General features: G+C 38.9%; 46 protein-coding genes and 2 riboswitches (2 of these 48 cut by a window edge). Of the genes, 30 read left to right on the top strand and 16 right to left on the bottom strand.

Annotation, left to right across the window (positions count from 1 at the left end):
• From greA to ribB, 3 genes are all read left to right on the top strand, one after another.
• Positions 1 to 68, top strand: the 3' end of a protein-coding gene (gene greA, locus I6E85_RS09995) for a transcription elongation factor GreA (protein WP_024590846.1). 409 nt of this gene lie to the left of the window's left edge; the window shows 68 of its 477 coding nt (coding positions 410-477); its start codon lies beyond the left edge, outside the window; the stop codon is at positions 66 to 68.
• Positions 69 to 309: 241 nt separating this feature from the next.
• Positions 310 to 1368 (top strand): S66 peptidase family protein, encoded by a 1059-nt coding sequence (locus tag I6E85_RS09990; RefSeq protein WP_024590847.1) that lies wholly within the window; start codon positions 310 to 312, stop codon positions 1366 to 1368.
• An 80-nt stretch (positions 1369 to 1448) separates the two neighbouring features.
• Positions 1449 to 1614: riboswitch (FMN riboswitch) on the top strand.
• A gap of 247 nt (positions 1615 to 1861) precedes the next feature.
• Positions 1862 to 2515 (top strand): 3,4-dihydroxy-2-butanone-4-phosphate synthase, encoded by a 654-nt coding sequence (gene ribB / locus I6E85_RS09985; protein ID WP_024590848.1) that lies wholly within the window; start codon positions 1862 to 1864, stop codon positions 2513 to 2515.
• Between the two features lie 79 nt (positions 2516 to 2594).
• Here ribB and I6E85_RS09980 read toward each other — a convergent pair whose 3' ends face one another.
• Positions 2595 to 3251, bottom strand: a complete 657-nt coding sequence (locus I6E85_RS09980) for a nitroreductase family protein (RefSeq protein WP_024590849.1) — start codon at positions 3249 to 3251, stop codon at positions 2595 to 2597.
• A gap of 133 nt (positions 3252 to 3384) precedes the next feature.
• Here I6E85_RS09980 and I6E85_RS09975 point away from each other — a divergent pair, with 133 nt between their 5' ends.
• Genes I6E85_RS09975 through rhlP form a run of 3 tightly spaced genes read left to right on the top strand, consistent with a single transcriptional unit; the run spans position 3385 to position 5521 of the window.
• The gene (locus I6E85_RS09975) at positions 3385 to 4320 is read left to right on the top strand and encodes a LysR family transcriptional regulator (protein ID WP_024590850.1); all 936 of its coding nucleotides are present in this window, start codon (positions 3385 to 3387) and stop codon (positions 4318 to 4320) included.
• 13 nt (positions 4321 to 4333) lie between these two features.
• Positions 4334 to 4678, top strand: a complete 345-nt coding sequence (locus tag I6E85_RS09970; RefSeq protein WP_197236914.1) for a lactoylglutathione lyase — start codon at positions 4334 to 4336, stop codon at positions 4676 to 4678.
• A gap of 48 nt (positions 4679 to 4726) precedes the next feature.
• The gene (gene rhlP, locus I6E85_RS09965; RefSeq protein ID WP_050581775.1) at positions 4727 to 5521 is read left to right on the top strand and encodes a rhombotarget lipoprotein; all 795 of its coding nucleotides are present in this window, start codon (positions 4727 to 4729) and stop codon (positions 5519 to 5521) included.
• A gap of 70 nt (positions 5522 to 5591) precedes the next feature.
• Here the strand turns inward: rhlP and I6E85_RS09960 are convergent, their stop codons facing one another.
• The 3 genes from I6E85_RS09960 to I6E85_RS09950 all read right to left on the bottom strand — a co-directional run bounded on the left by I6E85_RS09960 (position 5592) and on the right by I6E85_RS09950 (position 11045).
• Complete coding sequence (locus I6E85_RS09960) at positions 5592 to 6482, bottom strand: dienelactone hydrolase family protein (protein ID WP_024590852.1); 891 nt, start codon at positions 6480 to 6482, stop codon at positions 5592 to 5594.
• Between the two features lie 232 nt (positions 6483 to 6714).
• Positions 6715 to 9864 carry an efflux RND transporter permease subunit gene (locus I6E85_RS09955; RefSeq protein ID WP_024590853.1) on the bottom strand — a complete coding sequence of 1050 codons (3150 nt, stop codon included), beginning with the start codon at positions 9862 to 9864 and terminating at the stop codon, positions 6715 to 6717.
• Between the two features lie 2 nt (positions 9865 to 9866).
• Positions 9867 to 11045, bottom strand: coding sequence for an efflux RND transporter periplasmic adaptor subunit (locus I6E85_RS09950; protein ID WP_024590854.1), 1179 nt, complete (start codon positions 11043 to 11045; stop codon positions 9867 to 9869).
• Positions 11046 to 11214: 169 nt separating this feature from the next.
• On the opposite strand from I6E85_RS09950, the gene I6E85_RS09945 reads away from it, so the two are divergent.
• Together I6E85_RS09945 and I6E85_RS09940 are read left to right on the top strand one after the other, a co-directional pair.
• On the top strand, positions 11215 to 11478 hold the full coding sequence (locus tag I6E85_RS09945; RefSeq protein WP_008134548.1) for a YkgJ family cysteine cluster protein: 264 nt from the start codon (positions 11215 to 11217) through the stop codon (positions 11476 to 11478).
• 204 nt (positions 11479 to 11682) lie between these two features.
• Positions 11683 to 12153 carry a hypothetical protein gene (locus I6E85_RS09940; protein ID WP_024590855.1) on the top strand — a complete coding sequence of 157 codons (471 nt, stop codon included), beginning with the start codon at positions 11683 to 11685 and terminating at the stop codon, positions 12151 to 12153.
• 108 nt (positions 12154 to 12261) lie between these two features.
• Here the strand turns inward: I6E85_RS09940 and I6E85_RS09935 are convergent, their stop codons facing one another.
• Positions 12262 to 14127, bottom strand: a complete 1866-nt coding sequence (locus tag I6E85_RS09935; protein ID WP_024590856.1) for a TonB-dependent siderophore receptor — start codon at positions 14125 to 14127, stop codon at positions 12262 to 12264.
• Positions 14128 to 14314: 187 nt separating this feature from the next.
• On the opposite strand from I6E85_RS09935, the gene I6E85_RS09930 reads away from it, so the two are divergent.
• Positions 14315 to 14803 carry a peptide-methionine (S)-S-oxide reductase gene (locus tag I6E85_RS09930; protein WP_024590857.1) on the top strand — a complete coding sequence of 163 codons (489 nt, stop codon included), beginning with the start codon at positions 14315 to 14317 and terminating at the stop codon, positions 14801 to 14803.
• A 732-nt stretch (positions 14804 to 15535) separates the two neighbouring features.
• On the opposite strand, the gene I6E85_RS09925 is transcribed toward I6E85_RS09930, so the two are convergent.
• From I6E85_RS09925 to I6E85_RS09910, 4 genes are all read right to left on the bottom strand, one after another.
• Positions 15536 to 16087: a DUF4136 domain-containing protein gene (locus I6E85_RS09925; protein ID WP_007581899.1), complete on the bottom strand. Its 552-nt coding sequence runs from the start codon at positions 16085 to 16087 to the stop codon at positions 15536 to 15538.
• A 108-nt stretch (positions 16088 to 16195) separates the two neighbouring features.
• Entirely contained in the window at positions 16196 to 18973 is a 2778-nt protein-coding gene (locus I6E85_RS09920; RefSeq protein WP_024590858.1) for a hypothetical protein, read from the bottom strand.
• A complete protein-coding gene (locus tag I6E85_RS09915; protein ID WP_024590859.1) occupies positions 18970 to 19518 on the bottom strand; it encodes a hypothetical protein in 549 nt (182 codons plus the stop codon). Before I6E85_RS09915 ends, I6E85_RS09920 begins: the two co-directional genes overlap by 4 nt.
• 3 nt (positions 19519 to 19521) lie before the next feature.
• On the bottom strand, positions 19522 to 20793 hold the full coding sequence (locus I6E85_RS09910; RefSeq protein WP_007581902.1) for a hypothetical protein: 1272 nt from the start codon (positions 20791 to 20793) through the stop codon (positions 19522 to 19524).
• Positions 20794 to 21015: 222 nt separating this feature from the next.
• On the opposite strand from I6E85_RS09910, the gene nhaD reads away from it, so the two are divergent.
• The gene (gene nhaD / locus I6E85_RS09905; RefSeq protein WP_007375803.1) at positions 21016 to 22263 is read left to right on the top strand and encodes a sodium:proton antiporter NhaD; all 1248 of its coding nucleotides are present in this window, start codon (positions 21016 to 21018) and stop codon (positions 22261 to 22263) included.
• Positions 22264 to 22364: 101 nt separating this feature from the next.
• Positions 22365 to 22537, top strand: a riboswitch (Lysine riboswitch).
• A 75-nt stretch (positions 22538 to 22612) separates the two neighbouring features.
• Positions 22613 to 24016: a lysine-sensitive aspartokinase 3 gene (lysC, locus tag I6E85_RS09900; protein WP_024590860.1), complete on the top strand. Its 1404-nt coding sequence runs from the start codon at positions 22613 to 22615 to the stop codon at positions 24014 to 24016.
• An 85-nt stretch (positions 24017 to 24101) separates the two neighbouring features.
• On the opposite strand, the gene I6E85_RS09895 is transcribed toward lysC, so the two are convergent.
• Entirely contained in the window at positions 24102 to 24860 is a 759-nt protein-coding gene (locus tag I6E85_RS09895) for a 4'-phosphopantetheinyl transferase superfamily protein (protein WP_024590861.1), read from the bottom strand.
• A gap of 141 nt (positions 24861 to 25001) precedes the next feature.
• Between I6E85_RS09895 and I6E85_RS09890 the strand changes: the two genes are divergently transcribed.
• Positions 25002 to 26324, top strand: a complete 1323-nt coding sequence (locus I6E85_RS09890) for a sodium-dependent transporter (RefSeq protein WP_024590862.1) — start codon at positions 25002 to 25004, stop codon at positions 26322 to 26324.
• 95 nt (positions 26325 to 26419) lie between these two features.
• Here I6E85_RS09890 and I6E85_RS09885 read toward each other — a convergent pair whose 3' ends face one another.
• Positions 26420 to 27400 (bottom strand): 2-hydroxyacid dehydrogenase, encoded by a 981-nt coding sequence (locus tag I6E85_RS09885; RefSeq protein ID WP_024590863.1) that lies wholly within the window; start codon positions 27398 to 27400, stop codon positions 26420 to 26422.
• A 98-nt stretch (positions 27401 to 27498) separates the two neighbouring features.
• Positions 27499 to 28071 (bottom strand): glutathione peroxidase, encoded by a 573-nt coding sequence (locus I6E85_RS09880; protein WP_024590864.1) that lies wholly within the window; start codon positions 28069 to 28071, stop codon positions 27499 to 27501.
• A 121-nt stretch (positions 28072 to 28192) separates the two neighbouring features.
• Between I6E85_RS09880 and I6E85_RS09875 the strand changes: the two genes are divergently transcribed.
• On the top strand, positions 28193 to 29074 hold the full coding sequence (locus I6E85_RS09875) for an NAD(P)-dependent oxidoreductase (protein ID WP_024590865.1): 882 nt from the start codon (positions 28193 to 28195) through the stop codon (positions 29072 to 29074).
• 485 nt (positions 29075 to 29559) lie between these two features.
• On the opposite strand, the gene sbcB is transcribed toward I6E85_RS09875, so the two are convergent.
• Entirely contained in the window at positions 29560 to 30999 is a 1440-nt protein-coding gene (gene sbcB, locus I6E85_RS09870) for an exodeoxyribonuclease I (protein ID WP_197236913.1), read from the bottom strand.
• Between the two features lie 156 nt (positions 31000 to 31155).
• On the opposite strand from sbcB, the gene I6E85_RS09865 reads away from it, so the two are divergent.
• Positions 31156 to 32457 (top strand): integrase family protein, encoded by a 1302-nt coding sequence (locus tag I6E85_RS09865; RefSeq protein WP_138489285.1) that lies wholly within the window; start codon positions 31156 to 31158, stop codon positions 32455 to 32457.
• Between the two features lie 93 nt (positions 32458 to 32550).
• Here the strand turns inward: I6E85_RS09865 and I6E85_RS09860 are convergent, their stop codons facing one another.
• Positions 32551 to 32763, bottom strand: a complete 213-nt coding sequence (locus tag I6E85_RS09860; RefSeq protein WP_138489284.1) for a hypothetical protein — start codon at positions 32761 to 32763, stop codon at positions 32551 to 32553.
• Positions 32764 to 33225: 462 nt separating this feature from the next.
• On the opposite strand from I6E85_RS09860, the gene I6E85_RS09855 reads away from it, so the two are divergent.
• From I6E85_RS09855 to I6E85_RS09815, 9 genes are all read left to right on the top strand, one after another.
• The gene (locus I6E85_RS09855) at positions 33226 to 33825 is read left to right on the top strand and encodes a TIGR00725 family protein (protein ID WP_306790320.1); all 600 of its coding nucleotides are present in this window, start codon (positions 33226 to 33228) and stop codon (positions 33823 to 33825) included.
• Complete coding sequence (locus tag I6E85_RS09850) at positions 33822 to 34790, top strand: hypothetical protein (RefSeq protein WP_197236911.1); 969 nt, start codon at positions 33822 to 33824, stop codon at positions 34788 to 34790. Before I6E85_RS09855 ends, I6E85_RS09850 begins: the two co-directional genes overlap by 4 nt.
• A gap of 16 nt (positions 34791 to 34806) precedes the next feature.
• Positions 34807 to 35580: a polysaccharide deacetylase family protein gene (locus tag I6E85_RS09845; RefSeq protein ID WP_231621039.1), complete on the top strand. Its 774-nt coding sequence runs from the start codon at positions 34807 to 34809 to the stop codon at positions 35578 to 35580.
• Positions 35573 to 36253, top strand: a complete 681-nt coding sequence (locus tag I6E85_RS09840; protein WP_197236909.1) for an arylamine N-acetyltransferase — start codon at positions 35573 to 35575, stop codon at positions 36251 to 36253. The genes I6E85_RS09845 and I6E85_RS09840 overlap by 8 nt, the downstream gene beginning before the upstream one ends.
• Complete coding sequence (locus I6E85_RS09835; protein ID WP_197236908.1) at positions 36253 to 37737, top strand: asparagine synthase-related protein; 1485 nt, start codon at positions 36253 to 36255, stop codon at positions 37735 to 37737. The genes I6E85_RS09840 and I6E85_RS09835 overlap by 1 nt, the downstream gene beginning before the upstream one ends.
• Positions 37734 to 38984, top strand: a complete 1251-nt coding sequence (locus I6E85_RS09830) for a nucleotide sugar dehydrogenase (RefSeq protein WP_197236907.1) — start codon at positions 37734 to 37736, stop codon at positions 38982 to 38984. The genes I6E85_RS09835 and I6E85_RS09830 overlap by 4 nt, the downstream gene beginning before the upstream one ends.
• Positions 38981 to 39823: a M20/M25/M40 family metallo-hydrolase gene (locus I6E85_RS09825; RefSeq protein ID WP_231621038.1), complete on the top strand. Its 843-nt coding sequence runs from the start codon at positions 38981 to 38983 to the stop codon at positions 39821 to 39823. The genes I6E85_RS09830 and I6E85_RS09825 overlap by 4 nt, the downstream gene beginning before the upstream one ends.
• Positions 39798 to 41060: a hypothetical protein gene (locus I6E85_RS09820; RefSeq protein WP_197236906.1), complete on the top strand. Its 1263-nt coding sequence runs from the start codon at positions 39798 to 39800 to the stop codon at positions 41058 to 41060. Before I6E85_RS09825 ends, I6E85_RS09820 begins: the two co-directional genes overlap by 26 nt.
• A 352-nt stretch (positions 41061 to 41412) precedes the next feature.
• Positions 41413 to 41805, top strand: a complete 393-nt coding sequence (locus tag I6E85_RS09815; RefSeq protein ID WP_197236905.1) for a hypothetical protein — start codon at positions 41413 to 41415, stop codon at positions 41803 to 41805.
• Positions 41806 to 42836: 1031 nt separating this feature from the next.
• On the opposite strand, the gene I6E85_RS09810 is transcribed toward I6E85_RS09815, so the two are convergent.
• Both I6E85_RS09810 and I6E85_RS09805 read right to left on the bottom strand, forming a co-directional pair.
• Entirely contained in the window at positions 42837 to 43691 is an 855-nt protein-coding gene (locus I6E85_RS09810; protein WP_197236904.1) for a hypothetical protein, read from the bottom strand.
• A gap of 61 nt (positions 43692 to 43752) precedes the next feature.
• Positions 43753 to 44586, bottom strand: coding sequence for an AAA family ATPase (locus I6E85_RS09805; RefSeq protein WP_197236903.1), 834 nt, complete (start codon positions 44584 to 44586; stop codon positions 43753 to 43755).
• A 957-nt stretch (positions 44587 to 45543) separates the two neighbouring features.
• Between I6E85_RS09805 and I6E85_RS09800 the strand changes: the two genes are divergently transcribed.
• From I6E85_RS09800 to I6E85_RS09770, 7 genes are all read left to right on the top strand, one after another.
• A complete protein-coding gene (locus I6E85_RS09800; protein ID WP_197236902.1) occupies positions 45544 to 45741 on the top strand; it encodes a hypothetical protein in 198 nt (65 codons plus the stop codon).
• A 471-nt stretch (positions 45742 to 46212) separates the two neighbouring features.
• A complete protein-coding gene (locus tag I6E85_RS09795) occupies positions 46213 to 47283 on the top strand; it encodes a hypothetical protein (RefSeq protein ID WP_197236901.1) in 1071 nt (356 codons plus the stop codon).
• A gap of 166 nt (positions 47284 to 47449) precedes the next feature.
• Positions 47450 to 49906 carry an EcoAI/FtnUII family type I restriction enzme subunit R gene (gene hsdR / locus I6E85_RS09790; RefSeq protein ID WP_197236900.1) on the top strand — a complete coding sequence of 819 codons (2457 nt, stop codon included), beginning with the start codon at positions 47450 to 47452 and terminating at the stop codon, positions 49904 to 49906.
• Positions 49907 to 50024: 118 nt separating this feature from the next.
• Complete coding sequence (locus I6E85_RS09785; protein ID WP_197236899.1) at positions 50025 to 51497, top strand: N-6 DNA methylase; 1473 nt, start codon at positions 50025 to 50027, stop codon at positions 51495 to 51497.
• The gene (locus tag I6E85_RS09780; protein WP_197236898.1) at positions 51497 to 53332 is read left to right on the top strand and encodes a restriction endonuclease subunit S; all 1836 of its coding nucleotides are present in this window, start codon (positions 51497 to 51499) and stop codon (positions 53330 to 53332) included. The genes I6E85_RS09785 and I6E85_RS09780 overlap by 1 nt, the downstream gene beginning before the upstream one ends.
• Before the next feature lie 2 nt (positions 53333 to 53334).
• Positions 53335 to 55590, top strand: coding sequence for an McrB family protein (locus tag I6E85_RS09775; protein ID WP_197236897.1), 2256 nt, complete (start codon positions 53335 to 53337; stop codon positions 55588 to 55590).
• A 2-nt stretch (positions 55591 to 55592) separates the two neighbouring features.
• Positions 55593 to 57671 carry the 5' portion of a nuclease domain-containing protein gene (locus I6E85_RS09770; protein ID WP_197236896.1) on the top strand. 495 nt of this gene lie beyond the right edge of the window, so only the first 2079 of its 2574 coding nucleotides appear in the window; it begins with the start codon at positions 55593 to 55595; its stop codon lies beyond the right edge, outside the window.

The following is a 57671-nucleotide window of genomic DNA, read 5'->3' as shown; positions in this document are numbered from 1 at the left end:
ACGCAGTGTCTATTCAAACGCCAAAAGGTATTGTTGAGTTCGAAATTATTGAAGTTGAGTATCTTTAACGCATAACTCACTTTAACGTTTTTAAATAAAAACCGATGTAATTACATCGGTTTTTTTATGTCTATAATTTAACCTTTAATGGTAGGCGCGTTTGTACAGTATTCATGTTCTATAAATATGGTCTATGTTGGTATAGTAGGTACTTATATCAATTTACTAAAAACATGAGCATTTAGCGCATCAAATAACTCGCTGATTTAATGTAATTGGTATTAACGTATTCTCTAAAAAGGAAAATATATGGCTAATATACTTTACCCAGCGCCTTTAAAAGTAGGATCAAAAATAGCAATTTGTTCACTTTCATCAGGCCTTAAAGAAAAGTACCATGCACGATTAGACATTGTTATTAATGGATTAAAACATCGAGGGTATGATGTTGTTGAAGGAGAGTTTTTACGTCAAAGCAAACCGCATGGACAGCTTAACGCTAAAGCGCACGCTCAGCAGTTAATGGGTTTTTTATTAGATGATGAGATAGATGCAATTATGCCTCCATTTGGTGGCGAGCTTGCAATGGAAATACTGCCCCTACTTGATTTTAATGCAATTAAAGAAGCAAAGCCTAAATGGTTAGTTGGGTTCTCTGATGTAAGCACCATTGCATGCGCACTCACGGCAAAATGCCAATGGGCAACACTACACAGCGCTAATCTTATGCAGTTACATCCTGACGAAAAAAGTCCTTATTGCCTGCAAATATTTGAAACACTAAGTTATGAAGCAGGTAGCAAATTTGAGCAAGCACCGTCATCGCATTATCAAAAAAATAGACCTGATTACGTACAAAACCCAAATGCATTGTTTGAACACACAGAAGTTACTCAGTGGCAGTGTTTAAATTACTTTGATGCACGCACTATTGAAATGTCGGGTCGTTTATTTGGTGGGTGCTTAGATACAGTCGGCTTATTACTCGACTCTCCATTTTTGGCACTACATGAATTTAAAAAACACAGTGCACCCGAAGGGCTTATTTTATACCTAGAAAACTCAGAGCTGACGCCAACAACCGTTGCACGGTTTTTACTTTCATTAAAATTAGCAGGTATATTTGACGATATAAACGGTATTATTATTGGTCGCAGCGTGATCACTCAAGGTCAAGATGCTTCTTTTGATTACCGCCACGCGCTTGATGTTGCACTAGGTGGGTGTTTATTTCCTGTGATTATTGATGCCGATATTGGTCATGCTCCACCTAACTTAAATTTAGTAAACGGCGCTACTTGTACAATCACCGCTGACATAAATGAAGGTAAAGTAGTCAAAGCCTCATTAAATACCGAGCTTTGTTAGAAGTTTATTCACTTACCTTTGATAAGTAATTAAGTTAAAGGGTATAATAAGCCCGCTTTTATAGCGCTTTAGTTATAAAAGTACATTCTCAGGGCGGGGCGAAATTCCCCACCGGCGGTATGTTTAATGTTATTTATAACTTAAACGAGCCCGCGAGCGCTTTATTTAACCTAGGTTCAGTAAAGGTCAGCAGATCTGGTGAGATGCCAGAGCCGACGGTTACAGTCCGGATGAAAGAGAATATGGCTTATTATACTAATACCAATTTTATTAAAGACACGATCATTGTATCGCGTTAAGTGAGCTATTTTTTTAGCGCTATAATAGGTTACTGATTTAATGCCGTTGGTATAACAGTGTGCGCTGCTTTTTGCTGCGTGCTTTTTGTTATTTTATTTAAGCTATTTTGGTAGTGATCGTTTTAAATTTAAAGCGATGTATTACTGATCCTTTCACAGTCCTGAATCTATTATTTTTTATTTGGAATATAATGATGATTCAGTCTCTACTTACTCAATTCGGCGAAAGCCATATCCGCGTACAAAGCGCAATTGCTGCACTACAGCAAGGGCAAGGCGTACTTGTTGTTGATGATGAAAACCGTGAAAATGAAGGCGACTTTGTATTTTCAGCTGAGCATTTAACGACTTCTCAAATGGCCGAAATGATCCGCGAAGGCAGCGGTATTGTTTGCTTATGCATGGGGGAGGAGCGCATTAAACAGCTCGACTTACCGCAAATGGTAACCAACAACACAAGTCAAAATAACACCGCTTATACAGTCACTATTGAAGCTAAGCATGGTGTTACAACAGGTGTGTCTGCTGCTGATAGAGTAACTACTATAAAAGCAGCGACAACCGATAACGCCAAACCAAGTGATTTATCGCGCCCAGGGCATGTATTTGGTTTAAAAGCACAAACGGGTGGAGTATTAGTTCGTCGTGGTCATACCGAAGCATCAGTTGATTTAATGCAACTTGCCGGCTTAAAACCATTTGGCGTAATTTGCGAACTTACAAATCCAGATGGTTCAATGGCGCGCTTACCTGAGGTGAGTGATTATGCTAATAAACATAATATGACCGTGGTTTCTATTGAAGATTTAGTGCAATACATTCAAGCTGCGCAGCTTCAAGTAAGTTAAACTGCTTTAAAGCAAAAAACCACTTATTTAAATAAGTGGTTTTTTAATATTGTTATCATTTAAGTTTATAACGTATTACTTATAAAACCTGAATAACTTGCTCTTTTGCCAAGCGAGATTTAGGTAATTTAGCATTATAGTCTTCTGCGCTATCGTGATAGCCAAGTACTAATGCTACGTCGCACACGTAACCATCAAGTTCTTTTTCAAAAACTTCGCCAATCAGCTCGGCATCTACGCCTTCCATTGGAGTAGAGTCAACACCTAAGCGTGCAGCTGCATGCATAGTGTTACCCAGTGCAATGTAAGTTTGTGCTTTAGTCCACTCTTCATTAACGCCTTGCTCATCAGTATTCATATCAACAAACGCGTAAGCACCAAAAGCTTGTTCGCGATTTTCTGCTTTAGTACGACCATTTTTAATATCTGCATCAATGATTTGTGCGTAATCATCGCGGGTATATTTAGGGTTGTGAGCAAATAATATTATATGCGAAGCTGTTTTAATGTGTGGCTGGTTAAACGCAAATTTATTAGCAAATGTACTATGCATACGCTCTTTAGCCTCATCAGATTCAATAACTATAAACTTCCAAGGCTGCGAGTTAATAGATGAAGGAGACAATCGCATAGCCTCATAAATAACGGCTAAATCGTCTTGCGATACGCGCTTAGTGGCGTCGTAACGTTTTGCAGTGTAGCGTTTTTCTAAGTCATTAATAATTGGGTGAGCCATTTTTAATCTCCAAAAGTTATAGGGTTTGCGATTAAAAGTACGTGTTAATTACTTTATGCGAAGATAATACAGCTTGCTTTGCATTAGATAAACAGCATAATTATTGAATCATTATCAAATATAAATAGATAATATGAACATAGAAGATTTAAAACTTATTTTAAAAGTCGCTGAGTTTAGAAGTATTACGCTAGCAGCTGCTAAGTTAGATATGCGTACAGCCACAGCAAGCGCCGCTATTAAACGCGTGGAGTCAGCGCTTGGTAGCGAGCTGTTTGTTCGTACCACACGTCATTTGAGGTTGTCGGCTGCTGGGGAGCGCTACATACCACAATGTGAACAGGCTTTAGCAGTGCTTGAGCTCGCAAAACAAAACCTTAAAGGTGAACACGACGAAATAGAAGGCGAATTGCGTGTTGCACTTTCATCTGACTTAGGGCGTAACTTGGTGATCCCATGGATTGATGAACTCATGGACACTTATCCAAAGCTAAGTTTAAGAACCCATATAAGTGATAGTAATATCGACTTTTATCGTGACTCAGTTGATATAGCACTTCGTTATGGCTCGCCTAATGATGCTAGCGTTTATGGTTTTAAAATTTGTAACGTACCGCGCTTATTATGTGCAACTCACGAATACCTCTTACAAAACGGGACTCCCGTGCATCCTGATGATTTAGCGTCGCATCAAGGTTTGTTTTATCAGTTGCAGGATATTATAAATAATACGTGGGAATTCACCGATGGTGAATCAAAATATAAAGTTAAAATGGATGGCAGGCGCGCCTCAAACGATGGCGATTTAGTCAGGCGCTGGTGCGTTGCGGGTAAGGGCTTAGCTGTAAAGTCGGCTCTTGATATGGCTGATGATTTACTCAATGACAGGGTGGTTACTGTAATGCCAAATTATCAACATGTTAATGGTGAACTTTGGCTTATTTGCCCAAGTAGGCAGTCAATAACCCCTGCGGTGCGTTTACTACGTGATGTATGCAGAGCAAAATCCCAAGCTATTTTGCAGCAGTTGGTCAATAAAGGAATTATTGATAAAAGCGTACTGAGCTAATTAAGGAAGAGTTATGCAAGTTGATGATATTAGAATTTTTATTCCCTGTAAAAATTATGAGCAATCTCAGCGCTTTTATAAAGCGCTTGGATTTAAGATTGAAGATGCCTCAAATGATTTATGCGTGTGTACTTTTGGCGAATGTACGTTATTTTTACAGCGTTATTATAATAAAACGTTTGCTGAAAACTTAATGCTGCAACTTTGTGTGTTAAATATAGATGAAGCATACGAACTCATTAGTAATTTAAACGGTTTTGATATCCGCTTTGAGGGTATAAAACAAGAACCTTGGGGTCGCGTTATTTACTTATGGGGACCATCGGGTGAGCTTTGGCACGTAACTGAATTAAATTAAAAATAAAAAGGAATAAATGTGAGATTTAATAAATATATAATCATTTTTATGGCGACCTTACTTGCTTCTTGTAGTTCGTTTGTGAGTAACAATACAGGTAAAAATACGCAATCTAGTAGCTTAATGGATTTCTTATATCCTGATCAACAAAGTCGCTCTACCTATAAACCTGAAATACCTGTTTTAAAACTCCCTGTTACTGTTGGAATTGCATTTGTACCGTCTAAAAACTGGCAGCCAGACGGGTTAGAGACCCAAAACCAAGTTGAGTTACTCGAAAAAGTAAAAAAGTCATTTCTACAATATGATTACATTGACCGCATTGAAGTTATACCAAGTACCTATTTAAAACGAGGTGAAGGTTTTGCAACACTCGAGCAAGTCGGGAGGCTTTACGATGTAGATGTAATGGCACTGGTTTCATATGATCAAGTTACGCAATCGTATGAAAATAATGCAGCCTTACTTTATTGGACAATAGTGGGTATGTACGTTATTCCAGGTAATGAAAATACAATTCAAACCTTTGTGGATACAGCTGTTTTTGATATTAAAAGTAGAAAAATGCTATTTAGAGCACCTGGTATAAGTAAGCTTGAAAAAAGAACAACAGCAATCGGTATTGATGAAACGTTATCTGAAAAGTCGGCAGAGGGCTTTAATCTAGCGGTTAGTGATATGAGTACTAATTTAGATGCAGAACTAGTAAGGTTTAAAACACGTGTTAAAGAAGAAAAAATTGCAAAAGTCGAAAATAAAGATGGCTCTAGTAGCGGTGGCTCTTTAAGTATTTATTTACTCGTTTTGTTGTCATTATTAGTTATGCGTACCAAAAAAGTTTAAAGTTGATAAAAAAACCAAGTATTTTTAATAATGCCACTAGCTTAGAACTGGTGGCATTATTTTTTATTCGCTAACTTAGCTTTCTATTAAAAAACTCAACGGTACGTTGCCATGCAAGCTCAGCATTGTCTTTATCATAGCGACCTGTCGAGTCGTTATGAAAGCCATGATTTGCCCCTTTATACATATGCATAGTGTATTCAACGTTATTAGCTTTTAAGTCTTGTTCGTACTGTGGCCAAGACGCGTTTACACGTTTATCTAGCTCGCCCAATTGAATCATTAATGGTGCTTTAATATTTTTACGTAAACTTTCACTGGCTGGAGTACCGTAAAAAGGCACTCCGGCGCTGATTAAGTTGCTATCTACTGCCGCTAAATAATTAACAATGTAGCCGCCAAAACAAAAACCGACAGCGCCTAACTTACCGTTACTGTTAGCATGCGATTTTAAAAAGTGTGCTGCGGCTACAAAATCGTTTTGAATTTTAGCGCGATCCATGGTTTTTTGCATAGCGCGTCCTTCATCATCATTACCAGGGTAGCCACCCAGTGGAAATAGCGCATCGGGTGCAAATGCAATAAAGCCTACCTTCGCTAAGCGTCTTGCTACATCCTTTACGTATGGGTTTAATCCACGGTTTTCGTGTACCACAAGTACAACAGGGAGCTTACCTTCTATGTTTTTAGGGGTTGCTAAGTAACCTTTGCCTTTACCGTGCCCGTCTGGCGAATCGAATTCTTCGTATGTTGCTTTAATATCATCGTCATTAAACGATACTTGTTCAGCAAGTGCATAGTTAGGTAATAATGCTGATGTAAGTACAGCCATCGAAAAGCCAAGAGCAGCAAGGCCACCGAGTTTTTTCATAAAAGTACGTCGGTCCATTAAACCGTGGGCGTATTCGTCATACCAATCAAAGGCTTCTTGAGGAATATGATCAGAGGGAGATGTATTCATGGCTGTTCCTTAATTTTATTATGTCTATTTATTATTTAAATACCATAACGTATTAGGGATAAAAAACGAGCAATATTTCTCTCAATTATTAGGACTGTTGCCAAAGCTATCCTGTGTGTTAAAAAATAAGTAATAGAAGTATTGTTAGCAAATAGGTGAATATCATTTTTAAGCTAAAAATAAAAAGCTCGGCATAATATGCCGAGCTTTTTTGGTTGGGATGTTACTTAATTTAGCTGTGAGTAGGCGCTGGTTGGGCATCTACTAGTGGTGGCTTGCCACGCATTTTACGTACTAATCGTTTAGCATCTTCTAGTGCAACATACTGGCACGGTATAAGTATCAGTGTAATTACTGTGGCAAATAACACACCAAAAGCAAGTGATACAGCCATCGGGATAACAATTTTAGCTTGTAAACTCGTTTCAAAAATAATTGGCATTACACCAATAAAGGTAGTGATTGAGGTGAGTAATATAGCTCTAAAGCGACGAGCACCGGCTTGCATTACAGCATCTTTAATCGCAACACCTTCAGCGCGTGCTTTGTTTACAAAATCAACCATAACGAGGGAATCATTTACGACCACACCCGCTACAGCAATAATGCCAAACATCGATAAGCTACTCATGGTCATACCTAAAATCATATGCCCAAACATCGCGCCCACTACACCAAACGGAATAACCGACATTATAATAAGTGGCTGCGAGTAAGAGCGAAGTGGAATGGCTAACAAGGCAAATATAATCATCATTGATATACCAAAGTCACGAAGCTGCTCTGAAGCGCTGTCCATCTCTTCTTGAATGCGCCCAGCTACATCACTTGTAACGCCAGGGTAGCTTTTAAGTAATGTTGGTAAGTATTCGTCACGAATTTCTTCTGCAATTGCAAATGGTTCGGCTTGGTCGGTATTTACCGCAGCCCATACATTTACAGTACGTTTAGAGTTTTCGCGGCGAATACGGTTTACACCGTCAACCAACTTAACTTCGGCTATTTCACTTAGCGGTACTTCAGCGCCAGTAGGTGTAATAATACGCACACTTGCTATGTCACTTATTGAGTTACGTTCGTCTTCTGGATAGCGAATCATGACTTTAATTTCTTCGCCTTCACGCAATATTCGCTGCGCTTCTAAGCCGTAGTAACTAAAGCTAACTTGCGATGCGACATCAGCAAGCGTTAAACCCATGCTGTAAGCGAGTGGTTTTAAATCAAGTTGCACTTCGTCGGTAGCGCTTTGCATTGAATCATTTACGTCGCCAACGCCTTCCATTGTTTGTAATTTGGCTTTTAATTTACCAGCCACTTCTTTTAGCTCGTCAGCATTTTTGCCTTCAAGTTTAAAGCTAACGTCGCCATCATCTCGACCGCCATTCATTATACTGTCTTGAATGGTCATGGTTTTAATGCCTGGTAAAGCGGGCATTTGCTCACGCCATAATGCACTTAGGGCAAAGGTGTCGATAGGGCGTAAATCAGGCTCTACCAAAATGGCCATAATATTTGCTTCAGTTCGTCCGCGCAGGCTTACCGATAAATCGCGGATCATCGGTTTACCGTATTGCTCTTGTAGTTGCTGATCGACCTTTAACAACACGCTTTCTATTTTACGTGCAGTTTCAAGCGTTGCTTGCTCAGATGAAGCAAGGTTCATCTCTATATCAATACGCGGAAAGTCGTGCGGTATTTTAGGGTTTGGTACAAACTTAACTAAACCACCTGCAAACATACCTGCGCTTACAATAAGCAAACACATAAAGCCAACAATTACGGTATAGCGGTAGTGAATACAGCGGCTAACAAAAGGAAGGTAGTAGTTATTCACAAAGCCTTTTAAACCACTATCAATTACCATACGTAAGCGATGTAATAGGTTTTTAGGATTTGGTTTACGCGGATTCATTGCTGCAATATGCGCAGGTAAAATTAGTTTTGATTCAATGAGTGAAAAAATCAAACATAAAATAATAACGCCACCAATTGCCTTAGAAAAAGCAGCGCCAGGGCCGGTTGCGAGTGTTTGTGGTAAAAATGCCGCAATAGTTGTTAGTACACCAAAGGTTGCTGGCATCGCAACACGTTTTACGCCGCGTACTACGTTATCAAGTGTGTGGCCGTATTTTTCTATTTCGGCACTGGCTGACTCGCCCACAACAATGGCGTCATCAACAACAATTCCGAGCACAAGTATAAAGGCAAAAAGAGAGGCTAGGTTAATTGTTACGTCTAAAAAGCCAATGGGCATAAACAAAAAGGCACCTAGAAAAGACACCGGTAAACCCATCATTACCCAAAATGCCAAGCGTAACGGTAAAAATAGTGCCAGCACTATCATTACTAACAAGCCCCCCCAAATCATGTTATCGACCATCATATCAAGTCGACCTTCAAGGTAGTAAGTTAAATCAACAATAGGAGATAGCTTAACGCCTGCAGGTAAAAGTGGCTCTTTAGCCGCCATGTAGCTTTTAAGAACTTTTGCGACATCGGTAATATCTTGATCTTTTGATGCATTTACTTCAAACGAGAGTGAGTTTTTACCATTATATTTAGAATATTGTAGGCCTTCTTCAAAGCCGTCGTTAATGGTTGCTACATCGCCTAAATAAATTTGTGCGCCATCAGCAAGGGTAATAAGGGGGAGTTTTTCAAACTCAAAGCCACGGTAGGCTTGTTTTTCAACACGCATCGAAATATAACCGTTTTCAGAGCGTATTTGCCCCGCCGACATATTGGCCGAAAAGTTTTGTACAGCGCCTGCAATATCTCTAAATGTTAAGCCATATTCGCGCAGTTTATCGGGGCTAACTTCTATACCAATTTCGTATTCTAAACCGCCGTTAAAATTAACAAGGTTAACGTGAGGCAGTGCTTGCAGTTCATCTTTTATATCGTTGCCAAGCTCTTTTAACTGGTAGTTACTCATGTCGCCATAAAGCGCGAGTATCATTACCTCTTGCTCAAACTTATCGCGGCGAACAACAGGGCGCTCCATTCCCGCAGGAAAGGTGTTTATTGAATCAACTTGTACTTTAATTTCATCAAGTACTTCTTGTGGATTGTATTGTTCTTCTATTTCAATCCACGCTTGTGAAAAACCACGGTTAGAGTAAGTAATTAGGCGTTTAATGCCTTCAATACCTTCGAGGTTTTCCTCAACTTTTATGGTTATGCCTTCTTCAACTTCTTGCGGGGCTGCACCTGGGTAAACCGCTTGTACGCTTATCCAGTTACTTTCAAACTGTGGGAACATTTGTTTGCGAATGGTCATTGCCATTAAAATACCGCCCACTAATATAAATATCATTAGTAGGTTGGCAGCAACGGGATTTCGGGCAAACCATGCTATTAACCCTGTTTCACGAGTGTTCATGATTATTCCTCTTTCAGCGCAAGTTGAGTTACATCAGTTTTATCAGGCGCAATATCTTCAACTTTTACCGCCATACCTTCAGTTGGATACTCAAGCGCTGAGGTAACAATTTGCTCGCCATTTTTTAGCCCTTGGCTGGCTATAATCATGCCGTTTTGTTCGCGTATAATATTGAGAGTTTTAAACGATAATGTTAAATCGTCATTTAAAATTACAATTTGATTATCTTTAACTAAATGGTGCGCAACAATAATTGCGTTATCAAGCGGGCGACCTTCAATGGTAGCGTTAATGTATGAACCAAAACGAAGGGGGCGTGTTTTATCGCCATAAGGTGTTGCAAGTTGTGCAACCAAGTAGCTCATACGGCTTGTTTGATCAACCACACCTTCGGTGCGAATTACTTTGGCTTGCCACATTGTTTGCTTACCCGCGTATTCTGCGTTAAATGTAACATTTGAGCCTACGCCGCCATTTTTTAAATATTGCAGTTCTTGGTCGGCAACTGGCAAACGTACCTCTGCAACTGAGGTTGCACTCAATGCACCAAAACTATTACCTGGGTTTACTACTGAACCTAAGCTAATTGTGCGCTCATTAATAATGGCATCATAAGGGGCTTTAATATAAGTACGCTCAAGATTGCGGCTAGCACGCTTAACACTTGCTTGAGCAGAGCGGTAACGCGCTAATTTTTCTGCAAGCTGTGGTTTTCGCAAATAAAGTTCTGATGCGATAGCGTCGCTTGAGTCTGACTTAATGCGCTCCCACTCAGCTTGAGCGACATGTGCTTGCGCGCGTTCTATTTCAAGTGCTGAGCTTGCTTGTGCTAAACCCGCTTGCGCTTCAATAAAGTCTGCTTCGTAATCATTTGCATCAATTCGTGCTAAAATATCGCCTTGCTTTACAAACGCGCCTTCTACAAATTGATCTGATACCGAAATAACTTGCCCGCTAACTTGTGCTATTAGCTCGGTACGATACTTTGGTTTAACAATGCCGTACGATTTAACATCGAGCGTTATAGAATCTAAAAGTACGCTTTGTGTTGCTACTAAAGGACGTAAATCTTGCTCTGGCTTTTCTTCGGGTGGTTTTTTCATTGCCATAAAGGCGAAAGCTAAAGCAATACCGCCTGCTAAAACAGCGATTGGGAGTATTATTTGTTTTGTAGTAGCCACAAGGCATTCCTTCATAATTGGTGGTGACAGAGCAATAATACGCAATAAAGTGTTTACAAGCTGTTTTAAGATGTAACAAAGCATTACATGTGTGTGTTACAACTCACTATGCGATTAATTAAGTTCCTAAAAAGAAATTAAAGTAAGTGTTTTTTATACCGAGGAAATTATGAAAACCGAATCGATGAATTGCAGGCTAGGCTGCGGCGCATGCTGTATTGCGCCAAGTATTAGTTCGCCTATTCCAGGTATGCCAAATGGTAAAAAAGCCGGAGAGCGTTGTATTCAGCTAGATGAACGTAATTTATGTAAGTTATTTGGTGATGAAAGTCGACCAAAAGTATGTAGTGATTTTAGCGCCACATTTGATGTGTGCGGGTCAACAAATGCACAGGCTTTAGCGCTTATTACAGAGCTTGAAGAGCTAACTTAATCCTCGTTTTTAATACACATCTATTTACAATATATTATTAATAAAAATCTTCATAAGGTTATTAAAAGCAGTCGTTAATTTATTTAATGGCGAAATATTAGACACATTTAACTTTGTTGCTAATATAGGAAATTGTAAGATACTTTTTATAAATCTCATTTATAGGTGATTTCGTTCAATCTTAATTTTTAAAAGGAAATAAAAATGAAAAATTTACTTACAGCATTTACATTAGGTGTGACTTTATTAGGTTGTTCAAACTTACCAATTAAAACCGATATTAAAGAAGACCACTTTAGACTCGAAAACTTTAAAAGAGAGCAGGGAGTAGATCTAGAATATGTCCACTTGATGTGCTTTAACAAAAAACCTACACAATGGGCTGAACCAAAGCAGTATATCAGTGGTGATCATGATTTATGGGTAAAGGCGAGTGTTTCAAACCCTGATGTTTTAAATAGTCAAAAAGAAGCTTTTGTTAATTTTAACGTTAATTTAGATTCTGATAAAAGCTACATGCTAAATAGAAAAAGGGAAGGGGATAAAATATCAATCTGGATACAAGAAGTTGAAACCGGTACGGTTGTTTCGCAGGTTCTTACAGATGAGCTTAGTCGCCCTTTACAAATTGATAATGAGCTAAGAAAAAGACAATGTCGTTCTGGTTCAATATAAGCTGAGTAATCAAAGCTCTTAATATTTAGTATGTCGTTTATTCTTTGCTAAATATTTATTCAAAGACCTGTTTTAAATAAACAGGTCTTTGAATGTGATAGCTCAATTCTACCAACTATACGTTGCGCTTAACGTATATTGCTCGCCTCGCCCTGGTGTACCAGGTATCTCTTCAAACGATTCACCCCATAAGTTATCTGCTGCTAAAGTAATAAATAAGTTTTTTAGCATTGGCGGCGTAATTTTTAACGTTAAATGAGTAAATAAAGCATCGTCGTCACTACCGCGCAGCGCATTTTCGTGCTGTTTGCGCCACTCGTTATCTATTCTAAACTGCAATATATCAGTAGGATTCCACACTGCGCCGAGTGTTAGGCGGTGATCAGGAAAGTTTAATGCGTAAAAACTAGCGTCAATATCTGCCGCACCGTAATTTTCTGATTTATGAAGGTAGGTGTAACTCGCTACAATTTCGGTTGTTTCAAAGTGTTTAGTTGCTAAGAACTCAACGCCCGTCGTATTTATATCTACAGGGTTTGCAAAGCGCGCAGAGCTTGAATCAAAATTAAACGTCCAATCGGTTAAGTTGTCATCTTTGCGATAAAAAATAGCCGAATTAAGTTGCCAAGTTTGCTCATCAACTAATAAACCCAGCTCTAGGCTTTTAGTCGTTTCGCGCTCAAGGGTGTAATTACTTCTAAATAACCCGCCTGAATCACTTCCGCCAATGGCGGTATAGCCTGCTACTTGGCTTGCCTCTGCGTACGATAAATAAAACGTGCGCTCAAAACCTTTGCTGTTTTGTGTATTAAGCGTTATATCACCAATAAGTGACAGTTCAGAGTCGTCTCTATTTGTATCGTCAAACGCAGCGCCTAAACGAAATGTAAGTTGTTTATTATCCTCAAGCGCCATTTTGTATTCAGGCAATACGCTTAATTTATAATACTTACGAGAGGTAAAGTTGTTTTCAAGCGTGGTAGATTCAATTGAGTCGTCAATAAACTGTGCTGAATAATTTACAGCAAATACATCGCTTTGAGCATGATGCCCCGATAGCGCTAACGACTTAACTTCACTTTTGTGAAACGCTTCAAAAGCGCTTGGATTTTCGCGAGAGTAAATATAATGATCGTCGTGTGTGCGGTAATAAGCCGACACTTCAAAGTTACTATCCTGCGCATAATTTTGCTTATGGTTTAGCATTAATAAGCGGGTTTCTAGCTCTTCTGTTTCGTTAACGCCAAATGGAGTGTACAAATTTGGCCAACCAAAAAACTTATCTTGTGAGCCAAAAAACAAATCTGTTTGAGAATCAGCGCCAGCTAATTGAACGCGACCCGATGCACGCGTAAAGTCGTGATCGCCGTTATCAATAGTGCCATCGCTTTGTGAGTGAGAAATCTCACCTTCAAAACCAAGCTTCCAATCCTTTGCGCCTTCAAGGGGCATACTTACAGCTGCATGTAAGCTTTGTAAGTTAAAATCGTTTGTGCCAGTACCTACCGATACACTGCCGCCCGTGCTAATTGGTTTCCAGCCAAACGATACAGTGCCTACAGAGCTATTAGCACCATTAAGTGCATTGTCTGCGCCTGTTAAAATATAAGGGCCGGTAAGCATTTGCGGTGCAATAGGAATTTCAGCAAAGTAATGACCAGACTGTGGGTCAAGTAAAGTAGCACTACCAACTCTAAAGCCGGTATTTTCAAAAATACCACCGCGTATAGTCACATCGGCTTGCGCTTCAGCCATATTACGTGATTGTAAATCAACACGTGGGTCATACTCTAAATTAGATACTGGAGAGTCAAATGTACCTACAGGTAATGTGTTTGCAGTGGGTGATGCCTCAACCGTTATTTTTTCGATTGCCGGTGATGCCTCAGTTTTATCAGTTACAGCTTCGCCGTAGGCAAAACTGCTCGCGCTGCATAGCAGTGCAGGGAGTATAAAGTGCGGTGACCATTTCATGTTGTGTGTCTCATTTTTTATATGCAATTACGGTAACAATTAAATTCAGAACACACTTTTAAGGCGTGATAAAATAATTCAATTAAACAACTGCGATTTTGGCGCGATTGTACATTAATTCATTAAAAACTGCATTTGATAATCATTTGCAAAGTTAATGCATCTAACAAATTTGGTCACATTTATTATGAATATAAAACAGCAAGATACTATTTACTTTGCAGGTGGCTGCCTGTGGGGTGTGCAAGAGTTTTTAAAGCACTTACCTGGTGTAATAAGTACTGAAGCAGGACGGGCTAATGGAACAAATGATAATACACAAGGCGAATACGACGGTTATGCTGAGTGTGTAAAAGTAATATTTAGTACAAAAGCGGTTAGCTTAAACGAGCTGTTTGGCTTCTTTTTTGAGATTATTGATCCGTATAGCGTTAACAAACAAGGGGATGACGTAGGCCCTAAATATCGCACTGCCATTTATAGCAAAAGCCAAGATCATTTAAAGGTCGCTAGCAATTATATAAGCCAGCGAAGTGATGCCGATAAAATTGTGGTAGGGGTCGAGCTGCTAACTAACTACGTGCCAAGCGATCCTGAGCACCAAGACCGTTTAACTAATCATCCTGATGATTACTGTCATATACCGCTTGAGTTACTGCATAAGTATAAATCGTAAATTTAACGCGGTGTTTTTGTAGACGTGCAGCTTGCTGACGTGACGAGCGCAGCTCGTAATTTAAGATGGAATATAGCGCTATAAAGTAATTAGAAGCTATCGCTTCTCGCGCAAGCAAGCTTAGCGCCTACAGGTAAAGTTTAATCCGGTGTTTGTTTTGTAGACGTGCAGCTTGCTGACGTGACGAGCGCAGCTCGTAATTTAAGGTTGAATATAGCGTTAGGTAAAGGTAAGTGATTAGAAGCTATCGCTTCTCGCGTAAGCAAGCTTAGCGCCTACGGGTAAAGTTTGACGCGGTGTTTTTTGTAGGCGTGCAGCTTGCTGACGTGACGAGCGCAGCTCGTAATTTAAGGTTGAATATAGCGTTAGGTAAAGGTAAGTGATTAGAAGCTATCGCTTCTCGCGTAAGCAAGCTTAGCGCCTACGGGTAAAGTTTGACGCGGTGTTTTTTGTAGGCGTGCAGCTTGCTGACGTGACGAGCGCAGCTCGTAATTTAAGGTTGAATATAGCGTTAGGTAAAGGTAAGTGATTAGAAGCTATCGCTTCTCGCGCAAGCAAGCTTAGCGCCTACAGGTAAAGTTTAATCCGGTGTTTATTTTGTAGACGTGCAGCTTGCTGACGTGACGGGCGCAGCTCGTAATAACTTTATTTTAAAAGTTCCAAAAATACACACCCACAAAAAAGCTCACGTACTGTGAGCTCTTTTAAAACTTAATTATAGCTAATTTTAACTTACTGCTGCTTTTGCGGCGGGAAGTTACTTAAAATTTCGCTCACTGTTTTATTAATTGATGCTTCACGCTTTTCTGGCGATTGATTTTTCTTTAATCGACCTTCTTTTGCGCCGCGCCATACTAGCTGGTTTGATTCACGATCCACAATATCAATAATCAGTGTACCCACTTCGTATTCACGCGCAGTTGTATCGCGTTGAAAACCAGTACCCCAATAACCCCAATGCGGGCGGTAGTTTATATTGAAGTTGTCTACTTCAAGCTCTTTATCTACCGATGCATGATAGTTAACAAGTACATCAGCTTGCGCTGCATCAACTAAACTCATACCTAGTGTTTGGCTCAATTCTGCATTAACGGCAGTGCGAACACGCTTTTCCATTAGGCCATTAATTTGATAGTTATTTGTGTCTTTAGTTAGGCTGGCGTTTTCTACCCAAGCAAATGTTTTAAAATTACTAAAGTTAGCTGATTTATCGTAATCCCAATCTGGGGTTTGTGTACAGGCTGTAAGAAGTGCTAGCGCTGCAACAATAAGTATATTTTTCATTACGTTTGCTCCAATAAAATGCATTAATTTAAAATAACACACATAGTTTAAATGTGTATTATTTAAACGTCCTATATTTTAGTTTAGTTGGTTTGCCTTAACGGCCAATTAATTGTGTTCAACTTCAATCCAGTCTTTTTCGTCTACCCAGTTTTGTGCACCGTCTTTTACTGAACGAATAGGCACAATGTAGTCACAACTTATTTGTGGCTTAACTGAGGCAAATATAGGCACAAAACCAAAGCTTAGTGCGGTTTCTATAATTGCTTTTTGATTTTGTGGGTCAATGTCGGCCGCTTCATCTATATAAATAGGTATACGGTATAGGTTTTGTTCCTGGTCACTCAATAAGTAACGAATAAACAACATGCCACACAATAACTTAATAGTAATTCGTGTGCCGTTTGAGCCCGCCGAATCTATTTTTTCAAAGTGCTCTGTTTCACCTGCGCGGTTAATCACTTCAAATCGAATATCAAATAAATCGGTAAGTGTTAAGCCCGCTTTATCTGAGGCGAGTTTAATTAAGTGATCTTTCGCTTCGTTTACCGCGCTTTCGCTGTACGGTTCTTGGCTAAGTAAATCAAGCGTGTCACCTTGCTCAAACTGATGCGACGTGCTGATAATGGTATCTATACTATCAACCAGCATTTTGCGCGGTATGACGTTAATTTTAAACGCTTGCAGGTTTGAAATACGGTGCTGGCTTATGCCTTTATTAAAGCTGTTCATTTCGCGGCGAAGTCGGTCTAAATCTTCTCGTAAGCCTTTAATAGTTGCAGCCACTTCGGTGAGCGCAACGCGTGCTTGGCGTTCAACCGCATCGCGTTCGTTATCAATATTATGAAAGGCGCTTATTAGCTTTTGGTATTTAGTATATTCGTCGTTTTCGTTGTCGAATTTAGTAATACCCGCGTTATATACATGTAAATAGGTGTTGCGTACGTTTATGTCAAAATTACGCAGCTCTTGGCAGTCTTTATTAAAGTGATGAACAAGATCGCTTAAGTTATCAAAGTCGACCGTAATATCAATCATGTACGGGGTCACTTTGCCGCTGTATAAATCAAGCGTGTGGTCAATTCGCTCGCTTTTAACTTGGCGTAAGCGCTCAGTTTGGCGATTAATTTGCTCTTGTTTCGATTTAATTAACGAGCGGCGATCGGCAATTGAGCCACTATTTTTTTGAATATCTTGCAGGTAGTCGTCAACTTGTTCGCGCTCAGCTAATAATTGCTCTTTTAGCATGGCTTGCGCTTCAACCGACTGCTGCATTATATCAAACTGCTCTAAGCGCTTTAGCGCGCTCTCAGCGCTCATAAGCTCATCGTATAACGCGTCTTTTTCTTTTTGCTTGTCGGCAACGTTTGCAGCAACGTCGCGTTGTTGTTTAAATTCTTTAAGTGAATGCTCAAGTGCACTGAGCTGAGCGGTTAATTGCTCTTTGTTTTCGCCGCTTTGCATTTGCACAGGCGAGAGCTTTTTAAGCTTAATGCTCGCACCTGGCAGCGTTAATACGCCGCCTTTAACGTTTTCGCTAAGTAGCGATAAAAACTCACCAAACGCGTCTTCATCATCAATGGTTATATCGCCATTAGTGGTGGTTGCAAACGAGAGAATATCGGGGTTTAAAATGCGCGATATTTCCTCTACTTCTTTTAACGAGAGGTCTTCGCGCATGCGGGTAAACAAATTAAACTCAAGGTTTTTAAGTTGCAGCTTTAAGCTCTTAATTTGTTTTTGTGTTTCGCTAATGCGATAGTCAAGCGTATGTAGGCTTTGCCCTTGTGCGCTGGTTATAGAGTGTGAAAGCGACTCGTAATCTTGTTTTAATTGAGTCAGGCTGGTTTTAAGGGTGGCTTTATTTACCAGTTCAAACTCGCTTTTAAGCGCATCGTAATCTAAAAACCACTGCTCAATTTGAGTTTGTCGGCGCTCTATGTCGCGCGATTGTTGTACGTATAGGCTTTGCTTTTGCTCAAACTCGTGTTTTTCGTGCTCTATATCTTCAAGCGCTATACCCAGCTCATTAAGTTGCGACTCTTGATAGGTATCAAAATCAATCAGTGCTTGGTCAATTTTAGGTGCATACGCCGCTAATTTACCTTTAAGCACGGTTTGGTTTTCAAGCATTGATTCAAGCGCGGCTATTGGCTCTTGCATTGACTCAAGGGCTTTTAGTTCGCGTTTTGAGCGGTTTACTTTATCAAACGAGCGACGCCATACTTCATAAAAGTCGACCTTAGAGTTCGACATATGGCGTTCAAACACGCGTAGCATAAAGCGTTTTACGTCGCTTGCGCCTAATTTGTGTAAGTTAAGAATACGTCTAAATATTTCTTTATAAATAGAAGAGTCTTGCACATTATTTAGCGGGATCATTTTTAAGTTTATGTCGCCGTCAAAAGGCGTTGCGCCGCCAGTCAATAGCGCGTTTAGCTCTTGTGCTTTTAACTCAATAGGGTTGTAGTTAAGCGATTTTAAATGGTTGAACAGCTTGGTAAATTTAATAATAGTTTTACCTTGCGTGTACTGCTCTAAATCAAGCTTTCCTTGGTAACAAAAGTACTGATGCGCGTAACCGGCAATTTTACCAAGCCCTGCCACGCCAATAACTACCGAGCCATGAGGCAAGTTAGCTTCTAGTAAAATGTACGACTGATCGGATGAAAAATAAAACTTTCGGGTTTCATCTAAATCGTGTCCGTCCCATTCTGTTAAGCGTAAATCGTTAATAAGCGGGAACTGCAGGGCGTTAATAACCGAGCTTTTACCTGTGTTATTGGGCGCGCAAATAGAGCTGCTTTTATCAAGCGGGATCACACATTTTGCATAGCCTGCGGTGTTAAGTAGGGCGAGTTTACTTAGTCCGTATAGATTTTTCATTCCTCGTCCTCTGTAATGTAGGTTTCTTCGTTTACTTCCATGAGTGCATCTATGTAGCGGTGAATTGGCGCTTGTAGCATAAAGCCGCTTTCTACTTCACGGGCTAAACCTAAGCGTACCATGCGCAGGTATACGTCTTTGCGCAAATCAGATCCTGAAAATATCTCAAGCTGATCAAACAAATGTTTGTTAATTTGTACCAGCGTTTGCATAAGCTCTAAATCGTTTACGTCGTCAAACAATGCGCGCATTGGATCTTTACCCGTATTGGCGTAGTGCTCAATTAAAATGTAAATGGTGAGTGCGATAGCGCGAGATATTTTGCCCATATTGGGTGTGCTTTCGTCGCTACCAAAGTAATAAAAGCCACGGCTGTCGCGTTTTAAATCGTTACCTAGGGCGGTAAATAGGGCGGTGTAGTCTTCTATGTGTTGGTCAAGCTCTTGCCACATTACGTTGTCTTGCTCGCAAATGTGATAACCCGCTACTAATTTTTTATTTATGGCTTGTAGATGGGTTAGCTCGTCTAAGTTTATGTGTGTCATGGTTTATTTACCTGCCTTTGAATCTGGCTGAGGCTCTGAATTAAATGGATATAAAGAAAAGTGCTGACCGGCAATTTTTACGCGGGCTTTTTCATCGCTTTGAATTATTTTAATATCGCTGTCGCTGACTAATTTTTGATACAAAAATAGCATTTCGTCGGCATCGAGATTTGGGTAGCTTTCGTCTAAAAATTGCAGCAAGGGCTGCGGCTTTTTGCGTTTTTTATTAAAGCGCTTAGCAAAGCTGATTTTAACATCGTTGTAGTCAGGAATATTAGGCGTAACAAATGCAGGCACGTCTTGTTGATCGGGCAATTGGTACTCTTCGTGTTCAAATTCAACCAAGCTTGCCATGTAAGCCACAATATGGCGTTGCTGACCAAGCGAATATCGCTGCGCGTCGCTCACAAAATGTGGCTGTACAGCACTTAGCATGTTGTCTACGCCATTTTTGCGCACAAGCCCAAGTACTTTGGCTGCTTGGCGAGTAATTAAGTTATTACGGCGTAACTCTTCGCGTAGCGGCATAAGCATGTCGGCACTTTTACGTAAGCTTTCTCGACCCACTAAATGCATTTCGAGTATACGGGTACGTAATTGCTCCAGCATGCGTTTGTCGTTGTACGCTTTACCTGAGCGCTCAATGTGCAGTATTTGCTTACTTATTTGCTCTTCAATGAGGGTAAAACATGCATGAAATTCACCGCGAATATCAACCATTTCAAGCATTGGCTCTATGTATTCGTCAAACGCTTCTATTACCGCTTTATAACGCTTTTGCAGCGATTGCACCGCATTATTAGATTTAGCTTGTTCAACAATATTTAAAATAGCGTTTTCGTTGTGTGCGTATAGCTTCATTATTTTACGCACCCGATCATCCATAATGCGGCTGTAGCGGCGTAAATCGTCAAAGTCTTCTATTTCGCCAGCGTTATCTAGGCGGTTACCTAAACGTGCGAGGTCGTCGACTAATACGCTAATTTCTTGCGCTAAGCCTAAATGCTCTTCTTGCAGTAAAAACGTAGCAAAATCGGCAATGGCACGATTTATTTCAAGCTGAGAAGATTTAGCCAGTGGAATTAAAATATCTTGGTTTAACAAGCGATTTGTTTCTTTATAAATGCGTTCGTTTGACCACGTAGGCTGCTTTTGCTTAATCGCGTTTTGTACGTCTTTTAGGCTAAAGTCAGCCATTTTAAAACGTTTAAATAATAGCTCTAATACACCCCAATGTTCGGTTATGGTGTTTAGCAGCTTTTTAGCTGGGATCATAAGAGGTTACAACATCCTAGTATTTTATTATTGAGTTCTTTTAGAAGACTCATTATTACGTATTTTTAATTAACCTTGTCTGTATATAGTATTCGTTTTTAAGACCATTTAATAATAGTTTTTGCATAGAGGCAGTGCTAAAATTCGCGCCGAAAATAGGCACATGAAATGGAATGTTATTTGTGTGTTCTTTAAAACTATATCAAAGGTTGTTTAACTACCATGGTTTCCTCGATTATTCTAACCCTGATAGCGATTGCATTTTTACTGATCGTTATAGAAGATATAATCCATGTCAATAAAGCTAAAACCACGCTGTTTTTTGGTACGCTTTGCTGGATTCTTCTTTTTATATACCCTCTACACGGGCAAAGCCCCGATACGATTCAACACCTTTTAAATGAAAATATTTTAGAAATTGCCTCATTATGGCTGTTTTTAATGGCTGCAATGACCTTTGTAGCGTATTTAAATTCAAAGGGGTTTATAGAAAATATTGTGCATCGTGTTATGCCAAAAAGTATTAGCGAAAAAAAGCTCATGTTTTTGGTGGGTGGTTTTGCATTTTTGTTTTCGTCGATTTCAGACAACGTAACAGCTACGCTTATATCGCTTGCGGTTGTTATGTCGTTAAAACTTGAACCTAAAAAGCTCATTAAATACGCCACGCTTATTGTATTTGGTGTTAACTCAGGTGGGGTATCGCTAATAACAGGTGACGTAACCACACTAATGATATTTTTAGATGGCAAAGTAACCATTGCTCATTTATTACTACTTATAGCGCCAGCTCTTGCAAGCGTTATGCTGCTAGCTGCGTTACTGTCTATCGGTATGAAAGGGCGTGTTGAGTTTGCTGGTGCAGGTAAAACCCGCATTGAAAAAACCGACATTACCATCGCCGTTATATTTTTATCTACCGTAGTGAGCACACTTATGCTGAGTGTAGTTTACAGCGTACCGCCTTTATTAACCTTCTTGTTTGGCTTATCAGTGATGTTTTTAGTCGCGCAATTTTTAATGCGCAAAAAAGACATTAACAAAGACATAATCGATTTTGTTCGCGATATAGAATACGACACATTATTGTTTTTTGTAGGTGTACTTTTACTTGTAGGCGCACTTAAAGAAATTGGTATGTTGAGTAAATTTACCGACCTATACACGGTAATGGCACCTGAGTACGCAAACTACTTAATGGGCATATTATCAGCAGGGGTCGATAACGTACCGCTTACCGCTGCATTATTAAAAGCCGATATAGTAATGAGCCAACAACACTGGTTGTCGTTTACTTATGCAACGGGCGTGGGCGGTTCAATGCTTATCATTGGGTCTGCTGCGGGCATTATTGCCATGAGTAAAGTTAAAGCGCTTACCTTTATGAGTTACTTGCGTTTATCGCTGCATTTATTAATTTGTTACACGGTTGGATATGCGGGCTCGTATTACATGGGCAGTTTTATTTAACTCATAAATTATTAAATGCTTGACAGCTAGACGTCTAAACGATAACTTTCAAAGCCCCGCTACTTAGTGGGGTTTTGTTTTATTAGCCACTGGTTAATAAAGCATTCAGAAGAGGTGCGATACTTAGGTACTTAATGTTAGGCGACGAAAGCCGATGATCATTAAGGAGGGAAGTACTCGCCGAGGAAAATAATGGTACGTCGTCATTATTTTTCGGTTTATGGGGCTGAATCCTCAAAACTGTCACCAATATAGGTGGAGAGCTTCTGGCAGTGGACTTATCTTCAAGCATTCCTTTGCCAAGTTCTTCTTGTTTTATTGCGATTTGGATATCGCGAAAGGAGACTAAATGACTACCCAATCAGCGCCACAAACAGTGCCTCAAACAGAGTTAAGCGCAAAATCAGATTACATCGTTGCCAAATTTGGCGGAACCAGTGTTGCCAACTTTGAAGCGATGAGTCGCTGTAGCGAAATTATTGTTGCAGATAAAAGTGTACGTATTGTTGCCGTGAGCGCTAGTGCCGGCGTAACTAACCACTTAGTTGCACTGTGCAAACCAAGTATTACCTCAAGTGAGCGCCAAGAGCATATAAACGGCGTGCTTGCTATTCAACAAACTATTTTAGATGAGTTATCGCTAGATGCCGATTTAGCGGTTGGCTTTAACGAAACCCTAAAAGCATTTCAAACATTGGCTCAAGAGCCACTAACAACCGATCAGCAACACGACGAGCTACTTAGCTTTGGTGAGCGTTTATCGTCGTATTTGTTTGCTCAGGTACTGCGTTTACAAGGTTTAAACGCCGATCGCTTTGATGTGCGCAAGGTGCTTAAAACCGACAGCCAATTTGGTAAAGCAACGCCTAATGTTGCAGCCACAGCGCAAGCTGCTAAAGAACATTTAATCCCGTTATTAGACGCTCAAGTAATTGTGACTCAGGGCTTTATTGGCAGTGACGAATACGGCCAAACCACAACGCTTGGACGTGGTGGTTCTGACTATAGCGCTGCATTATTAGCTGAAGCAATTAACGCTAAAAGCGTGCATATTTGGACCGACGTAGTGGGTATTTTTAGCACCGACCCGCGTTTGTGCGCAAAAGCGACGCCAATTGCACGTTTAAGTTTTGACGAAGCCGCTGAAATGGCAACCTTTGGCGCAAAAGTATTGCACCCAGCAACTATTTTACCAGCGAGCCGTAGCCACATTAATGTATTTGTAGGCTCTAGCCGCGAGCCAGAGCGTGGCGGTACATGGATTGAGCGCGAAAAATCGCAGCAACCAGGTATACGCGCAGTAACGCAACGTAAAAACCAAATATTGCTTACGCTTAAAAGCCCAGAAATGCTCCTAGCAAGCGGCTTTTTAGCACGCGTATTTACACTATTAAGTGAATACAATATATCGGTAGATTTGGTAACCACATCAGAAATTAGCGTAGCTATAACCCTTGATAACGCGCAAAACGCCTCGCGTCCAGAGCTTGATCAAGAATGCCTAGATAAGCTTGCAGAGTTTTGCCATGTTTCGGTAGAAAACAACCTAACACTGGTGGCACTTATTGGCTCTGAGATTCAATTACGCCAACACGAAATGAACTTAATGAGTGTACTAAAAGACTTTAACATTCGATTAATTTGTCACGGTGCAAGTAAGCACAACTTGTGCTTTTTAGTAGAGCAAACTGAGTCAGATAACATAGTACAGTCTATTCATAGCCGTTTATTAGAAAATGATTTTGCTGCGTAAGTAATCGTTATTCAGGAAAATCACCTAGTAAAGTTACCTAGTAAAGTTACCTAGTAAAATTAACTAGTAAAGTCACTTAATAAAGTTACTTAACAAAGTCATTTAATAAAAAGCATCGCCAGTCGATGCTTTTTTTATGCACCACACTCACATCAAAACAAACATTGCTGTTACTACTATCAACTACAGTAACGTTATTACTGCTAGCACTCAGCTTTGCACTATGTAATTCGTCAAACACATTAGGGCTAAGTAATTTTGCAATAGGGCGGCTGGTGGCTTTAGCAAGTGACTCTTTTAATGTCCAAATTCTAAAAAACGTATCTGCTTGGGCTTCGGTATTAGTGGGCTTGGTGATAAGTGTAATTTCATCATTATGGTAAAAATGCTTAGCGAGCTTTTCAAACGGGCGCTTTAGGCTTACTTTTTCAATATCAAAACCAAACTCACTTTTATCAAGATTTAGCGCGACCCCAACTAAACCATGCGAGTGCGAAATACAGGTATTAATAACATCACCACTCACATGTATTTGCAGCTTTGAGCTTGCCTCGTCAAATTCGGTACTCATTTTATTAAGGGCTACGTGCGCATGTTGCGGCTGCGTTACTTTAATAAGGTGTTTTAACAATAACCGCGTAGCTAAATACTCTTGCTTAGCTGGCGGGCTTTTACGGCGGTTTATAATAGTTAATTCAAATGGGCTTAAGCAATCGGGCAAATTAAAGTCACTAAGCTCAAGTGTTTTAGCATTAAATAATAAAATACTGTTACTCGCTAAAGACAAGTTTGCCAATTGAGTTGAAGTAATACTCAAGGCATTTTTAAAATAGTGTTCAGTCATAAAAGCCCTAAAGCAAAAGAAGTCGCTGATATTGTGAGCGGTTAACGCCACTAACAAAGGCTGGGTACAATTTTATTACTCAGCTGGCATGAAATATGGTTTAATTCACAATAATCAAAATAATAACAGATTTGTAGATGTATGGCACAAGTGCGTGATGGGTTTCAAAGCCGACTTGGTTTTGTTTTAGCCGCTGCTGGCGCAGCAGTGGGTTTGGGTAATATTTGGGGTTTTCCTACGCAAGCGGCCAACCATGGTGGCGGTGCATTTTTACTGGTTTACTTTATTGTTATATTTTTACTTGCGCTTCCTGCGCTGTATACAGAACTTTATTTAGGTCACAAAGCACAAGCTAACCCTGTAAAAGCATTGGGCGATGCATGGCAAAACACTAGCCGTAAAGTAGGCGCAGCAGCAGGTTACATAGGCCTTGCGGGCGCAGTTGTTATGCTAAGTTTTTATTCAATAGTGGCAGGATGGATGCTTTCGTACGCTATTGAACCCATAACAACCTTTTTAGGTTTCACAGGCGCAAGCGAATTTTTACATAGCGACTCAGTGCTGCGTAATTTTGTATTTACGCCGCTTATGCTTATTTTAACAGCCAGTATTATTTTAAAAGGGGTTAAATCGGGAATCGAAACCTGGTCGCGCCGTTTAATGCCACTGTTACTTGTGCTGCTAGTTGGTTTAATTGCCTACATTGCAACACTCGATGGAGCAAGCGAAGGCTTTGCCGCGTATTTAATTCCTGATTTTAGCCAAATACTCGACCCTAATTTAATTATTGCTGCAATGGGGCAAGCGTTCTTTTCGCTCTCACTAGGTGTGGGTTGTATGATGATTTACGGCTCGTATTTACAGCCAGATGCTAATTTACCAAAGCTCACCGCAGGTGTTGCTTTACTCGATACCAGTGTCGCATTTTTAGCGGGCTTACTTATTATTCCTGCTATTTATGTGGCGCAGCACAACGGTGTAGAGGTATTTAGTGGCGGTAAACTGATTGGCGAAGGGCAACTTATTTTTGCTATTTTACCTGAGCTATTTAGCACCATGGGCGAAATTGGCTTATTAGTTGGTTTATTGTTTTTTGTATTAATGTCTATTGCATCGGTTACGTCAACAATATCGACGACTGAAATTCCGGTAGCGTTTTTAGTCGAAAACCACAACGTTAGCCGCACCAAAGCAACCTGGGCCGTTAGCGGCGTTGTACTTGTGTGTGCAAGCGCAATTATACTAAATTTTGATTGGTTATTTGGCTTAGTTATTATGCTATTTACTCAATACCAATTACCGCTTATGGGTTTATTTTACTTTATTACAGTAGGGTGGATGTGGCAGCGTGGTAATAAATTACATCAAGCAACAACAGGCGTACATTACTGGTTTGCTCAGTATATTCGTTTTGTTTGCCCAATATTAATGACCTTGGTATTTGCAAACGTTGCCTTTGGTTAATTTTATCTAAGCCCTAAAATAAATTAATAAAGCGAAGTGAGTTTAAAACGTACTTCGCTTTTTTTGTGCCTAAAATTTAGGTATAGCCAAGAACTTTATAAAACCTCATTAGTCAGAGGCCTACCTTCATTTACTTCAAGCGCGTTAAGTAGGGTTGTGTTTGCTATTTCGGTGAGTGCTTCTTGGGTAAAAAAGCCCTGATGGCCTGTTACTAAAACATTTTTAAAGCTCACTAAGCGCGAAAATATATCGTCTTGATTTATTTCGTCGCTGTGGTTTTTAAAAAACAGCTCCGACTCTTGCTCGTAAACGTCGAGCCCTAAGTACCCTAATTTTTTAGTTTTAAGTGCATTAATGCACGCTTTGCTGTTAAGCAGTGCCCCGCGAGAGGTGTTAATAAGCATAACGCCGGTTTTCATTTTGTTAAATGCCTCGTCATTTATTAAATGATGAGTTTGCTCCGTTAAAGGGCAATGCAAAGAAATCACATCGCTTTGGCTAAGTAAGGTGTCTATATCGGTAATTGTATAATTGCCAGGTTGTGCGTATGGGTCGCACACTAATACTTTAGCGCCAAAGCCATTTAAAATGTTGCACAGCGCAAGGCCAATTTTACCGCAACCTACAATACCCACGGTTTTATTGTGCAAGTTAAAGCCTAGTAATCCGTTTAAATCAAAATTGTCTTCGCGTACGCGGTTATACGCTTTATGGGTTTTACGGCTAAGCGTTAGCATAAGTGCAATACAATGCTCGGCTACGGCCTCAGGGCTGTAAGCAGGAACACGTAATACTTTAATTTTATGTGCTTTTGCTGCAGGTAAATCAACGTTATTAAATCCTGCACAACGCAGCAAAATAGTATTTATGCCTTGGCTTGCCAGTTGTTCAATAACCGTGGTGTTTACGGTGTCGTTAACAAATACACATATGGCATCAAACCCGTTTGCTAAAATAGCCGTTTGTTCGCTCAGGGCTTGCTCAAAATACGTTATTTTTATATCACGGTGATCGCGTGTACTTTGTTCAAAAAAAGGCAGTTCGTACTTTTGAGTACTAAAAAAAGCAATGTTCATGGTAATAGCCTCGACGCTTAAGGAGTATTATTTATTACTAATACAATAAACTACTTTATAAACCTGTGCTTTAGTAACGCGCATTTTATTGATTTAAATTAAGCCTTAAGCGGAGCCTTACTTGAGGTAAACAAAGGTATTTTTGACGATACTTTTTTACCACCTCTAGCAGCGCTTAACTTTGCGGCTTGCAGTAGGTTGCTTTCTATTACTTGTTTAAGTGTTTCGGGCTTAGTACGTGGTGCATAGCGTGCAACAAGTTGCCCTTGTGAGTTAATTAAAAACTTAGTGAAATTCCACTTAATTGCACGATTTTGCGAAATACCTCGCGTATGCGATTTTAAATAATTAAACAATGGATGTGTTTCTGGCCCATTTACCATTAGCTTACCAAATACCTCAAATGAGGTATTAAATTGATCTTGGTAAAAGTCTTTAATGGCTAAATTATCAAGTGGCTCATTTTGGCCAAACTGGTTACATGGAAACGCAAGCACAGTAAAACCATTGCTTTTGTATTGCTGATAGAGCTTTTCGAGTGCGTTTAATTGCACCGAAAAATTACACTTACTCGCTGTATTAACAATAAGGACGGTTTTGCCCTGTAACTGGCTAAGAGGAAAATTTTCGCTGTTAAAAAGTGGTGCATTAAATTGATAAATACTATCCATAGGTTACCTACTTACCTTTCCCGCTAAGGAAATTTTATAAAGACTTTCATTCGCTTTTTTATCGACCGGTTGACATAATCGAGGTCTAGTTTCTAAGTTATCAGTTTAATAGGTCATTTTTATGTCAATGAAAGTCGCATTTATAGGTTTAGGCGTAATGGGTTACCCAATGGCGGGGCATTTAGCAAAAGCAGGATACAGCGTATGCGTGTATAACCGTACTCAAGCTAAAGCACAAGCGTGGACTGCAGAACATTCAGGAAGCCTTGCACCCACCCCGCGCGAAGCTGCCAACAATGCCGACATCGTATTTATGTGTGTTGGTAACGATGACGATTTACGCTCAGTAGTGTATGGCGACGACGGCGTGTTAGCGGGTATGTTACCGCACACTGTTTTGGTTGATCACACCACAACCTCTGCCGAAGTAGCACGTGAAGTGGCTGCAAAAGCGGCTCTGCAAAATATCGACTTTATAGATGCGCCTGTATCGGGCGGACAAGCTGGCGCCGAAAACGGCGTATTAACGGTTATGGCGGGTGGTAGTGAAGCTGTATTTGCTAAAGTGCAGCCAGTTATGGCGGCGTTTAGTCGTTTTAGCCAATTGTTAGGCGGCGTTGGCTCGGGACAACTTTGTAAAATGGTTAATCAAATTTGTATTGCTGGTGTAGTGCAAGGTTTAGCCGAAGGCTTACATTTTGCCAAGCAAGCTGGGCTTGATGGTGAAAAAGTTATAGAAACCATTTCTAAAGGTGCAGCCGGTTCGTGGCAAATGGAAAACCGCTACAAAACAATGTGGGCAGGTGAATATGAGTTTGGCTTTGCCGTAGATTGGATGCGCAAAGATTTAGGTATTGCACTCGATGAAGCTAAAAACAACGGCGCTACTTTACCAATGACCGCAACGGTCGATCAATATTACGCCGATGTACAAGCACTCGGCGGTGGCAGATACGACACCTCAAGCTTACTAGCACGCATTGAAGCGCTGCATAAAAAGTAACGCTGTAGACGCGAAGCTTGCTTGCGTGACGGGCAAAGCCCGTAAAGTAATTTATTCACAAAGAGGTTATGAGGCGCTGCGCTTTTAGAGGAAGTAATAGATCTAAAAAAGATTGTTTTTTATGTCTTCTCATTTACTCCTCATTCGCTTCTCTTTGTGAAATAGATTTTTATTTAAGTAATTAAAAGCTGTGCTTTTCACGTGAGCAAGCTCAACGTTTACCCCAAAGTGTCGATATGAATTTTACTTGTAGACGCGAAGCTTGCTTGCGTGACGGGCTCACAAAGAGGTTTAGAGGCGCTGCGCTTTTAGAGGAAGTAATAGATCTAAAAAATTATTGTTTTTATGTCTTCTCATTTACTCCTCATTCGCTTCTCTTTGTGAAATAGATTTTGCTTTGTTTGAAGTGGTACAGATATTTATAAACAAAAACGCGACGCTTTATTGCTAAAGCGTCGCGTTTTTAATGCGTTATACAAACAAAATTACATGCTTTGTGCGTAGTTATACAGCGCCTTTAAAATTGTAAGATTTTTTTCGCTGTCGTCATGTTCATGCGCTAGGTTTTCAAGGGTGATCATAAAATCTTGCGCGTTAATCGATGGTTGATCTTCGCCGTGCATTAGCTTGTTTTGGCAATACTGGCGCCATTGATCAAGCTCTTGCTGGTTTAGCGTTTCAGGCCAGTTACGGGCGCGGTATCTAAACAACAACGTATTAAACTTTTTATCTTCAAAGTCTAACTTCAACCCAGCCAATTCATCTGGTTTTGCATCACGAATAATCGCAAATTTAGCTTTATCAGCATGGCTTGTAAACCCATCGTAAAGTAAGTAGTCAACGTTAGTTGTTGCGCTGTAATCACCTTGCTCGTTAAACACTTCCGTTACTTTATCGCGAAGGTCGGTATTGGCTTTTAAAATAGCTAAGTTAGCTAAGCACTGCTCGCGATCAATCCCAAGGCGGGCGGCATTTTCAGGTAATAACGTTTTAGCTGGGGCTAAAATAGGGCACTTGTTTAAATGCACTAGTTTTAAGCCAACAGGTAAATCGTCCTCGGCTAAATCTACACGTTTGGTGTATAAACGTTTGCGTAACTCTTCTACGTTTAAATCAATGAGTACTTGCGGATTTTGGGTTAAATCAAAACAAATAACCGCGTTTTTATTAACCGGATGAAAGCTCATTGGTGCAACCCAGCTTGTACAGCCTTGTGTTGCAGGTATGCGCGATGTGGTATGCACCAGCGGCGTCATGTTAAATACATCAACCAATTCAGCAAGGGCTTTTTTATTACGCAGCCCAAAAAAGAAGTTATATAGCTTTGGCTGTTTTTCTTTTATTAGTTTAGCCAATGCAATAGTGGCGGTTACATCGCTTAGTGCGTCATGCGCAGCGGCGTGTTCAATACCATTGGCTACCGTTAAATGCTCTAGCTTAAAGCTTGGGCTTCCGTCTTCTTTTAACGGCCATTCAATGCCTTCAGGGCGCAGCGCATAACAAGCACGTACTAAATCAATAATATCCCAGCGACTATTATTATTTTTATATTCGCGCTCGTATGGGTCGTAAAAATTACGGTAAAAGCTATAACGGCTTACTTCGTCATCAAACCGAATGCTGTTGTAACCGGCAACACAGGTGTTTGGCACACTAAACTCAGCATGAATTTTTGCTATAAACTCAGCTTCAACTAAGCCTTTTTTCATCGCCACTTGTGGCGTAATACCCGTAATTAAACATGCCTCAGGGTGAGGTAAGTAATCCGCTTGCGGCTTACAATATTCAATAAGCGGCTCGCCAATTATATTTAAATCAAGATCGGTACGAATACCCGCAAATTGGCTCGGCTTATCCTTTTGAGGGCTCGCCCCCCAAGTCTCGTAGTCGTGCCAGTAAATAGTTGCTTGTTCATTCAAGTTCATAGTTGTAAAGCCTTGTGTTTCAATCTTTTGAATTTACTGAATAATTTTTAAATTTTTGAAAATATAATTCATCAAAGCTTTATTTTATAGCTTTTCTATTAATTGAATTTGTGTACACTATCGTGTGCAGATAAAAGATTTGGTGTGTACAAAAAAATGAGTTTAACAGACAGTAAATTAAAAAAGTTTCTTAATAAGTCACATGATAAGCCTTTTGAGCTTGCAGATCGAGACTCGCTTAGTATACGAGTCTCCCAGAAGGGTAAAATTGCTTGGCAATACAGGTTCAGATACAACGGAAAGGCCGACAGACTTTCGCTTGGAAATTACCCTGCAATTTCGTTGTCACAAGCTAGAGCTTTGGTTCCTGACTTAAGGCAGTGTATTCAAGAAGGCAAAAACCCTAAATCTGTAATGGGCAAGAGTCGTCAGGCTAAAAGCAAAAAAATTATGACTCTCGAAGGTTTGTGCTTAATGTGGTTAGAAAAAGTTTCTGCTATTGAACACAAAGAAAACACGCAAGCAACTCATGCCACAACTGTAAGAAAGTGGATTTTAAATGAACCTATAAAAAAGCCGCTAAAAGAGAAGTGGGTCAAGAAAAACCTTAATATGCCGTTTGATGAGATCACTAGTCAAAATTGGATGGATTTTTTTGAATGGGTAAAGTCTGAAAAAAGCGCCAACATGGCAGGCGTAGTCTTTAAACTATTAAAATCTGTTATTACCTGGGGTGTTAAATGGGAGTTAGTATCAAATTCAAACCTACTACTATTTAAAGTAAAAGATGTAGGTAAAGCCCCTAATGTTGGGGAGCGAACTCCCAGTTTATACGAAGCAGCCATGATGTGGTTAGAAATTGATAAATCTAAAGCTCTACCACAAACAAAAATCTGTCTGAAACTTATAATTTTGCTTGGCGCTAGAAATAGCACAGTGCGTAATATGAAATGGGAAGACTTAGATTTAGTAAATATGATTTGGACTATCCCTGTGCCTAAGGGGCAAAAGCAAGCAACTCGGCGGGGAGCTCTTGAAGGCGATGTGAGCTCTCAAAGGCCAGAAAGGCATCCAATCCCAAGCAAAGTCAAAGAACTGCTAGAAGAAATAGCTCTTATTTATGGAAAAACGGGGTATGTTTTTAAAGGTGATGGTGACAACAGCAATAAAGAAATTACTACCCATGCTTTAAACCGTTTTTGCACAAGGATGTCTTCTAAACTATTTATGAAGCACCAAATATCTAAAATTGTTCCGCATGACTTTAGGCGCATGTTACAAACTACGCTCTGTGAAATTGATTCAAAATGGTTAGTAATAACAGAGCGTATGTTAGGCCATAAACTCAAAGGGACTATGAAGCACTACAACAAAGCCGATTATTTAGATGAGCAATTAGAGGCTTATGAACTACTTTGGTCAAAGTTAAAGGTAGAAATTGAAAAAATTAATAGCTAAATAATGCTGTTATTAATAAGAGCTACAAAAATAGATGTTAGTAGCTCTTATTAAATTAAAGTTAACTTTACTAATTTTAATTGCCGGCAATAACTAACCCGCCTGACCCAAAATATACTCTTCAACTTGTGCGGTAATAAAAATTCTCTTTCTGTGATTCTGTAAAGGCTTAGGGAAGCCATGCTTAAACTGTGAATTGTCTTGATTGCTTTGAGTGTAATTGTAATAACTAGTTCTAGACATATTTAAAACTTGGCATAGTTGCTTCAGTGACATAGTAGGGCCGAATAATTCAGATAAGTTCATTTTCTATCCTCACATAAAGTAATTTTTCCTCGCCCTAAGTAGGTTTTACCCAGGCGAACTTTTGTGATTCTTTGCTAATTTCTTAAATTAATTTTGAATCGGCTTAAGTAGTTTCGGCTTATACGAACTATGGCGATTTGCATAAAATTATTTAAATTAATTTCGAATCAGCTTAGGTAGTTTCGGCTTAAACAAACTATTACGGTTTACAGAAAAAATATTTAAATTAATTTCTAATAGCCTTAGTTAACGTTTTGTGTGCGGTTTTAGATGGCTAGGGCTTTGTCATAATTTACGTTAAATTTAGGGGGCATAATTGAGCAATTAGATTTGCTGCTAACTGAGGCTATATTTTTTAAGATTAGGCTTCCTATTTAGTAAAAAAGGCATATCAAAGTCTTTCTTCCAATCAAGCCTGTTCAAGATTACTTAAAAAATGCGTTTTTCTATTAAGATTATTGATTGATAAAGAATGGATTAGGTATAATTCTCTTTTTTACAGGGAGTAGTAAGTTGTCATTTCCTCAGGTATCTGTCATCGGTAATGCTAAGATAAAATCGCCTCAATTAAAGGATATGGCTGAGGCCGTAGGCTTAATTATTAATGAGCTTGGCTTTCATCTGGTTTGTGGTGGTTTGGGTGGCGTAATGGAAGCCAGCTGCAAAGGGCATAAATCAGGGGCTGAACCAAGTCAAACAATCGGCATACTGTCGTCTCTTAAAGAGGATACAGCAAATAAATACACTGATATTATTATACCATCTGGGTTAGATATTGGTCGAAATCAGCTAGTTGTATCTAGCGGATTTGCCATTGTCGTTCTGGGTGGTGGTGCGGGGACCTTAAGTGAAATAGCTTTAGCATCCCAAATAAACAAGCCAATACTTTTGATGAAAGGCTCTGGAGGCTGGGCTGACAAATTGACCGATGAGTATTTGGACCAACGTTGTAATTCAAAGCTTTATCATATTAGCAGTTTAGATGAATTAAGAATAACGCTTCAAAAATTGTCTTTGCTTGAGTCAAAAAGCGGTTCTATAGACAGTGGTCATAATCGATGAAATTACTCATCCCAATAAGTTACTTTTTCGGAAGTCCAAAAAGTGAGTTGTGGCAATTAGATACAGAGACAAAGAAAAGGAGTTTATTAGCCACCCTACCTTCCTCTGAGAGAGATGTTGCAGGCAAAGGTTTTACCAGTGTTACATGGATTAGCAATGACTTGCTTGTGGGTTGTGATTTTAACCGTGTATTTATTATTGACCGTAAATTATGCGAGTTAAAAATAATAAATACAGACAAACAATATAATGATTTACATCATGTTAGCTTTGATGGTCACTTAATTCATATAGCTAATACAGGGCGTGATTGTATCGATGTTTTAGACAATCAATTACAGTCTGTTAACCGATTAGAGTTTCTTCCAACAGAAGAAATATCATCAAGGATTAAAGGGGAATATAAAGCTCAAGGTGATTATTACGATCATGAAGCGATAAATATTGATTTTCACCTACGTAAGGTGCCTGATGCTCTGCATATCAATCATGTGATCAAAGTGGGTAAAGAACTTGAAAACAAAGTTATCGTAACAAGTTTTAAAAAAAAATGCTTAATTGACGCTAAAACTCTAGAGCCACTCAGTAATAAATTACCTGAACAACCCCATGATGGCTTTATTGACAAGAAGTATATTTGGATAACCACTGTTTCAGGGAAAGTGTTTCGTTCTAATCTATCGCTACCTTTTAATTTTGAATTGTTTTTTGATCTATTTCGGGTAGCAAAGTTCAAAGGGTGGTGTCGAGGTTTATTAGTTGCTAATGACGCTTTATTTATTGGGGTCACTGCTATTCATAAGGAAACTAATCGGACAAACTGGCTTAATAGTCCAGTAAAGAATACTCGCACGGGAGTTTATCAGATCAATTTAGCTTCTTTAGATATTGAACACTTCTATGATTTTAGCCACACAAACGGTTCCCGTATATTTTCATTAGTCAGTGATAATTTTGATGGATAAGCAACCAAGGATTTACATGTTTCATCGTGTCCTTAAAAATTACGATGAAAAGAACTATTACTATCAGCGACAAACAGGCATTAGCTGGAAGAAGTTCATCGAACTGCTTGATACTATAGAGAAAAAAGGTTGGAAAACTAAGCCAATTTCTGCATTGGCGAAAGGATATACACATAACGATGTATTTATTACTTTCGATGACGGATATAGAGATAATATTTGTGTATTTGATGAATTAATTAATCGTGGAATGATCGCTACAGTTTACCCTGTTAAAGATTTTGTTTTAGATGGTTTTTCTCCGATTGATGATATGGCTCTTCACTTGATGTCGACACCGAATATACCTAAAGACCTTAGTCGATCATTGCTTGGTGGGCGATTAAAAAGAATATTACGAGGTATAACAGCCTCGAGATATAGGTATCTCCGACAACGTTTGTTTGGCATAGATGTGGATGCGGATTCTACTCATTTATTTATGAAGGAGCATCATCTAAAACTGTACAATAGCCAAGGAATTGAACTGGGTATTCACGGGTGTAGCCATAGGGCATTTACCCAACTTTCTCCAAGAGAGCTAAATAAAGAGTTAACTGAAAATTTTAATTGGATCAGAGGATTGGGATGTAGAGAAACGATGTCTATTTGCTTCCCTCATGGTAAACATAATAAGAAAGTAATTGAGCAAAGCCAGCTATTTGGCTTAATTCTTTTAGGTGTCGACTGTGAGAGCTTTTATCCATCAGTTTTAAGGAGAATACATATTACGGAAGATTATTGTGGGTGAACATAATGCTAAGCTTTGCGCATTGCTCAAGAATCAATTAGAGACTTTTCCATTTCACAACCTAGGCCAGTTATTGGGGAAGAAGGTTATTAATGGGGGGACTTGTTTTGATCACGCACTAAGCTTGCATTCCCACATAGCTAGAATGGGTCTTAAAGCTACATTACATGAGGCTGAGGTTTGCATGACAGGTTTAAACACACATCGTTTGATCCGAGTGGAGTCTTCAGACAAGGTTAGCTTTTTAGATTCTGGTACGGGCTGGCCAACTATATATCAGGCTCATATTTGCGATATCTATCGAGAGTATACATCAGCAGGAATACGCTTTCGAATTGTCAAAGAGTCAAACAAGCTTCTTGTCAAACGACACGATGGTCGACAATGGCGTGATATGAACCGTATTCCATTAGTTGCTCAAAATGAAGAGATTATATTATCCAAATACCCTAACAGGTATCTCCAACAACTGCCTTACAGCCAAGAACTTCGGTTTTGCTGGTTAATGAATGAAAAGTTTTATCGAATTACAGGTTTCTGTTTAGCTGTACATGAAGCAGGAAAAAATACTCAAAAATACAGCCTAACACCGATAGAGCTTTTGAGTTTTGTACAGAGCAGTTTTCCCGAATTGATTTCGGACTTAAAAATATATCTAGAGAGTATTAGTTGATGTGCGGGTTTGTTGTAAGTGTCACTGAAAGACAATCTAATTTAAATAAGAAAGTAGGAAAGGATATTCTATCTCGGGGCGAAGACCACTCTAGCATAGAAACCATTCATTTTAATGGAATACCTATACATTTTGAATTTTCGCATTTATTTATAACTTCTCCCCAAGTTGTTCAACCACTACAAAGTATGTCGAAAATTTTAGTACTGAATGGTGAGATATATAATTATCAAGAATTGGCTGAGATACTTGGTCTCGAATTAAATAAGTTTAATGATGTAGGTATTTTTTTTGAGTATATAGAGCGTTACGGTTTGACTCAGGCCATGACGATGGCAAATGGAATGTACTCTGGTGTTCTTTTCGATAAATCAACGGGAGATTTGAGAGTTTTTACAGATCATGTTGGTAAAAAGCCTTTGCTCGTTTGGAATAGTAGTATGGGATGGCATATAGGAACGGGCGTTGATACTGATTATATAGATACATACACTAATACGTTAGATGTAATCTCCCCTGGAGTATCAAAGTTTGATATAAAAACTGGGGTAGTATCCAAAGAATACCTCCATCAATACACTGTGACCAATAAACGAAGCTTTGTTGATATTATAGAAAGTGCTATTGCACTTCGAATCCCTAATGATATCCCATTCGCTGTAGCTTTAAGTGGTGGGCTAGATAGTTCGATTATTGCTTATATTTTAGAGACAAGATTAAGCAAAAGTGCAAGATATTACGTCGTGGCTGACAGTTATCCCGATTCAGTTTTGACGTTACTAGAACATCTAAAGGTTTGTCCTAGCCGTGTCGTTTTAATTAAGCCACCGACACAAAGTGAGCTCTTAGGATTAATTAAAAAAACATGCGAAATTACAAAAAGCTATAACCCTTCAATTATATCAAATGGACTAGCAACATTATTACTCAGTAAGGCTGTACAAGCAGACGGTATCCGCGTTTTGTTATCAGGTGAAGGTGCAGATGAGTATTTCTGTGGTTATCAAGGAATGTATAATGGTCGTAATGACCCTGAGAAAATGAGAGCTTGTTTGATTGAAAACCTCCATTACACGGAATTGAGACGCTTAGATCTTATTACTGCCAGCCATAGTATAGAGGCTCGTTGCCCATTTTTAGATAATCGCGTCACTCAGTTTGCATTAACACATGACGTTCAAGATCTTTGCGACATTTCTTTGAACGTGGGAAAAACAATACTAAGAGATACATTTAAACATGTATTACCCAACTCAATAATTCATGCTCCTAAAGAGCCTTTCGATATTACCTCAGGTTTGCAAAAAATGGTTATAGATGAATTAAAGAAAATATCTACGACAGAAAGAACAGCATTAAGATCCATTTTTGAACAAATTATGGATAACACTTCTATAGCTAATCATCATTACTTCTCCCATTACCCAACTTTTGACACGATGATTGAACGACGTGAGCTTAAATACAAGCAGAGGGATATATGAAAGATAATCAAGTGGTTGCAGTCGTTGGGCTAGGGTATGTCGGCTATCCGCTAGCAATAGCATTTGGTCAGCATATCCAAACAGTAGGTTTTGACATAAACGAAACTAGAATCTCTGAATTACATGAAAGTAATGATCGCACCAATGAAAGCGATATTAAGTTAGTTGAAAGTGCTGAGCATTTAACTCTGTCTAATGATCTAGAGTGTATTCGAAGAGCGAATATATATATTGTCACTACACCGACTCCAGTTGATAAGGCATACCAACCGGAGTTAAGTGCGGTATTGAATGCTGCAAAGATGGTTGGCTCTGTGATTTCAGCTAACGATATTGTTGTCCTAGAATCTACAGTATATCCTGGTGTTACAGAGGGAGTGTTTGCTTCTGAAATTGAAAAAACAAGTGGATTGCTGGCAAATATTGACTTTCAGCTAGGGTACAGCCCTGAGCGAATTAATCCAGGAGATGAGCTTCATCGCTTACAACATATAGTAAAGGTTGTTTCTGCCACAAATACATCTACTTTAGAAATATTATCTCAATTATATGAACTTATAGTTCCTGCTGGAGTGTTGAAAGCTGAGTCAATAAGAACAGCTGAGTTATCTAAGTTAATAGAAAACACCCAGCGTGATGTCAATATTGCATTTATAAACGAAATGTATCAGCTATCGGACAAGCTGAAATTAGATTTTAACAATGTATTAGAATGCGCCAGTAGTAAGTGGAATTTTCTAGACTTTAAACCTGGGTTAGTTGGTGGACACTGCGTTGCTGTTGATCCGTATTACTTAATTCATTCTCAGGTTATGAATGGAGTTGCACCTCGTATAACAAATACAGCTCGGCAAGTTAACGGGGATATGGTTACTTACGTTGCAAATACATTTTTGAAAAAGTTAATTCGGGCTGGCCTATCACTACCTTCCACAAGAATATTAATCTTGGGTGTGAGTTTTAAACCCAACTGTCCTGACGTTAGAAATTCTAAACATTTTGAAGTTATAAGAGAATTGATAGATTTTGGAGCAAAGCCACTTATTTACGACCCAGTTGTTAAGTGGGAAGATACCCAAAACTGCATTGTTGAAGAACAAATGCCTACAGGCCCTTTTGATGCGATATTGTTGCTTGTACCTCATGATGAAATTGTTCGCGATTTACGACTCAAGGGGGCCTCTCTGATACATGAAAACACCATCTTCTTCTCTTTAGACTCACAATATACAGATTTACTGAAATGACTATAGAATTAACAGAATATAATAAATTCATCTCTATGGCCTCAATTGTTGGGGATTCCCTAGGTAATAAAAATGCTATTGATTTTGTTACTAGCTTCCTTGAAGGTTTAGGCTTCGATATTCGGATTTCAAATACTAAACATACAGCTCAGCCAACAATAATAGCGCACTATTCAGGACGATTATGTGATAAAAAAATAGTCATTTATGGTCATTATGATGTTGCACCAGTGAAAAGTGAGAATAATTGGGTCAGTGAAAATCCATTCTTATTAAAACGTATCAACGGTCGTATTTATGGACGAGGAATAGCCGATAACAAGGGGCCTCTGTTATCCCGGATGCTCGCTATGAAATCATTAATATCATCGAAAAAAGCAATCCCTGAAATTATGTGGTTAATTCAAGGTGAGGAAGAAATTATGCATGGGAATAGAGTTGCCTATGATATTTTTAAGCATGAGATAAGTTCATTTGGTGCGAATACTTTCATTGAAGAAACAGGGTTTAATAATTTAGATACAGGATCTCAAATTGCATTTCTATGGTCGCCTTCTCTGACTGGTTTACAGTTATCTTCGTGGCATGATTTGCTAAATCACAGCTTGGATAATCCGAATATCGAATATCGTCATCTAAATAAGCTAAACGGCATCAAAGCTTGTCCTCTTCTAGCCAATTTGCCGAAAGACTCTGTTTATATTGGGTTTGGTCCTAATGATCGCTTGCATAATATCCATCAAGATAATGAATCATTAGATGAGAGTAATCTTTTAAAGCACCAAAAACAATTTGAAAATTTTTTAGCAAATTATGCGTCGTATAGCCATGCAGTCTAACAACATCATTAACGTGGTATTGGCCAGTGCTGATATAGATGTGGCAAACAGTTTGTTGAAAAGCATGCATCAAGCGTTACCTAGTTTTGAGATTAAAGCGTCCATCTTATTATTTGGTATAACAGAACCAAGAAAAATTTATCAGTTTTGTCGTCCAGTTGAAATAATAGATATAGTTACGTACTACCCACCTATTGTGGATAGTCGAAATATCTGCCAAGCACACCTTCGTCGTAAAATGAACGAATTTGGGGGGATCGGATTTATACTTGATGATGATTTATCTTGGACACTACCTGAAAATGAATTTATTACTGTGCTTGAAAAATTGAAAAAAGCGGGCTGTGATATGGCTTTTAGTGCGCTATCAGGTGATTCACCTATCCCAAAGGAATATACTCGAACAAGCCCCTTACTTGATGTTTTGATAGCCATTGCAGCCCAATATAGTGACTCTAAAGCTATGAAAATAAAAGAGTATGTTGCAAAGGTAGATATATCTGAAAAAATCGAAAGTAATATTAATACTCATCATGACTTTTATACTTTTACCCATAAAAAATTTCATAAATATGATGTGGATATAGCAACTATCAATTGGCATGATTTCATCGTTCGATTAGTAAAGGGTAAATCTACAACCCGAACTACACCAACACCAATTACAATAACGCTAGCAAAAGGAAGAGAGCGGGGTGGTGCAACACTTATACTAAATGTTGATGTATTACTTTGTAAAAATGATGCAATGCGCTATTTGAATTTATATAGTCGCCGCAGTGATATGATTATGGCAACGGATGCTGTGAATTATAACTTTAAACTATTTAATACTCCGCCTATGTTAAAACACCTTAGAGATGAAGCATTTGATACTCATGATAGTAAAAAGTTAATAGGCGATATCCTTGGGTATGCACTTGTTGAATCTAAAGAAGGAGCTAATTTTTGCGCGAAAAAATTTGCGACAAATGTATCTCAACGAATTGAACATACAAAATTTTTACTTATGGAATCATCAAAAATGATGGAGTTACTAGATGTATGGTTAAAAAATAATAATTATATTGAATTGGATGTAAGTAGCTTGGTTAAATCCATGATTGCAGAAAATGAGAAAACTTACTTAGCGCTTACATCTATTGACTTAGGAGTTGTTAATCAGTCTTTCAATACATTTATTTATAATAGAATTAACTATTTAAAGTCTGATGAAAGTACTGAGCTAGCTTGTTAGTATTTCGCTCCTCAGAATAAAGTGCCTTTTAGGGATCATTAAGCCGCATTTAAGGTCTTAAAGTGACTTATTGGTCACTTTAACTACCGGCGGTTATATCAAAAAAGTTAAGTCTTTTTTTACTTAATCTACTTTTTAGTTTGTTTAACAAGCTTAATTAGAATTATTGTCAACACAGCAGCCGGTAATAACCATACAAAATCACTCATCTTAAATTCTCAATATTTGAAGTAGTACTTCAACCTTAATGATTTTGATGTGTTTTGCAAATTTCAGTCGTTTATCTATTACCTTTCAATTTTTCTCCTCACTTATGCCTAGTTAGTTTAAGGACAAATAACTAGGAAAAACCATGAAAGACCAAAAATCGCCGTTTATACGTCAATATGTACGTGCTAGTAAATCACCGTGGGATGACAGCTCTACAATTTTGCTATTAGCTGATGTCGTTGATAAGCAAGCACTAGAGCTGGGCTTCACAAATTACATTTATTTACACCGAGATAGCGTGGGGAGTGTTTTGGGTATTAGTATTTCTCAACAGTTGTTAACTGCTAACCCTGAGTTTTCAGAGCGGTATTTGGAAGGTGTTGAGATGCATGCCTTTTTACTTATACATATTGAAGACATAACAAACTTCTGCAATTTTTTCTCTGCAGAATTTGAGCAACTGTTTATGCTAAAACCCAATGAGTATTTTGCAGCTGCAGAAGACAGTTGGTTACGGTTAATAGAAAGCTCATAAACTCTGGCGAGCCTCTGGGCTCGCTTTTTTATACTTCAATCTGAGTTTTTAACTTCATTTTTTTTATTATCCTTTACTACTATGTATGCAAAGCCAATAGTGAGGACTATCGCTGGAAAAATCATCATTAAAAATTCAGTCATAATTACTCTCCGACTATAAGTTATTATTAATAATAATGTTTGACGTGTACTTTGCAAGCTTGGATATTTTTCTGATTTCAATAAAGAAAATATTTGCGAAGATTAAATTTATCTTTTAAAAAGTTGCATTAGCACAATAGAAAAGTAGTGGCTTGAAATATATTGAAAATATACAAACTCTAAGTGAACTACTGGGTACTCTTTATAATTCCCCTGCAGCGAATGTAATTATTAATGTAAAGCCATAAACATACCTGCATATCCATTACCCCAAAAAATTGCACTCAGCTTGTCGCTATACAAGCTACATGATCTGAAGAGCCAAAAGGTGATTCACTGCACATCAAATGAACCTCGTCATGCTATCTACTCAGTAGATGGTTGTGCAGGGGGAGGGCAATATAGCGATTGACCTGGCGGTAGGGCACGAATGCGTTGTCTTAATCGCATAATGTAACCTGACAAAATAACAAAGAGAGCGAACTAAGTTCGCTCTCTTTTATTTTTGTGATTGGTTTTTAAAGTAAGTCGAAAAGGCTAATAAATCCTCTGCTATGTACTTATATAAAGTGACAGGACAAAAAGGACAATAGCTATGACGAAGAAGAAATGGATTGAGTTTATCGCTAACGCTATAGCAGAACTATTTAGTATGTGTGGCTTTATATTTATTGCCTTCGGTTGGCTTTACTATAATGGGCTAATAAATAAGACCTATTTAATATTATCTACTACTCAATCTTTTACGCTCACTGTAGCAGCTTGCTATATAGGGCATTTAACATTTAAAACAATTGCGCTGTATTGTAGCCGCAATAAAAAACACTAAAGCATCAAACGATGCTTTTTTTATGAGGTAAACATATTATTTCACGTGCATATTTCGGCTTAGATATAAAACAGCGCTGTAATTTCATCACAAAATTTTGTGCGATACACAATCGCAGATTCTAGTAACGCAGCATCTTCGAGAGTCATAAATGGTTGTTGGGTCTTCTTATTTATACGCTCTGGGAGCTCTGTCATTAACTGAGTGTGTAATCTTTTTACATCATCAAATATTTGCGTAGATTGTGAAAATATAAATACCTGTTGGTAATGGCCTGCTTTAAGTGAAGTCAGGTACTTGAGTAAAATTGTTTGTCGCGCGGCTTTATTCTTAAATGAATTCTCAATCTCGATGGCAACCACAGCTCTATCTGGTAATACAGCAACACCATCTACAATCCGCGCACTGCTTTGGTTATATAGTCGTTTAAATTCTGGCTCAGATAAAAATCCTGTCCATAGCGGCCTGTAAACGCCATCTGAGGTATGGTTATGTAATCCGCGCAGGGCAATAAATGCATTCATTAAGTCGTGCATTATGTGGTTGTGGTTAACCTGCAGTGCGGGGTTTGATTTTGAGCGAAAGTAAGTGTCAATGCTGGTTTGCTCCTGTGCATATTTAGCTCCTGAGTAAGTTGGAATATAAACCCGCCCATCAGGGCTTCTATGTGTAGGGACCATCGTTAACAGCTTTTCACCCACTAACTTATTTAAATGGGCAAGCGCTTGAGGTTGACTAATATTATACAGCCAGCGAATAATCACTGGCGCGACAATAGAAAACCTAACCGCAATAAGGACTGTTAGAGCAGTACGGTTTACACCCTTTTGATAGTTGTTAGCACCTACGTTATATCGCATGTTAATATCAAAATAGCGGGCGTATTGGTGAGTATAGTCGTTATCGTTTTGCATTCGTGTTCACTAAATCAGGAGTCATAATTTATATAACTCCCGAGCATGCAAAATTGCTCGCTTATTTAGCGCGAATCATCAAAAATCGCCCATCGTTATATATATCACCAAACGCGATACTCATAAGTTTTTCACTACTGGCGCCGTTACGTGATTTAGACTGCGCTATATCAACCACAGTCACTGAATTGGTGCTGGCTTTTAAATCTTTTGTTGCAATGAGCACATTATCAACTGCACGCGCAATTTCAGTATGGCCTCGGTAGTTTTTGCCTGTTTTATCTGTGTGGTGAAGTATCAAAATTGCCTTTCCTTCGCTTCGCAATGCGTCAATGCATTTGTTGTAGTAGTTCCAGTCGTTTTGATTGAGCTCCTCTGCGGATGTATACAGTGCGGATAGGTTATCGAAAATCACTACATCGGCCCATTCAATATCACTGGCGAGTGCATCAAAACCGTCAGGTGTTGCAAGGTCAGGTATTCCTCCTGGAATACTTTTTCTATGAATTACTCTAAAAAATGGGTCACCAGGCCCAGCGCTTATCGCGTTAAAAATATTGCCAAAACGTGTTTGTATCTGATGCAGACCTAATTCAGCATCAATATACAAAACTTTTTTAGCTTCGCACGGCTCATTACCAAAACTAGTAGTGCCAGCAGCAACACACGCAGCGATATACTGAGAAATATAGGTTTTTCCAGAGCCAGCTCCGGCAGCAAGTAGCGTAGCCTCTCCGGCAGTTAATATCGAAGGCACAATGATGCATGGTTGAGGAATATCGGCCTGAACAATACTAAGCACGCTATCGGATCTTCTTAATTGGTGTAATGGCTTAGGTGTGCTTGTTGATTCACTGTTTTGTGAAAATTGTTGGGTATGTTTTTGGTCATTCATATTTATAAACTCCTATGGGATTGCGATATTTCGGAATTTCTAAATAGGATGTCGAAAAACGAACTAATTGTGTTTTAAGTAAAATTATCCAATTTATTTTTTATTTTTATTAAGCGTGTTTTTAAACGTAGAAAATTTGTATGAATTAAACTTATAAAGTAAGGCCTCCTCTTAAAGAGGAGGCCTTACTTTATAAGTTATTCTTTATTTCAATTAGGCAAAAATATTACGGTATTCATTGCAAGACGTTGTGCGTTTGCTCTTTTAATGAAACGAGGGATGAAACCATTGAGAGAAGCCGCTTTCAGCGGATGGCTTCGTCGCTTCGCTACTCAACCATAGGGCCTAAAACGCACGCCAGCTCTGATGTTGCTCCGCAACGAGCTGACTCGACGCGCTATCGCACTAGCGTTGTAGACCCAGCGCGAATGCACCGAGCTACGCTCAGTACTACCCGCCATCCTGCCGCTACAGACAATGCGATGGGTGCCCCATTATCCGCATTTTTCTTCGCTTTTATTTTCTACGAAAATAGATGGTTCGATATCAATTTGTGCCAAATCTTAATCGAATTTCGCTGATGCGAAACACTATCGCGGGTAGTACAGACCAGCTGTACATTCGCGCTGTCTCCATGTGTCTGCGGCTTCGCCTACAACACATTACGCGCTTGTTGGCCTCATTCTGAGGCGTTTTTTCTTGCAGTTTTTCGTGCCGAAAAATGCCATTTTAAACCTGTCTTGCAGACAAAAAACAGCCTTTAAAATAAACTAATTAATGTGTTTTTTAGAAATGAATAAAGGGTTTTTACTTAATAAAAAATTAGGTGAAGTAAGAGGAGGGGTAACTACTTATGCAAACGGTTTGTTGCTGAGCTGCGCAGTCAAACAAGTTTGATTTTTATCACGAATTCATTAAATTGTGAAGTTGTAATTAATGATTAATAAGGTTTAAAAAATGAAAAACGACGCTAATGATATTGCTATTAATCCCTCAACAGGATTACCTATTACAAATGCGAGCGCTAATATCGTTGATGTTGGTGGCAATGTGGTGGGCCAGCCTAATAGAGTAATGAATGTTTATGAAATTGAAGAATCGATAGCGGATTCAAGCAATGATGAATGTTTTGATGCTTTTGATGACGGCTTTTAATGCCCAAAATTTTAAAGGCTTTTAGCCAATACCAAATAGAAATTGTCTATTCGATTATTGCATTTAGTGGCTCAGCGTTACTGTTATTAAAGTACCAATCGACTCAAAACTTTGCCTGGTTTATCGCTCTAAGTTTGTTTTGCACTAAAATGTCTATTGGCATAATTAGCTATGAGCAATATTGCCAAAGCAATAAGCGTAGTATGAGAATCATGCTCAAATATTTGCTATTTAAATTTGTATAACCCTTGTTTATTTGTCCTAAACGCAAAGCGCTCTGAGTTAATCAGAGCGCTTTTTTAGTTTTACGGTTCAGAAAAAGTGTGACTCTAATACTCAAGTCTATTTCTATGCTAATACTTGGTGATATTAATAAAAAATATTGTAAACTCGACACTTAAAAAATAATTGTCCGATCTCTCTTATTTATATTTTCAAAAGTTGGGTATTGGCTAACAAGGAAGTAAATTAATGTATTACAGCGAAGTCAAAGAACAATACCTTGCTAATTTAAAGCAATCAAAAAATAGCATTACCGCTTATAAAGCCATAGTAAATTATAGTAATAAAACACCTACTGAGATCTCCGATGGGTCTTTTGAGTATTTAGAGCATGAGTTTGAGGGAGTGTTTTTTGCTCAGGGAAACAATAAGAGGCAAATATTAAAATCTACAGGTAAATATTTAATTGGTTTTTTATCATTAGGTGGTACTTATCACCTAGCACTCCAAAATAAACATTACGAAGATTTACACAACAGCTTGTATAAGCCAGTATTTGAAAGCTTGAAACTGATTAATGATGAGACGAATAAAGCCTTAAATTCTATCGGTTTTACATTAGAGAAAACAAATAAGCTTTTAAAAAAAGTTGGAAAGGTTTTACAAACTAAATCTAATGTTACAAGCGACAGCAAAGCAGTTGATCAAAAAGTAACTTTAATTCAGTTAAAGCAGTTCTCCGATGGTTTCAAAACTTCACTTAAAGCAGGGTTTGGCGGTTTGGTGGGTGGTACTTCAGCTGTTGGTGCCTGGGGCGTCGTTACCATTATAGGTAGTGCATCTACAGGAACTGCTATTACCTCACTCTCTGGTATAGCTGCAACAAACGCAACACTTGCTTGGTTTGGTGGTGGTTCTATCGCTGCAGGAGGGGCTGGTATGGCTGGAGGGTTTATGGTTTTAGGTGGCATAATAGCAGCTCCCGCAATGTACTTTGCAGTAACAGGTTCATATAAAAAAGTCGAAAAAATAAAGATGAAAAAAGTTGAATTGTTGGCAGAGATAGAAAAGTTAACATCCCTTGAATCTGAAGCAAAGGCTCACCTTAAAACCGTCCAGCAGCATCATTACCACATTACCGAGTATGCCAATCACTTTGGTAAGTTGCTTGAAGATAACTTGAGGATGTTTAAAAAACATAGCTCGCTTAAGTATAAAATTTTTGGCGGAAAGATGAATGTTAAGCAAGAAAAAGCATTTAATATTCTGAACCAATATAGCAATGAATTACTATTTCAGCTTGGCTATAGCAAAAATTAGCTTAATATTTTTATTAACTCAACTAGCTTATTTTTACTATCTTTTATTTTTGCTTATTAACCATATTTTATATAGCATCACTAAACAGCACGAAACACGTTGAATCAACGAGTTGTATGCAAAGCCTTGTTGGCTTGTAGCGCAGTATTTAGGGATGGTTTAAGTTATGGATAAAAGAAAGCTCAGCGAAACCGATATAATCAGTAAGTTTATTCTACCCGCAGTTAAAACCGCAGGGTGGGACGACATAACCCAGATACGCCAAGAGGTTAAACTACGTGACGGTAAAGTAATCGTCCGTGGGCAACTTGGTGTACGTAAAACGGTTAAATCGGCTGACATAGTGCTTTACCATAAACCCAGCATGCCGCTTGCTGTCATTGAGGCTAAAGCGAATAAGCACGAAGTAGGTAAAGGGCTACAACAAGGCTTAGATTACGCCAGGCTGCTCGATGTGCCGTTTATATTCGCCTCTAATGGCGATGGCTTTATATTTCACGATAAGACTAAGCTCGGCACGCCTGATGCGCATAACCTCGAATCTGAAATACGCTTAGAAGACTTCCCATCACCGCAAGAGCTTTGGGCTAAGTATTGCGCTTACAAGGGCTATACCGAATCGCAATTGCCCATAATTAACCAAGCCTATTACGATGATGGCAGTGGCAAGCATCCCCGTTACTATCAGCTTCAAGCGATTAATAAAACAGTAGAGGCTATATCGTCAGGTAAAGACCGCGTACTCCTTGTTATGGCAACAGGAACCGGTAAAACTTATACCGCGTTTCAAATTATTTGGCGCTTATGGAAGTCACGCGCTAAAAAACGCATATTATTTTTAGCCGACCGCAACATATTGGTCGATCAAACTCGTATAAATGACTTTCAGCCGTTTGGTACTTCAATGACCAAAATTACCGGCAGAACAATCGACCCCGCTTACGAAATACATTTAGCACTTTACCAAGCACTAACAGGACCAGAAGAATCCCAAAAAGCCTTTAAGCAAGTAGACCCAGACTTTTTTGACCTCATTATTATTGACGAATGCCACCGTGGTAGCGCAAGTGAAGATAGCGCTTGGCGTGAAATACTCACTTACTTTAAAGGTGCTGCTCAAGTTGGCTTAACCGCAACACCCAAAGAAACAGAGGAAGTATCAAACTCAGACTATTTTGGCGACCCAGCTTATACCTATTCCCTAAAAGAAGGTATTGAAGATGGCTTTTTAGCGCCATACAAAGTGGTACGAGTCGATCTCGACGTAGACCTACAAGGCTGGCGACCAACAAAAGGACAGGTTGATAATAACGGTGAAGTAATACAAGACCGGATATACAACCAAAAAGACTTTGACCGCACAATGGTAATTGACGAGCGAACACAGCTGGTGGCAGAAACCATTACCAACTATTTAAAACGTACAGACCCTATGGCTAAAACCATCGTGTTTTGTAACGACATAGATCACGCCGAACGCATGCGCCGTGCCATTGCCAACTTAAACCCAGAGCAAATGGCAAAAAACGATAAATACGTAATGAAAATCACTGGCGATGACGAACTAGGTAAAGGTCAGCTCGATAACTTTATAAACCCTAAACGCCCATACCCAGTTATTGCTACCACCTCAGAGCTTATGACCACAGGGGTAGACGCTAAAACCTGTAAGCTAGTAGTGCTTGATCAAAACATACAATCAATGACCAAGTTTAAACAAATCATTGGCCGTGGTACCCGTATTGACGATCGCTACGGTAAGCTTTGGTTTACGATACTCGACTTTAAAAAAGCCACCGAATTATTTGCCGATGAACGCTTTGATGGCACACCAGAAAAAATAATAAAAGTAACGCCCACTGATATTGAAGACGAAGACGTTGATCTTGAATCACAAGATGATACAACCAGCGCAGAAACACCAGACAACGTATTTGGCGACCAAACCACTGACGATACAACCGATGCCAACAACGACACCATTAACGACCCTAAAGGCGATGGCACGCTGGATGGCGAATGGGACGATGAAACAAGTAAAATGGTTAAGTACCGCGTATCGGGTGTTACCGTTAATAAAGTCGCAGAGCGAGTACAGTATTACGATACCGACGGTAAACTTGTTACCGAGTCATTTATAGATTACACCCGTAAAACCATGAGCAAACAATTCAGCTCACTCGACGACTTTGTAAAACGTTGGAATGAGTCAGATCGCAAACAAGCCGTAATAGACGAGCTCGCCGAAGAAGGCATTATTTGGTCAGCCCTCGAAGAAGAAGTCGGCAAAGACATGGACCCCTTTGATATGATCTGCCATGTAGTTTACGACCAACCCCCATTAACTCGTAAAGAACGCGCAGATAACGTACAAAAGCGTAACTATTTCACTAAATATTCGGGTACCGCGCACACCGTACTCGAGAACCTTCTGTTAAAATACGCAGATGTAGGCGTGCAAGAAATAGAATCTATGCAAGCACTTAAAGTAGCGCCATTTAACCAAATTGGCAGCCTAAGTGAAATCGTTAAAAAAGGCTTTGGTGGTAAGGCGCAATACGAGCAAGCGGTTAAAGAGCTAGAAGCACAAATATACCAAATGCCAACACCTAAAACAGCTTAATTATATGTTTGCTGTCTCTTTATATGAGCGACAGCAAAGCATTAAACCAATCAAAATAAACAGCTTTTATATTTGCTTTTAGTCGCTGTTTATAAAAATAATCAAACAAGAGAATACTATGTCTATCAGTTCAGCTATTAAGTCTATTCAAGATATTATGCGAAAAGACGCCGGTGTCGATGGCGACGCACAACGCCTTGGCCAAATGTCGTGGTTACTATTTTTAAAAGTATTCGACGCGCAAGAAGAAGAGCTAGAGCTTGAATTAGACGATTACCGCGAGCCAATCCCCGAGCAATTTTTATGGCGCAATTGGGCGGCCGATAACGAAGGCATCACCGGCGATGAGCTTTTAGAGTTTGTAAACGACAAGCTTTTTCCAGAGCTTAAAAACCTAACCGCACCAATAGACAAAAACCCACGCGGCTATGTAGTCACCCAAGCGTTTAGCGATGCTTTTAACTACATGAAAAACGGCACGCTACTACGCCAGGTGATCAACAAACTAAACGAAATAGACTTCACCGACTCAAAAGAGCGCCACTTATTTGGCGACCTTTACGAGCAAATACTAAAAGACTTACAAAGCGCAGGCAACGCGGGCGAATTTTATACCCCGCGCGCCATTACTAAATTTATAGTTGCAGTAACCGACCCAAAACTAGGCGAGTCAATCATGGACCCTGCTTGTGGTACTGGTGGCTTTTTAGCGTGTGCGTTCGACCATGTAAAAGCAAACTATGTTAAATCGGGCGACGACCACCCAATATTACAAAAGCAAATACACGGTGTAGAAAAAAAACAACTCCCGCATTTACTGTGTACTACCAACATGATGCTTCACGGCATTGAGGTGCCGGTACAAGTTAAACACGGCAATACCCTAAATAAACCGCTTTCAAGCTGGGATGACCAAGTAGATGTAATCATCACCAACCCTCCATTTGGCGGCACTGAAGAAGACGGCATCGAAAAAAACTTCCCAAGCGACATGCAAACTCGCGAAACAGCCGACCTATTCTTACAGCTCATTATAGAAGTGCTCAACACTAAAGGCCGCGCAGCAGTGGTATTGCCAGACGGTACTTTGTTTGGTGAAGGCGTTAAAACCAAAATTAAAAAGCTATTGGTTGAGGAATGTAACTTACACACCATAGTACGCTTACCTAATGGTGTATTTGCCCCGTACACAAGTATTAAAACTAACATTCTGTTTTTTACCAAAGGCACGCCAACAAAAGACGTGTGGTTTTACGAGCACCCATACCCAGCAGGCGTTAAAAATTACAACAAAACCAAACCAATGAAATTTGAAGAATTTAAAACGGAGCTCGAATGGTGGGGCAACGAAGCAGACGGCTTTGCAAGCCGTACTGAGACCGAGCAAGCGTGGAAGGTATCAATCGACGATATTATTGCCCGTAATTACAATCTAGACATTAAAAACCCGCATGTAGGCGAGGTAATCAGCCATAACCCAGAAGAGTTATTAGCAGATTATTCGAAGCAGCAAGCCGACATACAAGCACTGCGCGATCAGCTTAAAGGCATATTGTCAGCAGCCCTTTCAAAAGATACTGAGGGCATGTAATGGCTGAGTTAAAAACACCAAGCACAAACGCAGAGCAGCTAATAACCGAACATCTTGATATTTGGACGACCGCCATTGAGCAAAAATCGTCAGCAGGGCGCGGCTCATCAAAAAAGTTTTCACTTCATGGCATTAAAAAACTCCGTGAACTTATTTTAGAGCTCGCAGTACGTGGCAAACTAGTACCGCAAGATTCAAACGACGAACCAGCGTCAGTATTGCTTGAGCGAATAGCCGCTGAAAAAGCGCAATTGGTTAAAGACAAAAAAATTAAAAAGCCAAAAGTACTGCCGGAGATTAGTGAAGATGAAAAACCATTTGAATTGCCGCAAGGATGGGAGTGGGGAAATTTAAATTCTTTAATAACTGTAATGGATGCTGGATGGAGTCCATCCTGTCCGCCTGAAGCATCACCAAATAATGATGTTTGGGGAGTATTGAAGACTACAGCTGTTCAGAACATGGAATATCGCGAGTATGAAAATAAGGTATTGTCAGAATCTAAAGAACCAAGACCTCAGTATGAAGTAAAAGTTGGTGATATTTTAATCACGCGCGCAGGTCCTAAAAATAGAGTCGGTGTTTCGTGCCTTGTACAAGAAACTCGACCTAAATTAATGATTTCAGATAAAATAATTCGATTTCATTTAGTTGAGATTGGCATGTCAGAGCGCTTTATTTCATTGTGCTTAAATGCGGGACCTACAGCTGACTTTTTAGAGTCCGCAAAGTCTGGAATGGCTGAAAGCCAAATGAACATATCGCAAGATAGATTAAAAGCGGCGCCAATTCCTCTTGCTCCTACTAGAGAGCAACAACGTATAGTCGCCAAAGTAGATGAGTTAATGAGCTTGTGTGATGAGCTTGAGGCACAAACTGAAAACAGTATTACCGCACACCAAACCTTAGTTAAAGTGCTGTTAGAGGCTTTGCTAAAAGCACCAGAGCAAACCGCAACGCCCGAACAAGCCACAGCACAGTTTCAACAAAACTGGCAGCGTTTAAGCGAGCACTTCGACACGCTATTCACCACTACTGCCAGTATTGACACGTTAAAACAAACCATTTTACAACTAGCAGTAATGGGTAAACTCGTTCCACAAAACCCAGATGACGAACCCGCCGCCAAACTTCTAGAGCGCATAGCAGCAGAAAAAGCCCAACTGATTAAAGACAAAAAAATCAAAAAGCAAAAGCCACTGCCAGCAATCACCAATGAAGAAAAACCGTTTGAATTACCAGTAGGATGGGAGTGGGTTAATCTAGGTGAGTTAGTTACAATTCGGGGCGGAAAGCGTTTACCTAAAGGGCAAGTATTATCTAGGGAAGTAACCCCTTATATTTATATTCGAGTATCTGATATGAGAAATGGCAGCATTAGAGAAGACGATCTTCACTATATTACTGAAGATGTCCAATCTCAAATCAGCAATTATATAATAACCTCGGATGATTTATACATGACCATTGTCGGTGCGACCATCGGTAAATGTGGCTTAATACCGATTAGGTTCAGCGGCATGAATTTAACTGAAAATGCGGCTAGATTGTCCCCATTTACAGGGGTCGATAAATATTATTTGTTTAAATATTTAGATGGTGATTTTGCTCAAGAGCAATTTTTTGATAAGACCAAACAAGTTGGAGTTCAAAAGATGGCTCTGAACAGACTTTCAACGACAATAGTACCTCTCCCACCATTAGAAGAGCAACGTCGTATCGTAACCAAAGTCGATGAACTAATAGCATTGTGTGACCAACTCAAAGCTCATTTAACCGACGCACAAACCACTAAACTTCACCTCACAGACGCTATAGTCGAACAGGCGTTGTAGATATGGCAGATGAGACATATGAAGCTGATAACGATGTACTAAGTAATGAAAGCTTGCTAGGCGAGCCCGTTAAATACTCACTAGATGTTGTAAAAGATTTATCTGATGAAGAGCTTTACCAGCGGTTATTTAAATGTTGGGGAATTAAAAATAAAAAAATTGAAGTATGGGGCGAGCTAACTAAACAAGATGGTGCGGTTCCTTATCGATTAAAACATGTGCGCAACATTATTGATAATAAATTAATAGAGTACCCAATAGATGTTAGCTACGGGCTACAAAGTGGCATTTTTGTTTATCCTTCTATAGGTAATAAATACTATATAACAGACCAAAGGACGTTTGTTCGTGGGAAGCTAATTCTTACTAAATTAAGTGAGCGAATTAAGCATGGCAACCCATTTGAATTAAACCTTTCCTCAGATGATATAGAACCCCTAGAGCAATTGCCTATTGCTATAAATGAGATAGATAGGCTGAGCAATATAGATAAATCAATAGTGCTAGGTGAGGGCACAGAACGTTTTATTGATAAAGTTATTTATGAACAGCAACTCAGTAAACTTAAAACAGAGTTTGAAGAAACTCAGAAGTCGGAAATAGAAACGCACCTGTCTCGACTTAACTCAATGACAAGAGCCGTTTCGATAGAGAAAGTTGAGCTACACGCCATAAAGGATTCTGTTGAGAGCAGTAAAAAAGAAAACCAACAATTAGGCTCAGAAAGTAAATTACTTCGGCAAAGTATTGAAAAAAAAGAGCATGAGCTAGCAATACTTGATGATAAATACAAAGGACTTGAGGAAGTAATGGCTAAAAAAATAGAAAAGCTAAAAGCATTTATAGAAGAAAAGGCTGTTTTTTTAAAGAGTTTTGAGTTTATTGATGATGATGAATTTAATAGTTTCGTTTCTAATATTACTAAAGTAAGTGAGCGACCTGAGCATATTGAGTTTAGTGATCACTTAAACGGTGATTACCAGCAAGCGGTATCTTATATTCAAGCTTATCTCAAAGAGCGCGATATACTCTACCCCCGTCATATTATTGAAAATTACCTTACCCTTATTAGAAGTAACGATTTAATTATTTTAGCGGGGGATTCTGGCTCAGGGAAAACTAATTTGGTTAATTCGTTTGCTGATGCTGTTGGCGGTAAATCTATTATTATTCCGGTAAAGCCGAATTGGACTAGCTCTGAGGATTTGTTAGGTTATTACAATCCTTTAGAAAAAAAGTATTTAGCAACTCCGTTTCTTGAAGCATTAATTGAGGCACAGCAAAACCCAGAAGTTCCTTATTTTATTTGTTTGGATGAAATGAACTTGGCGAGGGTTGAATACTATTTTGCTGATTTTTTATCAAAACTTGAAGAAAGAAATAAAAAGCCAGAGATTCAACTTTATTCAGATGATGAAGCATCGCATGTATTAGCAGAACTTAAAGGCGTTGTATCTATTATTACTGGGGCTAAAGAAAAATATAATAAAAATGGTATTACCGATTTTATAGCGCTTATGCAAGACGAAGATGTTAACAATGAAATGAAACGCGCATTCGGCTTTAGTGATAAAAATTCTCTTATAAAATACCACGGTGACATTAGGCGTATGCTTGCAGGTGTAATTAGTACACCTTCATCTATAACGATTTCTCCAAACGTTCGCATTATTGGTGCAATTAATATTGATGAAACTACGCATTATTTATCTCCTAAAATTTTAGATCGCGCTCACATAATGAAGTTTAGAAGCCCGCTACTGAGTGATTGGGATAAGATTATTAGTGAAATTGACGCGTATGGCTTTGAAGATGTGGCGCTGCCCGTGGTATTTGAAATAGATGATCTAGGTGTAAGGACGCCATATCCTAATTACTCTATTAATGACGATTTTTGTATACAGTTTAAAGAACTAAATAGCCGTTTTTTTCATCCTTTAGGTGTTGAATTTGGTATGCGAACGATTAGGCAGGGGCTTAATTACCTGGCGCTTTTTAAAGATGTAAATGAAGATAAAGAGCAGGCTATTAATAATTTTATTATTCATAAAGTGCTGCCCAAATTTACTTTCGATGGTAATAAAAAGTCGGGACAATCTGATAAGTTAGATTTACTTGATAAGGTTTTAAAACCGCTGTTAGAAGAAATATTAGAAAGCCATGAAAATATGGATGAAGAGTTTTCGAGTATTGTGGCGTTACAATCAATTATTAATAACGCTAAAGATAATGACGGTGTTGTGAATTACTGGGCATAAAAATGAAAGCTGAATTTGAAGCTAAATATATTGATATTACCTGGTATGACAAGAACACAGTATTAAGTATTACTGAATCGCTGTTGCCTTTAGATTGTGAGTATGAAGTAGATAAGTACATTTGTAGCACGGTTATATATCCAAAAACTGAGGGTATCGAATGCGGACAGCTTGCGTTTAGATTTCTAAAAAAGAGTACAATAAAGCCTTATTTTGTAAATGGAGCTGGCGAGAAAATCGTCCTTAAATGCGTACTTGATACAGAAACCCTCAAAGAATGGTGGATAGAAGCTGATAGCTGGTCTAATAAAAGCAAGCGCTGGCAAGGGAAGGCACATAGAACCGCTGGGAGCATAAAAGTTTATTTAGCCCATGAAGTTTGCCAAGTAAATATTGGATCATATGATTTTACTTTAGAGCAGCTAGATACTTACTTGGCTGACTTTAAAAGTGACTTATGGGAGTTGATTTTAGACGAGCAAAGTTATGTAAAGGGTAAGGGGAAGACAGTTAATGATGGTGTCGTTACACAAGATACAATTGCACTGGTTAATAACCTACTTTCCCATAGTCAAAATATTTTAAAAAATCCCAAGGCTGAGCTAAGAGAAGTTCAAACGTTAAAGCCAAGAAAGGCTGTAAAACCAGTTAATCGTACTTTTATGGAACTAGCTACAAAAGGTGGTAGCAAGCTTCTTACAAGCCGGAGCACAGAGCCAAGTTATAATGTTCCTGAAAACCGCTATATTCTTTATGTACTTGAGCGACTATATAAAATTATAAAGCAATTAGTGGCAATTTCTCAAAATAAAACGAAGCGCTATGAATCAAATATAGTAAAACTAGGATCACGTTTAGAAGCATTTGTTGAAGATAAACTGATAGATAAAGATTTAGTAAAAAAAGACTTAGAAAAGTTAAGAGATTCTTTTAATACAAAGTTTTTATCGGCTAATTTACAAGAGAAGCTCGAATTGTTTAACCAACGTGGTTTAGAAGAGCAAAACACTTCTATATGTTTTTTAAAAATTGGCTCAAAGACAAAGGGCGGTGATTCTCGTTTTTTAGCGATTAAAAAAGAATATAGCGATAATTGGTTTGAGACTGAAGTTGCAACTCAAAATGTGTTTTTAAAGCAAGGTGAACCACTTTTTTTAAATCTGCTAGAGCAGGGCTTTGAATACAAAATTATGGGAAACCTGAAATATAAAAGTGGTTTTTCAAATGGTAAGCAGTGGCATACTTATGAGTTAATAAGTATGCGTAAAATAAAAATAGTGGGTGGTGATAAGTTAACGCAAAGACATGAAAGTTTTAAGGCTGAAAGAAGTAAAGCTGTCCATTTTAATCATAATAACTGGGTAAAAAAACTTACTAAGAATGAGCGAGCCGAGCAAGAGCGTGAAAAGCGATCAATTCAAAAACGATTAGATTTTTACGCCATCCAAGAAAAGCATGTAGGCGTTGTATTCAATAGCCTAGAACCTAAATTACGCAAGTTTAAAGCGGCAATTAAAAAGCTAAAGAGTATGGGAGTTAAAGCATCCTCCGTTTTCCCTAACTCAATGACATTCGTACAAAACCCTGATTATCAATTTATTCATTCTGGTTATAAAAAAATACGCGAGTTAACAAGCTTAACTGATGATGATTTATTACTGTCTCTCGAGAGAGTTGAAGAGATAGGTTTGATTAATATGCCTCTTCTTTATGAACGTTGGTGCTTACTTCAATTGATAAAAGTGTTAGTTCAAAACTATGGTTATACACCAACGGATGACTGGAAAAAAGAGCTTATAAATATTATTGAAACTAAGCAAAATTATCAAAGTTTGGTATTTAAAAACGATAACTTAAAAAGAACAATTAAACTTAGTTACGAACCAATGCTAGAAAATGGTAAAACGCCAGACTTTGTGATGGATATATTTTTTATTAAAAAAAATGGTGAGGATTATAAAAAGCGTTTTGTAATGGATGCAAAATTTTACTCAAACTCTGTGCTTCAAAAAGCTGGAGGGGTTTCTGGGGTTGTAAAGCAGCTATATAAAGATAAAGATTATAGTGAAGAAGGCAGAAAT

It is taken from the genome of Pseudoalteromonas sp. NZS71 (assembly GCF_015864715.1).
Taxonomy (GTDB): Bacteria; Pseudomonadota; Gammaproteobacteria; order Enterobacterales; family Alteromonadaceae; genus Pseudoalteromonas; species Pseudoalteromonas arctica.
Note: the sequence above shows the minus strand (reverse complement) of the source record. Positions and strands in the feature narration are given on the sequence as shown.

Coding starts and splice junctions, on each gene's coding strand:
- I6E85_RS09805 (WP_197236903.1), bottom strand. CDS start 44,586: ATGAATGACCAAAAACATACCCAACAATTTTCACAAAACAGTGAATCA.
- I6E85_RS09890 (WP_024590862.1), top strand. CDS start 25,002: ATGGCACAAGTGCGTGATGGGTTTCAAAGCCGACTTGGTTTTGTTTTA.
- I6E85_RS09795 (WP_197236901.1), top strand. CDS start 46,213: ATGTATTACAGCGAAGTCAAAGAACAATACCTTGCTAATTTAAAGCAA.
- I6E85_RS09775 (WP_197236897.1), top strand. CDS start 53,335: ATGGCAGATGAGACATATGAAGCTGATAACGATGTACTAAGTAATGAA.
- I6E85_RS09860 (WP_138489284.1), bottom strand. CDS start 32,763: ATGAACTTATCTGAATTATTCGGCCCTACTATGTCACTGAAGCAACTA.
- I6E85_RS09925 (WP_007581899.1), bottom strand. CDS start 16,087: ATGAAAAATATACTTATTGTTGCAGCGCTAGCACTTCTTACAGCCTGT.
- I6E85_RS09785 (WP_197236899.1), top strand. CDS start 50,025: ATGTCTATCAGTTCAGCTATTAAGTCTATTCAAGATATTATGCGAAAA.
- I6E85_RS09815 (WP_197236905.1), top strand. CDS start 41,413: ATGAAAGACCAAAAATCGCCGTTTATACGTCAATATGTACGTGCTAGT.
- sbcB (WP_197236913.1), bottom strand. CDS start 30,999: ATGAACTTGAATGAACAAGCAACTATTTACTGGCACGACTACGAGACT.
- I6E85_RS09945 (WP_008134548.1), top strand. CDS start 11,215: ATGAAAACCGAATCGATGAATTGCAGGCTAGGCTGCGGCGCATGCTGT.
- I6E85_RS09850 (WP_197236911.1), top strand. CDS start 33,822: ATGAAATTACTCATCCCAATAAGTTACTTTTTCGGAAGTCCAAAAAGT.
- I6E85_RS09780 (WP_197236898.1), top strand. CDS start 51,497: ATGGCTGAGTTAAAAACACCAAGCACAAACGCAGAGCAGCTAATAACC.
- rhlP (WP_050581775.1), top strand. CDS start 4,727: ATGGCGACCTTACTTGCTTCTTGTAGTTCGTTTGTGAGTAACAATACA.
- nhaD (WP_007375803.1), top strand. CDS start 21,016: ATGGTTTCCTCGATTATTCTAACCCTGATAGCGATTGCATTTTTACTG.
- I6E85_RS09910 (WP_007581902.1), bottom strand. CDS start 20,793: ATGATCCCAGCTAAAAAGCTGCTAAACACCATAACCGAACATTGGGGT.
- I6E85_RS09920 (WP_024590858.1), bottom strand. CDS start 18,973: ATGAAAAATCTATACGGACTAAGTAAACTCGCCCTACTTAACACCGCA.
- I6E85_RS09880 (WP_024590864.1), bottom strand. CDS start 28,071: ATGGATAGTATTTATCAATTTAATGCACCACTTTTTAACAGCGAAAAT.
- I6E85_RS09935 (WP_024590856.1), bottom strand. CDS start 14,127: ATGAAATGGTCACCGCACTTTATACTCCCTGCACTGCTATGCAGCGCG.
- I6E85_RS09845 (WP_231621039.1), top strand. CDS start 34,807: ATGTTTCATCGTGTCCTTAAAAATTACGATGAAAAGAACTATTACTAT.
- I6E85_RS09915 (WP_024590859.1), bottom strand. CDS start 19,518: ATGACACACATAAACTTAGACGAGCTAACCCATCTACAAGCCATAAAT.
- I6E85_RS09960 (WP_024590852.1), bottom strand. CDS start 6,482: ATGAATACATCTCCCTCTGATCATATTCCTCAAGAAGCCTTTGATTGG.
- I6E85_RS09830 (WP_197236907.1), top strand. CDS start 37,734: ATGAAAGATAATCAAGTGGTTGCAGTCGTTGGGCTAGGGTATGTCGGC.
- I6E85_RS09930 (WP_024590857.1), top strand. CDS start 14,315: ATGAATATAAAACAGCAAGATACTATTTACTTTGCAGGTGGCTGCCTG.
- I6E85_RS09970 (WP_197236914.1), top strand. CDS start 4,334: ATGCAAGTTGATGATATTAGAATTTTTATTCCCTGTAAAAATTATGAG.
- I6E85_RS09835 (WP_197236908.1), top strand. CDS start 36,253: ATGTGCGGGTTTGTTGTAAGTGTCACTGAAAGACAATCTAATTTAAAT.
- I6E85_RS09810 (WP_197236904.1), bottom strand. CDS start 43,691: ATGCAAAACGATAACGACTATACTCACCAATACGCCCGCTATTTTGAT.
- I6E85_RS09875 (WP_024590865.1), top strand. CDS start 28,193: ATGTCAATGAAAGTCGCATTTATAGGTTTAGGCGTAATGGGTTACCCA.
- I6E85_RS09825 (WP_231621038.1), top strand. CDS start 38,981: ATGACTATAGAATTAACAGAATATAATAAATTCATCTCTATGGCCTCA.
- I6E85_RS09895 (WP_024590861.1), bottom strand. CDS start 24,860: ATGACTGAACACTATTTTAAAAATGCCTTGAGTATTACTTCAACTCAA.
- I6E85_RS09800 (WP_197236902.1), top strand. CDS start 45,544: ATGAAAAACGACGCTAATGATATTGCTATTAATCCCTCAACAGGATTA.
- I6E85_RS09975 (WP_024590850.1), top strand. CDS start 3,385: ATGAACATAGAAGATTTAAAACTTATTTTAAAAGTCGCTGAGTTTAGA.
- hsdR (WP_197236900.1), top strand. CDS start 47,450: ATGGATAAAAGAAAGCTCAGCGAAACCGATATAATCAGTAAGTTTATT.
- I6E85_RS09865 (WP_138489285.1), top strand. CDS start 31,156: ATGAGTTTAACAGACAGTAAATTAAAAAAGTTTCTTAATAAGTCACAT.
- I6E85_RS09940 (WP_024590855.1), top strand. CDS start 11,683: ATGAAAAATTTACTTACAGCATTTACATTAGGTGTGACTTTATTAGGT.
- lysC (WP_024590860.1), top strand. CDS start 22,613: ATGACTACCCAATCAGCGCCACAAACAGTGCCTCAAACAGAGTTAAGC.
- I6E85_RS09820 (WP_197236906.1), top strand. CDS start 39,798: ATGCGTCGTATAGCCATGCAGTCTAACAACATCATTAACGTGGTATTG.
- ribB (WP_024590848.1), top strand. CDS start 1,862: ATGATTCAGTCTCTACTTACTCAATTCGGCGAAAGCCATATCCGCGTA.
- I6E85_RS09885 (WP_024590863.1), bottom strand. CDS start 27,400: ATGAACATTGCTTTTTTTAGTACTCAAAAGTACGAACTGCCTTTTTTT.
- I6E85_RS09990 (WP_024590847.1), top strand. CDS start 310: ATGGCTAATATACTTTACCCAGCGCCTTTAAAAGTAGGATCAAAAATA.
- I6E85_RS09955 (WP_024590853.1), bottom strand. CDS start 9,864: ATGAACACTCGTGAAACAGGGTTAATAGCATGGTTTGCCCGAAATCCC.
- I6E85_RS09980 (WP_024590849.1), bottom strand. CDS start 3,251: ATGGCTCACCCAATTATTAATGACTTAGAAAAACGCTACACTGCAAAA.